Source organism: Oceaniglobus ichthyenteri (assembly GCF_003057885.1).
Classification (GTDB): Bacteria; Pseudomonadota; Alphaproteobacteria; order Rhodobacterales; family Rhodobacteraceae; genus Oceaniglobus; species Oceaniglobus ichthyenteri.
This window is the reverse complement of the sequence record NZ_QAGK01000009.1, coordinates 113,342-155,445: the sequence shown is the minus strand read 5'-3', so window position 1 is coordinate 155,445 and position 42,104 is coordinate 113,342. Positions and strand designations below refer to the sequence as shown.

General features: G+C 58.6%; 39 protein-coding genes, 2 pseudogenes and 1 riboswitch (1 of these 42 cut by a window edge). Of the genes and pseudogenes, 25 read left to right on the top strand and 16 right to left on the bottom strand.

Annotation, left to right across the window (positions count from 1 at the left end; genetic code table 11):
• Positions 1–326: 326 nt before the first annotated feature.
• Together C8265_RS14270 and C8265_RS20000 are read left to right on the top strand one after the other, a co-directional pair.
• Positions 327–509: an ATP-binding protein gene (locus C8265_RS14270; protein WP_108484683.1), complete on the top strand. Its 183-nt coding sequence runs from the start codon at positions 327–329 to the stop codon at positions 507–509.
• Positions 510–677: 168 nt separating this feature from the next.
• A pseudogene (locus C8265_RS20000) lies at positions 678–1,134 on the top strand (ATP-binding protein); the annotation flags it as partial.
• 126 nt (positions 1,135–1,260) lie between these two features.
• Here the strand turns inward: C8265_RS20000 and C8265_RS14260 are convergent.
• Both C8265_RS14260 and C8265_RS14255 read right to left on the bottom strand, forming a co-directional pair.
• Positions 1,261–1,820: pseudogene (locus C8265_RS14260) on the bottom strand (transposase family protein); the annotation flags it as partial.
• A gap of 290 nt (positions 1,821–2,110) precedes the next feature.
• Entirely contained in the window at positions 2,111–2,665 is a 555-nt protein-coding gene (locus C8265_RS14255) for a peptidoglycan-binding domain-containing protein (protein WP_108484682.1), read from the bottom strand.
• A gap of 154 nt (positions 2,666–2,819) precedes the next feature.
• On the opposite strand from C8265_RS14255, the gene C8265_RS14250 reads away from it, so the two are divergent.
• Both C8265_RS14250 and C8265_RS14245 read left to right on the top strand, forming a co-directional pair.
• Positions 2,820–3,143 carry a 2Fe-2S iron-sulfur cluster-binding protein gene (locus C8265_RS14250; protein WP_108484681.1) on the top strand — a complete coding sequence of 108 codons (324 nt, stop codon included), beginning with the start codon at positions 2,820–2,822 and terminating at the stop codon, positions 3,141–3,143.
• Complete coding sequence (locus C8265_RS14245) at positions 3,143–3,874, top strand: FG-GAP repeat domain-containing protein (RefSeq protein ID WP_240611095.1); 732 nt, start codon at positions 3,143–3,145, stop codon at positions 3,872–3,874. Before C8265_RS14250 ends, C8265_RS14245 begins: the two co-directional genes overlap by 1 nt.
• Positions 3,875–3,937: 63 nt before the next feature.
• Here C8265_RS14245 and purD read toward each other — a convergent pair whose 3' ends face one another.
• Positions 3,938–5,203 (bottom strand): phosphoribosylamine--glycine ligase, encoded by a 1,266-nt coding sequence (purD, locus tag C8265_RS14240; RefSeq protein WP_108484680.1) that lies wholly within the window; start codon positions 5,201–5,203, stop codon positions 3,938–3,940.
• A gap of 69 nt (positions 5,204–5,272) precedes the next feature.
• Here purD and xseA point away from each other — a divergent pair, with 69 nt between their 5' ends.
• Together xseA and C8265_RS14230 are read left to right on the top strand one after the other, a co-directional pair.
• Positions 5,273–6,820 (top strand): exodeoxyribonuclease VII large subunit, encoded by a 1,548-nt coding sequence (xseA, locus tag C8265_RS14235; protein ID WP_108484679.1) that lies wholly within the window; start codon positions 5,273–5,275, stop codon positions 6,818–6,820.
• Positions 6,821–6,933: 113 nt separating this feature from the next.
• Complete coding sequence (locus C8265_RS14230) at positions 6,934–7,710, top strand: gamma-glutamyl-gamma-aminobutyrate hydrolase family protein (RefSeq protein ID WP_108484678.1); 777 nt, start codon at positions 6,934–6,936, stop codon at positions 7,708–7,710.
• A 41-nt stretch (positions 7,711–7,751) separates the two neighbouring features.
• Here C8265_RS14230 and C8265_RS14225 read toward each other — a convergent pair whose 3' ends face one another.
• Both C8265_RS14225 and C8265_RS14220 read right to left on the bottom strand, forming a co-directional pair.
• A complete protein-coding gene (locus tag C8265_RS14225) occupies positions 7,752–8,147 on the bottom strand; it encodes a hypothetical protein (RefSeq protein ID WP_108484704.1) in 396 nt (131 codons plus the stop codon).
• A gap of 67 nt (positions 8,148–8,214) precedes the next feature.
• The gene (locus C8265_RS14220) at positions 8,215–9,288 is read right to left on the bottom strand and encodes an alkane 1-monooxygenase (protein WP_108484703.1); all 1,074 of its coding nucleotides are present in this window, start codon (positions 9,286–9,288) and stop codon (positions 8,215–8,217) included.
• Between the two features lie 180 nt (positions 9,289–9,468).
• On the opposite strand from C8265_RS14220, the gene C8265_RS14215 reads away from it, so the two are divergent.
• Positions 9,469–11,154 carry an NAD(P)H-dependent oxidoreductase subunit E gene (locus C8265_RS14215; RefSeq protein WP_108484677.1) on the top strand — a complete coding sequence of 562 codons (1,686 nt, stop codon included), beginning with the start codon at positions 9,469–9,471 and terminating at the stop codon, positions 11,152–11,154.
• A 68-nt stretch (positions 11,155–11,222) separates the two neighbouring features.
• On the opposite strand, the gene C8265_RS14210 is transcribed toward C8265_RS14215, so the two are convergent.
• Positions 11,223–11,951 carry a BUD32 family EKC/KEOPS complex subunit gene (locus C8265_RS14210; RefSeq protein ID WP_108484676.1) on the bottom strand — a complete coding sequence of 243 codons (729 nt, stop codon included), beginning with the start codon at positions 11,949–11,951 and terminating at the stop codon, positions 11,223–11,225.
• Positions 11,952–12,051: 100 nt separating this feature from the next.
• Between C8265_RS14210 and ftsY the strand changes: the two genes are divergently transcribed.
• Positions 12,052–13,143 carry a signal recognition particle-docking protein FtsY gene (gene ftsY / locus C8265_RS14205; RefSeq protein WP_108484702.1) on the top strand — a complete coding sequence of 364 codons (1,092 nt, stop codon included), beginning with the start codon at positions 12,052–12,054 and terminating at the stop codon, positions 13,141–13,143.
• Positions 13,144–13,154: 11 nt separating this feature from the next.
• Here ftsY and C8265_RS14200 read toward each other — a convergent pair whose 3' ends face one another.
• Entirely contained in the window at positions 13,155–13,622 is a 468-nt protein-coding gene (locus tag C8265_RS14200; RefSeq protein ID WP_108484675.1) for an MgtC/SapB family protein, read from the bottom strand.
• A gap of 65 nt (positions 13,623–13,687) precedes the next feature.
• Here C8265_RS14200 and C8265_RS14195 point away from each other — a divergent pair, with 65 nt between their 5' ends.
• Both C8265_RS14195 and C8265_RS14190 read left to right on the top strand, forming a co-directional pair.
• Positions 13,688–14,590, top strand: a complete 903-nt coding sequence (locus C8265_RS14195) for a DMT family transporter (protein ID WP_108484674.1) — start codon at positions 13,688–13,690, stop codon at positions 14,588–14,590.
• An 8-nt stretch (positions 14,591–14,598) separates the two neighbouring features.
• Positions 14,599–15,219, top strand: a complete 621-nt coding sequence (locus C8265_RS14190) for an inner membrane-spanning protein YciB (protein WP_108484673.1) — start codon at positions 14,599–14,601, stop codon at positions 15,217–15,219.
• A 1-nt stretch (position 15,220) separates the two neighbouring features.
• On the opposite strand, the gene C8265_RS14185 is transcribed toward C8265_RS14190, so the two are convergent.
• Positions 15,221–15,925, bottom strand: coding sequence for a glutathione S-transferase N-terminal domain-containing protein (locus C8265_RS14185; RefSeq protein ID WP_108484672.1), 705 nt, complete (start codon positions 15,923–15,925; stop codon positions 15,221–15,223).
• 93 nt (positions 15,926–16,018) lie between these two features.
• A riboswitch (SAM riboswitch) is annotated at positions 16,019–16,097 on the top strand.
• A gap of 43 nt (positions 16,098–16,140) precedes the next feature.
• On the opposite strand from C8265_RS14185, the gene metZ reads away from it, so the two are divergent.
• On the top strand, positions 16,141–17,322 hold the full coding sequence (gene metZ / locus C8265_RS14180; RefSeq protein ID WP_108484671.1) for an O-succinylhomoserine sulfhydrylase: 1,182 nt from the start codon (positions 16,141–16,143) through the stop codon (positions 17,320–17,322).
• Between the two features lie 92 nt (positions 17,323–17,414).
• Positions 17,415–18,863, top strand: a complete 1,449-nt coding sequence (locus C8265_RS14175; RefSeq protein ID WP_108484670.1) for a TrkH family potassium uptake protein — start codon at positions 17,415–17,417, stop codon at positions 18,861–18,863.
• Between the two features lie 39 nt (positions 18,864–18,902).
• On the opposite strand, the gene C8265_RS14170 is transcribed toward C8265_RS14175, so the two are convergent.
• Positions 18,903–20,663 carry a serine protease gene (locus tag C8265_RS14170; RefSeq protein ID WP_108484701.1) on the bottom strand — a complete coding sequence of 587 codons (1,761 nt, stop codon included), beginning with the start codon at positions 20,661–20,663 and terminating at the stop codon, positions 18,903–18,905.
• A gap of 129 nt (positions 20,664–20,792) precedes the next feature.
• Here C8265_RS14170 and C8265_RS14165 point away from each other — a divergent pair, with 129 nt between their 5' ends.
• From C8265_RS14165 to glmM, 8 genes are all read left to right on the top strand, one after another.
• Positions 20,793–21,752 carry a glycine--tRNA ligase subunit alpha gene (locus C8265_RS14165; protein WP_108484669.1) on the top strand — a complete coding sequence of 320 codons (960 nt, stop codon included), beginning with the start codon at positions 20,793–20,795 and terminating at the stop codon, positions 21,750–21,752.
• Positions 21,749–22,264, top strand: coding sequence for a DUF6446 family protein (locus C8265_RS14160; protein ID WP_206050342.1), 516 nt, complete (start codon positions 21,749–21,751; stop codon positions 22,262–22,264). The genes C8265_RS14165 and C8265_RS14160 overlap by 4 nt, the downstream gene beginning before the upstream one ends.
• A 22-nt stretch (positions 22,265–22,286) precedes the next feature.
• Positions 22,287–24,365 (top strand): glycine--tRNA ligase subunit beta, encoded by a 2,079-nt coding sequence (gene glyS / locus C8265_RS14155; RefSeq protein WP_108484668.1) that lies wholly within the window; start codon positions 22,287–22,289, stop codon positions 24,363–24,365.
• A 68-nt stretch (positions 24,366–24,433) separates the two neighbouring features.
• Entirely contained in the window at positions 24,434–26,998 is a 2,565-nt protein-coding gene (locus tag C8265_RS14150; protein WP_240611093.1) for a putative PEP-binding protein, read from the top strand.
• A 144-nt stretch (positions 26,999–27,142) separates the two neighbouring features.
• Complete coding sequence (locus tag C8265_RS14145) at positions 27,143–27,811, top strand: cell wall hydrolase (protein ID WP_240611092.1); 669 nt, start codon at positions 27,143–27,145, stop codon at positions 27,809–27,811.
• A 95-nt stretch (positions 27,812–27,906) separates the two neighbouring features.
• Positions 27,907–28,839: a dihydroneopterin aldolase gene (locus tag C8265_RS14140; RefSeq protein ID WP_108484698.1), complete on the top strand. Its 933-nt coding sequence runs from the start codon at positions 27,907–27,909 to the stop codon at positions 28,837–28,839.
• Positions 28,840–28,858: 19 nt separating this feature from the next.
• Positions 28,859–29,872: a dihydropteroate synthase gene (gene folP / locus C8265_RS14135; protein ID WP_108484666.1), complete on the top strand. Its 1,014-nt coding sequence runs from the start codon at positions 28,859–28,861 to the stop codon at positions 29,870–29,872.
• A complete protein-coding gene (gene glmM, locus C8265_RS14130) occupies positions 29,869–31,212 on the top strand; it encodes a phosphoglucosamine mutase (protein WP_108484665.1) in 1,344 nt (447 codons plus the stop codon). The genes folP and glmM overlap by 4 nt, the downstream gene beginning before the upstream one ends.
• A gap of 48 nt (positions 31,213–31,260) precedes the next feature.
• Here the strand turns inward: glmM and C8265_RS14125 are convergent, their stop codons facing one another.
• Together C8265_RS14125 and ilvC are read right to left on the bottom strand one after the other, a co-directional pair.
• On the bottom strand, positions 31,261–32,217 hold the full coding sequence (locus C8265_RS14125; RefSeq protein ID WP_108484664.1) for a DMT family transporter: 957 nt from the start codon (positions 32,215–32,217) through the stop codon (positions 31,261–31,263).
• Between the two features lie 110 nt (positions 32,218–32,327).
• Positions 32,328–33,350, bottom strand: a complete 1,023-nt coding sequence (gene ilvC, locus C8265_RS14120; RefSeq protein ID WP_108484663.1) for a ketol-acid reductoisomerase — start codon at positions 33,348–33,350, stop codon at positions 32,328–32,330.
• 131 nt (positions 33,351–33,481) lie between these two features.
• Between ilvC and C8265_RS14115 the strand changes: the two genes are divergently transcribed.
• The 3 genes from C8265_RS14115 (at position 33,482) to C8265_RS14105 (ending at position 35,634) form a co-directional block, all read left to right on the top strand.
• A complete protein-coding gene (locus C8265_RS14115; protein WP_108484662.1) occupies positions 33,482–33,937 on the top strand; it encodes an Lrp/AsnC family transcriptional regulator in 456 nt (151 codons plus the stop codon).
• The gene (locus C8265_RS14110; protein ID WP_108484661.1) at positions 33,934–34,389 is read left to right on the top strand and encodes an Lrp/AsnC family transcriptional regulator; all 456 of its coding nucleotides are present in this window, start codon (positions 33,934–33,936) and stop codon (positions 34,387–34,389) included. Before C8265_RS14115 ends, C8265_RS14110 begins: the two co-directional genes overlap by 4 nt.
• Before the next feature lie 117 nt (positions 34,390–34,506).
• Entirely contained in the window at positions 34,507–35,634 is a 1,128-nt protein-coding gene (locus C8265_RS14105) for an aminotransferase class V-fold PLP-dependent enzyme (protein ID WP_108484660.1), read from the top strand.
• Here C8265_RS14105 and C8265_RS14100 read toward each other — a convergent pair.
• On the bottom strand, positions 35,622–36,818 hold the full coding sequence (locus tag C8265_RS14100) for an FAD-dependent monooxygenase (protein WP_108484659.1): 1,197 nt from the start codon (positions 36,816–36,818) through the stop codon (positions 35,622–35,624). The two genes, C8265_RS14105 and C8265_RS14100, sit on opposite strands and share 13 nt — an antisense overlap.
• Positions 36,815–37,504: a pyrimidine 5'-nucleotidase gene (locus C8265_RS14095; protein ID WP_108484658.1), complete on the bottom strand. Its 690-nt coding sequence runs from the start codon at positions 37,502–37,504 to the stop codon at positions 36,815–36,817. Before C8265_RS14095 ends, C8265_RS14100 begins: the two co-directional genes overlap by 4 nt.
• 98 nt (positions 37,505–37,602) lie before the next feature.
• On the opposite strand from C8265_RS14095, the gene C8265_RS14090 reads away from it, so the two are divergent.
• Positions 37,603–38,253, top strand: a complete 651-nt coding sequence (locus C8265_RS14090; RefSeq protein WP_108484657.1) for a GntR family transcriptional regulator — start codon at positions 37,603–37,605, stop codon at positions 38,251–38,253.
• Here the strand turns inward: C8265_RS14090 and C8265_RS14085 are convergent.
• Positions 38,234–40,135, bottom strand: a complete 1,902-nt coding sequence (locus tag C8265_RS14085) for a glycosyltransferase family 2 protein (RefSeq protein ID WP_108484656.1) — start codon at positions 40,133–40,135, stop codon at positions 38,234–38,236. The genes C8265_RS14090 and C8265_RS14085 overlap by 20 nt on opposite strands.
• Positions 40,136–40,210: 75 nt before the next feature.
• Positions 40,211–41,359, bottom strand: coding sequence for a glutamine-hydrolyzing carbamoyl-phosphate synthase small subunit (gene carA, locus C8265_RS14080; RefSeq protein ID WP_108484655.1), 1,149 nt, complete (start codon positions 41,357–41,359; stop codon positions 40,211–40,213).
• Between the two features lie 186 nt (positions 41,360–41,545).
• On the opposite strand from carA, the gene C8265_RS14075 reads away from it, so the two are divergent.
• A complete protein-coding gene (locus C8265_RS14075) occupies positions 41,546–42,010 on the top strand; it encodes a GatB/YqeY domain-containing protein (protein WP_108484654.1) in 465 nt (154 codons plus the stop codon).
• Between the two features lie 41 nt (positions 42,011–42,051).
• Here C8265_RS14075 and C8265_RS14070 read toward each other — a convergent pair whose 3' ends face one another.
• Positions 42,052–42,104, bottom strand: partial view of a DUF2244 domain-containing protein gene (locus C8265_RS14070; RefSeq protein WP_276308504.1) — the final stretch only. Its footprint extends 406 nt past the window's final position; the window shows 53 of its 459 coding nt (coding positions 407–459); the start codon falls outside the window, past its right edge; it ends in the stop codon at positions 42,052–42,054.

Sequence of the window (42,104 nt, the reverse complement as noted above, 5' to 3'; positions counted from 1 at the left end):
TGCACAGCGCCATCGGCTATACTACGCCACAAGAAGCAGAGGACGCTTTCTATGAAAACTTAAACGGCCATGATAAAGCAGCCTAAGATTTGAACAAAACACTCTCCGGTAAACCCGGGGCGGTTCAACGACTGGTTGCGCCTGCGCTGCGAGAAGCTGGCAAATCGCGCCCACCCTGAACAATCGACCCGCACGATTGCGGAGATTTTTGAAGATGAGCGCGCCGAGCTGCGCCCCCTGGGGCGGGCTTTTGACGGCTACGTGGAGAAGACGGTGCGAGTCCGTTCCACCTGCCTGGTTCTGCATCACTGAGAGGCCAGTATCAAATGCGCATCACGAAGTTCCCGCATCACAAGGATTTTGCCACCACTCATTACGGTGCGGCCGCCGTCACCCAGGCCCAGATCGAACCGTTCTGCTCAGGCCAGTTCACCAAAGAGGCACACAACCTCATCCTGGTGGGCGGAACCGGGGCGGGCAAAGAGGGGGCTCCGCCCGTTCCGGGCTGAAACACGCCACTGGCGTGTTTCCAAGGCGCCCTTCACCCAATATCGCTATCGCGCTTGGAACCACATTGATCAACAACGGCAAGAAGGCCCACTTCTTCAACGCGGTCGATCGGATCAATGCCCTCCCTCTCATGCATGTAACCATACACTGCCGGGCAGCGGATCAAGGAACAAGCCGATGGTAATGCCGGGAAGATCATCCGGCAACTGTCGGCTCTGGATTGCGTCATCATCGACGAGTTGGGCTATATCGGGCTCCGCCCGTTCACGCCTCAAACCATCCCTCGGATGGTTTGTCGCTAAGCGAACCGACGTTCACTCCCGAAATCCGGCGGCGCACTGCTGTTCCACCTGCCTCTCAGCGAATGCATGCATTCGCCTGCCGGCCAGCGGATCAGCAAGCTCTACGAGAAAACCAGCGTCATCCTCACCGCCAACCTGAGTTCGGGGAATGGGTCGCTGTCTTCGGCCCCTCTCGGCAGCATCTTCCAGATGCGCCTGCCGGGCAGTGGATGCCAAGATGACAACCGCGCTCTTGGATCGCGTCACGCACCACTGCGCCATCATCAAGACCAGCAACAGGTCATACTGCTTCGCGCAGAGCAAACGCCGCACAGAAAAATAACCGCGACGCAGACAAAGTCCTCAGACAGACTCGCTATATGAGGGCGGCCCGCCTGGCGGCTTTGCCACCGAATAGGCGGGTCAAAATCAAACGCTGAAGCCGGGTCAGTTTTGAACGATCATTGACACGCAAATGCAGGAAACACAAGCCAAAACCCAAGTCTTTCGTGCATCTGTCAGCCCTGTCAGCAGATCGGCGATCACCTCGTTCTCGTCCTTCAGCTTCGGGCTGTAGCGATAACAGGTCTCGCTGACGTCAAACGCCCGACATGCCAGCATAATGCTGATGCCCCGTCATTCCAACGCCGTTTCGGCCATCTCGCGGCGCTGAGATGGCCGATATATAATTTTTTCCAAGGGCTTCCTTCAGCAAATCGTTCTGCATGCTCAGGTCCGCATACATCCGCTTCAGTCTGCGGTTCTCTTCCTCCATGGCTTTCATCTGGCTGGCCATGGACGCATCCATCATGCCGCACTCGACCATTATTCTTGAACCAATAGCGAACAAGGTCTCGTTTGGCCCGCCAATTATAGAACGACGCGTTCCCTCTCGGCGATTGCAGGGCAATCACCTGCCGGGCAATGGCATCATGCCCTGTTCGCGGCACAGCTCCGCTACCGGCACACCGCCTTCGGCCTGGCCAGGATCGCAAGGATCTCCGGTTCAGTGTATCTGCTTGTCTTCATTCGAAATCTTCTCGTTCATCCTGCCGAGAAAATTCTACTTTTGCAGCCCCTTAAATTCGGGGGGATTACCCATTCGACCAAATGTTCGTCGCGCTCGCACAAATCTGTGAGCTGGTCACATTCGACGAATGCTGGAACTTCTTTTGTGAGGCCGGTGATGGATCACATTAAGGAACAGAAGCTATAGTCCTAAGGTCGATCAGACAAAAAAACCAGCGTCTATATGAACAAGGAATTTTCAGTAATTGTCGTAGGGGCTGGCTCAGTGTGGCGCCCTTTTTTATGGCTGCTCAGCGGCGCGTGGCCAATGCTTCGTCCCGGCTGTATACGGCTAGGCCCAGCCGTTTTGCCGCAGCTACCGACAAAACGCTGCTGTGCAATCCTTCGGGGTTTTGAAACCGCCGTACGGCGCGCCGGGTTTCTGCGTTCATTTCGCTGGTCACCGGTCCGGTGTATAAACCACGCACGGCAAGGGCCCGTTGCAAGCTGGCGACGAATTGCGGCGTCAGATCTTTTTCACATACCGTTTCAAATACAATCTCCGACCGATCCTTGATGATCCTGGTTTCTGTCTCGGTCCGATAACTGGCGGGCCGCAGCACGGTGCCATCCGGTGAAACTTCGGCAGGCTGAACCAACACCTGTTCCGTCACGGTTTCGACGGTAGCCGGAGTAATATCACTGCTGTAACAGGCATTCGGGTTGGTGTTGGCAGGCGCATCGACCACTTTCAACTCGGGTTCTTGAAACCGGGATACATCGGGCATGGCCATGGGCGCGCAACCGGCCAAGGCCACTATTGCACAGCCGACAATCCCTGCCGTGAAAACCCGATTTCTTGTCATACTGCTCTGCCTCTGGTGGGCGTTTGGCCGCATCATACCCCGTCTGCCGCCCCTGCGGAAGCCACTTATCCACAGATTGGCGGAATCGCACTGGCATCTTGGCGCTTTGCCCACTAGATAACGCGCAAGATTTGCGAAAAGGGAACCCGTGCAGATGGCAAAGATAACCTATATCGAACATGGCGGCACCGAACATGTGGTGGATGTGGCCGATGGGCTGACCGTAATGGAAGGCGCGCGCGACAATGGCATTCCCGGGATCGAGGCCGATTGCGGCGGGGCCTGCGCCTGTTCCACGTGCCATGTGTATGTGCATCCCGATTGGGTTTCCAAATTGCCCGAAAAAGACAGCATGGAAGAAGACATGCTGGATTTTGCGTTCCAACCCGATCCGGCGCGGTCACGTCTGACCTGTCAGTTGAAAGTCACCGACGCGTTGGATGGTCTGATCGTACAGATGCCGGAAAAACAAATCTGATGGCGCTGGCGCAGGCCCTATGTGTCTGCGCCGCCCTTGCTGCGTCACCGGGCGCAGCCGCAAAGATCAGCAGCGCCCGCTATAGCGATCCGACGACGCGTTATGCCCACGGTGTGTTGGGCGATGACGTGGAATTTGCCACACTTGCGGTCACGCTGGACGATGGCAGCCGTCAATCGGCGACATGGCCACCGGGCATGATTTTCGAAGATACCGCGCCCCGGCTGGTCGATCTTACCGGCGATGGCACGCCCGAAGTCATCACCGTTGAAAGCAGCGATATCTTGGGCGCGCGCCTTGCCGTTTGGGGGCTTGATCCCAATGCGCGGCTCGTCCCCCTCGTGGCCTCACCCCCGATCGGACACCGCTTTCGCTGGCTCTCGCCGCTGGGGGCTGCCGATCTGGACGGGGACGGCACCATGGAGATTGCCTGGATCGACCGCCCGCATCTTGCCAAAACCCTTCAGGTCTGGCGCTTTGCAGCCCACGGCGATCAACGCTTCAGCCTTACACCGGTGGCATCCCTTACCGGCCTGACAAACCACCGCATAGGAGAAAACGACATCGCCGGTGGCATCCGTGATTGTGGCCAAGGCCCCGAATTGATCACTGCAGATGCAGATTGGCGCAACGTGATGGCAACGCGGTTGAACAACGCCACCCTATCCACCCGCTCAATTGCGCCGCATACCGACCGGTCCAGCTTTATCAAAACGATGTCGTGTCAGTAACATCTGTTTTTTCTTGCTGAAAATATCCCGGGGGTCTGGGGGCTGGCCCCCAATTGCCCGGGGTCAATCCAGCGCGCGCCACCCGATATCGCGCCGACAAAACCCGCCCGGCCAGTGCACATCATCCACCAGGTCATAGGCGCGATCCCGGGCTTCACGCAATGTGGCACCGCGTGCCGTTGCACCCAGCACCCGCCCCCCATGTGCCGCCATCTGTCCGTCAACCTTGAGGGTCCCCGCATGAAACATCATGGCGAAACTGTCAGCACGCAGCCGATCAAGACCGGCGATCACATCGCCTTTTTCATATGCTCCGGGGTATCCGTTGGCCGCGATAACCACGCACATGGCATGGTCATTGGCCCAATTCACCTGGGCCTTGTCCAGCTGTCCATTGGCGCAGGCCAGCATCAGATCCAGCGCCTGCGCCCCCAGGCGCATCATAAGGCACTGACATTCCGGATCGCCAAAGCGCACGTTGTATTCCACCAATCGGGGTTGACCGTTTTCGATCATCAGCCCGACAAACAGCACACCCTGAAACGGAGTGCCACGGCGCACCATTTCCGCCATCGTGGGGCGTACGATTTGCGCCATGGTCGCCTCGACCACCGCATCGGTCATCACCGGCGCGGGGGAATAGGCGCCCATGCCGCCGGTGTTTGGCCCGGTGTCGCCCGCGCCGACGCGTTTGTGATCTTGCGCGGTGCCGATTGGGAGGACGGTTTCGCCGTCACACAGAACGAAAAACGATGCCTCTTCGCCCTCCATGAATTCTTCGATCACCACCTCGGCCCCGGCATCGCCAAATTCGCCTGCGAACATATCATCCACCGCGGCCAGCGCTGTTGCCTCGTCCAGCGCGACAATCACGCCTTTGCCCGCGGCCAACCCATCGGCCTTGACCACGATTGGTGCGCCTTTTTCGCGGATATAGGCGCGTGCAGGCTCTGCCGCATCAAACCGCGCCCAGGCGGCGGTGGGCGCACCTGCGGCATCGCACACCTCTTTGGTGAACCGCTTGCTTGCTTCCAACTGCGCTGCCGCCTGGCCCGGCCCCAATACCAAAATGCCCGCACTGCGCAGATCATCGGCCACACCTGCGGCCAAAGGGGCCTCTGGCCCGATAATCACGAAATCAATGGCGTTTTCTTCTGAAAACTGCACCACCGCGCCGCCATTCAGAATGTCCAAGGTGGCGCATTTGGCGATCATTGCGATGCCCGCATTGCCCGGCGCCACGATCAAACGGTCGCATCTGGGGTTTTGCAGAACGGCCCATGCCAGGGCATGTTCACGCCCACCGCTGCCTAAAATCAGGATGTTCATGGCGCGCCTCACTTTCGTTTGTGTCCCGGGCGTTCTAGGGTGGAGTTTCCCTGTTCACAAGGCCGCCCTATGTCTGACCTGATTGATGATCCCACCCCCGGCGAAAATGCCCACGAATATACCGTGACCGAAATTGCAGGCGCGGTAAAACGGGTCATCGAGGGCGAATTTGGCCGCGTCCGGGTGCGCGGTGAGGTTGGGCGCGTGTTCAAGGCGCGCTCGGGGCATTTGTATTTCGACATCAAGGATGATCGCAGCGTCCTGGCCTCAGTCACATGGAAGGGTCAGGTTGCCGCCCTGGCCACCGTTCCAGAAGAGGGGATGGAGGTTGTGGCCACCGGCCAACTCACCACCTTTGGGTCGCAATCGAAATACCAACTGACGGTGGATGATCTGCGCCCGGCCGGGGTGGGCGCGTTGATGGCGATGCTGGAAAAGCGCAAGAAAACCCTTGAGGCCGAAGGGCTGTTTGCCGAAGGTCGTAAACGCCCGCTGCCCTATCTGCCACAGGTGATTGGCGTGGTCACATCGCCCAGCGGCGCGGTGATTCGCGATATATTGCACCGCTTGCGCGAACGGTTTCCGCGCCAGGTGTTGATCTGGCCCGTCGCGGTTCAGGGAAAAGACTGTGCGCCACAGGTCGCCCGGGCGATTCGCGGGTTCAATGGCCTTACCCCCGGCGGGGCGATTCCCCGGCCCGATCTGTTGATCGTGGCGCGCGGTGGCGGCAGCATCGAAGATTTGTGGGGGTTTAACGAAGAAATCGTCGCGCGCGCGGCAGCCGAAAGCGATATCCCGTTGATCAGCGCAGTTGGCCATGAAACCGATACGACCTTGATTGATTTCGTTTCCGACAAACGCGCACCCACGCCCACAGCAGCGGCGGAACTGGCGGTGCCGGTGCGTGCCGATCTTTTGGCCCTGGTCACGGGGCAGGGCGCGCGGATGACCGGGGCGTCGGGGCGGATGTTGGCCCAGCGCGGTCAACGGTTGCGCGATGTGTCGCGCGCCTTGCCCCGGCTGGAAAGTCTGCTGGCCCCGGCGCGGCAACGGTTGGATCTGGCCGCCGCGCGCCTGCCTGCGGCCCTGACCCGGCACAGTCAGGGTGCGCGCGCGCGGCTGACCCAGGCGGCGGCGGTGCTGCGACCGGCCACCCTGCGCGCGCGGATGGATAACGATACGCGGCAAATAAACGGATTGGCGGCCCGTTTGGCACCGGGCCTGAACCGCGCCGTCGCGACCCAGGCTGATCGTCTGGCACAACGGGCCAATCGCCTGAGCCCTGTGCCAATCGCGCGTGAAATCGATGCGGGGCGGCGTGATCTGGCCCGGCTGGCCGACCGGATGCAGCGCGCCCAGACCGAACGCCTGGCCTTGGCGCACCGGAAATTGACCGCGCTGGAACGGGTGCGCCTGACCCTTGGCTATGAAGAAACCCTGAAGCGTGGCTATGTGGTGGTTCTGAGTGGGGATGCGGTGATCACCACCAAGGCAGCTGCCGCCAAGGCGCATCCGCTCACCCTGCGTTTTGGCGATGGTGATTATACGGTGGGCACGGCCCCGCCCAAAAAACGCAAACCACCAAAATCGCCCCCCGAACAGGGCGAGCTTTTGTAGATGTTCAGCGCCCAACCCAACGGCCAAGTCTTTGGCAAGCTGTCGGAAATTTGGTTGGCGGCGCGGCGCAAACGCTCTATCCTGCGAAAAGATTTAGCAAAGGAACGAAACCTATGACGCGCCCCATCGTCGGGATTATCGGGAATCACAACCTATTGCACGATCAATATCCGGTAACGGCGGGCGGGTTGATGAATACCGAAGCGGTTGCCGATGTGTCGGGCGCCTTGCCGCTGTTGATCCCGGCCGATCCGCGGTTTGTTTCCGTGGCTGAATTGCTTGAGGCCTGTGATGGATTTTTGCTGACCGGTGGTCGCCCCAATGTGCACCCCGAAGAATACGGCGAAACCCCAACCCCCGCCCATGGTGATTTTGACCGCGCCCGCGATTCGATCACGCTGCCCCTTGTGCGCGCCTGTGTTGAGCGGGGGCAGCCATTTTTCGGGATTTGCCGAGGGTTTCAAGAGGTGAACGTGGCCATGGGCGGCACGCTTGATCCCGAAATCCGCGATCTGCCGGGGCGTGACAATCACCGTATGCCGCCCGATGGCACGCTGGAGGAAAAATTTGAACTGCGCCACACCGTGACCTTCACCGAGGGCGGGCCATTCCATCGTTTGATGGGGTCGCAAAAGGTGCTGACCAATACGTTGCACGGCCAAGGCATTCGCACGCCGGGACAGCGGGTGGTGATTGACGGACGGGCACCCGACACGACGCCCGAAGCGATTTATATCAAGGATGCGCCCGGTTTTTGCCTGTCGGTTCAGTGGCATCCCGAATGGAACGCCGCCAATGATCCGGTGTCGCGCCCCTTGTTCGCCGCCTTTGGGGCGGCCGCCGCAAAATGGGCCATGGGCAAACGTACGCCGGTTGCAAAGGCATCTTGAACCCCGCGTTTTGGCGCGGCGCTTTCGTCAAATGATGAACGTCAAACGCCGATTTTGGGGCCGAGACATACCATCGGTTCATCGCTTTGGCGCGCTTCGTACAGGAAATCGCTTACGTTTTCACCCTCAAACCGGGCGCGCAATCCGCCCTGGCCTTTGAAAAAGGTCCAGCATTGCGGGCCAGTGCCGTCATCATATTCAAAACAGATCTGGGATCCGTTTTCATACCATTCACCCTCTTTGCATTCGCCATCCAGAAACGACCAGCGCACGCGCCGGTTGGGCATGTATTCCTCAACTCCGTATGACACGCCGCCCGAATTGAAATACAGCGTCTTGCCTTGGGTATAGGCATCAAATTCAGGCCCGGTCAGGGGCGTTTCAGCGGCCAAAGGGGTGGCCAGCAGCGCGAACGCGGCGAAAATGAAATGTTTCATACCGAAATCATGGCACAGACATTGCGTTCTTGCCAGACTTGCGATCATGGCCATGCTCACTTCTTTGTCAGGCGGCGGCAGAGCGCACCTTTGGCCGCCACGCTTTGGCACGTTTATCCATGATGCGCCGCCATGCAGGGGGCCAAAGGGCAATCATGCCCATGACAGGTAAGGATCGGGGCAGCATTGGCACGTCTTCGCCGAGGTCAAGCGCGGGATAGGGTTTTGCCGGATTGGTATGGTGATCGGAATGGCGGGGCGCGTTCAACATCATTGCACCGGAATACCAGTGTGGCGCATTCCAGCTGTGGTGTGGGCCGACTGGTTCCAACCGGGTGGGATCAATGGCGCGGCGTTCAAGCCCGTAATGTTGTACATAATCCGAAAGCAACAATTGCGCCTGAGCGAACCCCGCCAGGGCGACATACCAGATCAGCCCAAAAAATCCGCCGATGACGACAGCCAGCCCCATAAACCCGACTGCCCCCAGGATATAGGCGATATAGGGGTGGCGCAGCATCGCAAATTTTTGGCCGCTGCGGGTTAAAACGGATTTCTCCATTTCCCATCCGGCGGCAAACCCATCGGGCCAGGCGCGCGCAAGGAAACTGTAATAAGATTCGCCCAGCTGGGCGGTATTGGGATCATCGCGAGAGGCCACAAACCGGTGATGCACCTTGCGATGAGCCGAGGTGTGATGACCAAACAGCAAGGAAATATACAGCCATTTGCCAACCCGAAACAGCCGCCTGTCAGTCCGATGAATCAGCTCATGCGCGTTCGAATTGCTGACCTGGCCCAACCATAGCCCAACGCCCATGAACAGGCCCAGATGTTGCAACGCAGACAAAGATGTGCCGCGACCCAAAGCATGGACCGCCGCGAACAGTAGAATGAAATGCGCGACCGCCAGCCCAAGAGACAGCGGATTGCCGGTCGGAAACTCACCAGTCGCATCTGGCGGGGCGGCATGATTTACCCGTTTAACCAGATGATCCAGACCGTACACAAGTGCGGTCATCAGCAGTAAACCCAGCCAAACCGCCGACCCACCGAAAAATGCACCGGCCAGTAACGGCAAAACCGGTAAAAGAGTTGCAATGGCAAACAGGCGGGCGGAATCGGGTTTCATGTTTTTCATGATATCAGGCCATAGATGAAAAATCAGTGTATTTTGCGGCATAATTGCAGCGTAAAATGTTTCCGATTGGCGTCAGTGACGGGGGTGTGATGCCTTGATGGGCGGCTTGTGTGTCGCATTTGACGTGGGCGGCGCGGCAACCGGCGGATATGGTGACGGCACAGACAGGAAGGGCGCAATATGGCACTGGATCAACGCAAAGGGGTTTGGAAATCCGGCAAGGGGCGCGGACGTAAAACGCCAAAGGGGCGGCAATTGGATGATGCGGCTTTGGCGCGGGTGCGCGAATTGTTGGGCGATGCCCCACGTCGGCGCGATTTGTTGATTGAATTCATGCATGTGATCCAGGACGCCGAGGGGTGTTTGCACGCAGATCATCTGCGCGCCTTGGCCGAAGAGATGCGCCTTTCGATGGCCGAAGTTTATGAAGTGGCGACGTTTTACGCCCATTTCGACGTAGTGAAAGAGGGTGAAGCGGCGCCACCGGCGTTGACGATCCGGGTTTGTGATTCCCTGTCGTGCGAATTGGCAGGGGCGCAGGCGCTGAAATCTGCGTTGGAGTCCGGGTTGGATGCGGCAGAGGTGCGGGTGTTACGCGCGCCCTGTATGGGGCGATGTGATGTGGCGCCGGTGCTGGAGCTGGGCCACAATCATATTGGTCACGCGACCCTGGAAAAGGTGCAAGAAGCAATTGCGACAGGCGATACGCACTGTCACATTCCCGACTATGAAACCTATGAATCTTACGTTTCGAAGGGTGGATATAGCACATTTGCAACATTATCGGAATCCGGCGATTGGGAGGCCGTGCAGGACAAGGTGCTGGCGTCGGGCCTGCGTGGGCTGGGCGGCGCGGGCTTTCCTTCGGGGAAGAAATGGGGGTTTGTGCGCGGCAATCCCGGCCCCCGTTATCTGGCGGTAAACGGCGATGAGGGCGAGCCGGGCACCTTCAAGGATCGTTATTATCTGGAACGGACGCCGCATTTGTTTCTGGAGGGCATGCTGATCGCCGCCTGGGCGGTCGGGGCAGAAACCTGTTACATTTATATGCGCGATGAATATCCGGCGGTGCTGGAGATTTTGCGCCGCGAAATCGCCGCGCTTGAGGCGGCAGGGGTGGTCGCCCCGGGTTATATCGACCTGCGCCGTGGGGCGGGGGCCTATATCTGTGGCGAAGAAAGCGCGATGATCGAGAGCATCGAGGGCAAGCGCGGGTTGCCCCGGCATCGCCCGCCCTATGTGGCGCAGGTGGGTGTTTTCGGGCGCCCGACCCTGGTGCATAATATTGAAACACTGCATTGGGTTGCGCGGATCTGCCGGGAGGGGCCGGAGATTTTATCATCGGTTGAACGGAATGGGCGCACGGGTTTGCGCAGCTATTCCGTATCGGGGCGGGTTGCGCGGCCGGGCATGTATGTATTGCCAGCCGGATCGACGATTGCCGATATCATCGCGGCCGCCGGGGGCATGGCAGCGGGCCATGTGTTCAAGGCCTATCAACCGGGCGGCCCATCATCGGGGATTTTGCCTGCGAGTATGAACGATGTGCCGCTTGATTTTGATACGTTGCAGCCAATGGGCAGTTTTATCGGATCGGCCGCCGTCGTGGTGTTGAGCGATCGGGACAAAGCGCGCGACGCCGCGTTGAATATGTTACGGTTTTTTGAGGATGAAAGCTGTGGCCAATGCACGCCCTGCCGGGTGGGATGTGAGAAGGCGGTGAAACTCATGCAAGCTGATCAATGGGATGCGGACCTGTTAGAGGATCTGTGCACAGCGATGAGCGATGCGTCGATCTGTGGGTTGGGGCAGGCGGCCCCAAACCCGATTCGCCTGACAATGAAGTATTTCCCGGACGAGGTGTAACCAGACGGAGCGCCTGCGGCGCACAGGATGATTGGTTTGGCGCTTGGGTCGGGCGAAACGCTGACCTGTCAGCCGTTGGCGAAAACTGCCAAGGTAAGAGGGATCGCCTTGAATTCCTTGGCCTTGCCGCCCCGGCGCAATTGTACGGGTTTCGTGATCCAATCGATCCAACGCATTTTATGGCACCACGCGCGGGCCAGACCCCAAATGTTATCGGGATCATTGGCGCGATAGGTTTGTATCGCGGCATTCAGTTCGGGTGTCATGCCACGCCCCACCACCAAGGCGTTGAAAACGAACATCACAAGGTCCATCGCGTGCCCTTGGGGCGTGTTGCGCCGCGCGGCGTAACGTTCAAGATCAAGAAAAGTGATTTTCTGACCGTCCCAACAGATATCCTTGAGTGAGGGGCGGCCATGACTGATCTGTCGTGCATGAAGCGCGGCCAGTGCGCGGCCGGCGGCGTGAAAGGCTTCGATCCGGTCGGCGGTTGTGATCTGTGGATCGCTCAGCAGCGCGTTTAACGGGCGGCCGGAATCGGCGAGGGCGAGAAAATCCGTCCCCTCTGCCAGGATTTTGGGGGCGGGGGCGCGCATCCGGTGCCATTCGTGCAGGGCGTGACGCTCGGCCTTGAACGCGGCGTCGGGGTTGCCCTTTTGCAGCCGCAAAAGCAAACCCGGTGTTTCACGGCGTTTGATCCAGATGGTTTGCCCAGCGTGATCAAGGCGCTGTACGCGCTGCGGATTCGTGGCCAAAGCGGTGGCAATGCGCTGGGTGAGGCTGTCATCATCTGTCATTGGCAAACTATACCGGTGCATTTGCGGTGTTACAAACCTGACGCTCTTCCATCCCGGTTCCAACTGGCTTAGGTCATGGGAAGCCTGAGGAGGGTTGGATGTGTCATTTTTCAACAAGCTGAAAAGTAAGCTGTTCAAAAGCTCTTCCAAGTTGGAAGAGGGCGTGGATGCCATTGTCGAAGACGGTGGTGGACCCGAGCAGTTGCCCGAACCCCAAGCGCCCCCTGTGGCCACGGAGCCCCCTGTCAAAGCCGAAAATCCGCCCGTGCAGACGCCACAGGCATCGCCGGTAAAGCCGGGCCTTTTGGGCCGTTTGGCCGGGCGCGCGACGCCCGAACAGGTGGTGCGGCGCGCGTTGGATGATGAAATGCTGGAGCAGTTGGAAGAACTGCTGATCAGTGCGGATATGGGCGTGGAAACAGCCACCCGTGTGACGGCGAACATGGCCGAAGGGCGGTTTGGCAAACGGTTGTCATCGGGCGAAATCCGCGCGTTGATGGCGCAGGAGATTGCGCGGATAATGGAGCCTGTGGCCCGGCCTATGCCGCTGTATCCCAACCGACCCCAAGTGGTGTTGGTGGTGGGTGTGAACGGATCTGGCAAAACCACGACCATCGGCAAATTGGCCAGCCAGTTCCGCGCGGCAGGCAAATCGGTGGTGATTGCCGCAGGCGATACGTTTCGCGCCGCCGCAGTTGAGCAATTGCAAGTGTGGGGCGAACGGGCCGGAGTGCCGGTGTTGACCGCGCCAGAAGGGTCTGATCCGGCCAGTCTGGCGTTTGATGCGATGACAAAGGCGGGTGAAAGTGGCGCGGACCTGTTGTTGATTGACACGGCGGGGCGTCTGCAAAACCGCGCCGACCTGATGGAAGAGCTGACCAAGATCGTGCGCGTGATCCGCAAAAAAGACCCGACAGCCCCGCACAATACCCTGTTGGTTCTGGATGCAACGACGGGGCAGAACGCCCTGCAACAGGTTGAGATATTTCGCAAACTCGCCGATGTCAGCGGTCTGGTGATGACCAAGCTTGACGGCACCGCGCGGGGCGGTGTGTTGGTGGCGCTTGCCGATCGGTTTGGCCTGCCTATTCACGCCATCGGCGTGGGCGAGCAGATCGACGATTTGTCACCCTTTGACCCCGAAGAATTCGCCGCGGCCCTGACCGGTAGCGCCACAGGAGCAGCGCCCTGACCTGCGCGGTCTTATTGTTCGGCCCGGCGCAGCACCCACAAAACGGTAACGCACATGACAGTGGCCAGAACAGCAAGCGGAATTTGGCCGGTGCCGCAGGCCAACCCGATGGCACCGGCCAACCACATGCCCGCCCCCGTGGTCAGGTTGTGCACCTTGGCGCCCTGTTTGAAAATTGCGCCAGCGGCCAAAAAGGCAACGCCGGCGGTCACCGCCTCGATCAGGCGCAGGGGGTCAACCTGGGTCTGATCGGGGGGGCCGAACGATATGTTGCTGATGCCTTGGGACACGATGACAAACATGCACGCCGCCAGCGAAATCAGAATATGCGTGCGCAATCCGGCGGCTTTTTCGCGCTGCTCCCTCTCAAATCCGATCATCGCGCCCAATATGATGGCAACGGCCAGGCGCAAAGTGGCAATTGCAATCGGAACATTGCCAAATGTGCCACTAAGTTCATCGAGAATTTGATCGAGCATTCTTTGATCCAGTTTCAACAAAATACTGCCTGCTCAACGCTTGTCCCCCCGGCGCGGGTTCCCGCATGAGCGATTGGATCATATCTTTGCAGGGGACCGAGGCCGGCCATCAATGGGCGATGATTCTGGCAATGAGTGCGGCGGTCATCCACGCAGCCTTTGGCGCGCTGCAAAAAGGAATGCACGATCCGTGGTTGACCCGGGGATCGGTTGATTTTTTCATCTTCATTTTCGCGCTGCCCGTGGCGCTGTTTCTGGTGCCCTGGCCCCAGGGGGGTGAATGGGTTTTACTGCTCGGCGCGCTTTGTATCCATTTGATTTACAAGGTTGGCATGGCTTTTGCCTATTCCAAGGGGGCATTTACCGTGGTCTATCCGGTGGTGCGTGGCACCGGGCCGTTGTTTACGGTAATCGGCGCATGGATCATTTTCGGCGAGGTTTTCGCGCCTCTGCAATGGCTTGGGGTTGCAGTTCTGTTAAGTGGAATTTTCGGGCTGGCCGCGTACAATCTCATTCACATCCAATTGCAGCGCGAAACGCTGGTGCCTGCGTTGCTGATCGCCCTGGCAACCGGGGCGATGGTGGCCATTTATACCACCTATGATGCCTATGCGATCCGGGCCACGCCCAATCCGTTTACCTTTCTTGCATGGTTTTTCGTTATCACGGCAATCGATTTTCCGCCCCTTGCGGTTCTGCGCTATCGGCGGATGGTCAAGCCACCGCCGCTGCGGCCGCTGCTGATCAAGGGGGCGATCGGCGCCTGGCTGGCCTTTGGCAGTTTTGGGGCGGTCATGCTGGCCACCCGGCTGGACAAGGTGGGCGAGGCGGCGGTTTTGCGCGAAACATCCACCGTTTTTGCCGCGCTCATCGGCTGGTTGGTGCTGGGTGAAACGGTTGGGCCGCGGCGCATGGCGTTGATGGCATTGATCGCGCTGGGCGCTGTGATAGTTGAGATGGGCGGATAGGAGACCCCATGGCCGATAAAACCATCAACCCGATTCTGAAACAGGTGCTTGAACTGGGGCCGCCCTTGGCGTTTTTCCTGCTGTATCTGAAGATCAAGGAAAACACCTATGTCATGTCGGGGGTCGAATATTCGGGCTTTATCGTGGCGACCTTGGTATTTGTGCCGATCCTGCTGATTGCCATGGGGGTGCTGTGGTATCTGACCGGCAAACTTAGCCGGATGCAGATTTTTACCGCTTTCATGGTCATTTTCTTTGGCGGGCTGACTGCCTGGATGAATGATGAACGGTTTTTCAAAATGAAAACCAGCATCGTTTATGGCTGTTTCGCGGTGATTCTGGGTGTCGGGCTTTTGCGGGGGCGCAGTTATCTGGCCTATGTGATGGCCGAAATGCTGCCGATGAAGGACGAAGGTTGGATGATTCTGACCAAGCGTCTGACGGTGTTTTTTGCCGCCATGGCCTTGGCCAATGAACTGGTGTGGCGCACCATGTCCACCGATGCCTGGGTCAAGATCGAAACATTCGGGTTTCCGATCCTGATGTTTGTGTTTTTATGGACCCAGATCATGGCGCTGCAACCCTATCTTGAGGATGACAGCGCCACAGATACGGCCAAGCCCGACTAGATCATTTGCGTTTGAACAAAAGCTCTTGGGCTTGTTTATCGTCTTGCAGGTTGGCGCGTTTGTCTGCGGCCACGGCGCGGCCCGCACTCACACCCGGGCGCGCGGCCACGACATCCAGCCAGCGTGCCATGTGAGGTTTGTCATCCAGCGTTTGCTGTTGCCCATCCCACAGGCTGGCCCAAGGCCAGATCGCCATATCCGCGATTGAAAAGAAATCACCGGCGACAAATTCATTTTCCGCCAACTGCCGGTCCAACACGCCATAAAGGCGGGCGGTTTCATTGCGATATCTCTCTTTCGCATAGGGCAGATCATGGGGCGGATCCATCGCAGGCGCGTATTTCAGGAAATGATGCGCCTGTCCGGCCATGGGGCCCAATCCACCCATTTGCCACATCAACCATTGATCGACCGCGATACGCTGTCGTTGGGTTTCGCCGCAAAACTGCCCGGTCTTGCGGGCGAGATATTGCAGGATGGCCCCGGATTCAAAAATCGAAATCGGCGCACCATCCGGCCCGTCCGCATCAATGATTGCGGGCATCCGATTGTTGGGCGCAATTTTCAGAAAATCAGGCGCAAATTGATCGCCCTTGCCGATATTGATCAGATGCACGGCATAGGGCAGGCCCATTTCCTCAAGCGCGATTGAGATTTTCCAGCCGTTGGGCGTGGGCCAGTAATAAAGATCGATCGGGGCGGTCATGTGTCTCTCCTTGAATTTGTGCAGAGTGTGTGACTTTGAGCGTGAGGGTGCAAGGGCGACACCGCTTGACCGTGACCGGCGAGGGGCGTATCGGTTTTTCATCGTGGCGCTTTGTTCACCGGATTGCGGGCCACGTAAAATATTCCGCTAAAGAGGTCGGGACAATGGCCCCCGGCGTCCGTGACGGTGGGGGTTTTTGTTGGAAAGGGCACCCCATGACGAAAGAGTGGAACACCCGCACCAAATTGGTGCACGAAGGCACCCGGCGCAGCCAGTACGGCGAGGTGTCCGAGGCGATATTCCTGACCCAGGGGTTCGTTTATGACACCGCCGAAGCGGCCGAGGCGCGATTTTTGCAGCCCGGTAACGATGAATTCATCTACGCCCGCTATGGTAACCCAACCGTGCGCATGTTCGAAGAACGCATCGCCGCATTGGAAGGCGCCGAAGACGGGTTTGCCACCGCCAGCGGCATGGCCGCGGTCAACGGCGCGCTGACGTCGATGTTGCGCGCGGGTGATCATGTGGTCAGTTCCCGCGCCTTGTTCGGATCGTGCCTGTATATTCTTGAAGATATCCTGTCGCGGTTCGGGGTCGAAGTTACTTTTGTCGATGGCACCGATCTGGACGCCTGGCGCACGGCCATGCGCCCCGAAACCAGGGCGGTATTTCTTGAAACCATTTCAAACCCCACGCTTGAGGTGATCGACCTCAGGGCCGTGGCCGAAATTGCCCACAGCGTCGGTGCCACCGTGATTGTCGACAATGTGTTTGCAACGCCTATCTGGAGCCGCGCGTTGGAAATGGGCGCCGATGTGGTGGTTTATTCCACAACCAAACACGTTGATGGCCAGGGCCGGTGTTTGGGCGGCATCATTCTGGGCACGCGCGAATTCATTCGCAAAACAGTTGAACCATATCTGAAACACACCGGCGGTGCGATGTCGCCGTTCAACGCCTGGGTGATGTTGAAAGGGATGGAAACCCTGGATTTGCGGGTGCGCGCGATGACCGACAGCGCCACCCATATCGCCAGTGCGCTTGAGGGCGATTCGCGATTGAACCGCGTGCTGTTTCCGAATCTGCCCAGCCATCCGCAGTATGAGGTGGCAAAGCGGCTGATGAAACGCGGTGGTACGGTTTTGTCGCTGGACATCAAAGGCGGGCAGGGCCCGGCGTTCAAATTTCTCAACGCGTTGAAAATCATGACGATTTCCAACAATCTGGGCGATGCAAAATCCATCGTCACGCACCCGGCCACCACCACCCATCAACGCCTGAGCGATGAACAGCGCGCCATTCTGGGCATAACGCCGGGCCTTGTGCGCGTCAGCATCGGGATTGAGGATCAGGACGATTTGCTTCACGATCTCAAGCAGGCCCTGGATGCAATTTGACCAATGACAAGACAGATTTTGGCGTCGCCAGATGCCGCATTGGCGCGGCGCAAACTGTTGACACCGCGCCCCCATCCGGCCAACCCTGACCCATGATCGACCCGCGCCCCGTTGGATATGTCATTGGCCTGCTTGTGGCCGCCTTGGGCGTGACCATGATTGTGCCGCTTATCGTCGATTTTGTGGCGGGCAACGGCCATTGGCCGGTGTTTCTGGAAAGTGCCGTGATTGTATCCCTGACCGGTGGTCTGATCGCGCTGGGCTGTGCCAATGGGGTGGTTGAACGGATCACGATTCAACAGACGTTCCTGTTGACGGTTGGGGTGTGGGTTGCCTTGCCGATCTTCGGCGCCCTGCCGTTTGTTCTGGGCGCAACGGGGGCCGATCTGACCGATGCAATGTTTGAATCGATGTCGGGGCTGACCACGACGGGATCAACCGTATTTACCGGGCTGGATGATTTGCCGCGCGGATTGCTGTTATGGCGATCAATGCTGCAATGGTTTGGCGGCATCGGGATCATCGTTGTCGCCATGGTGTTCATGCCTGAATTGCGGGTGGGGGGCATGCAGATTTTCCGCTCTGAGGCATTCGATACGCTGGGCAAGATCCTGCCGCGCGCCGCCGAGATTGCGGCGCAGATATCGTGGATTTACGTGGCTTTGACGTTTGTGTGCTTTCTCAGCTATCTGGCGCTGGGCCTGCCAAGTTTCGAGGCGATCAATCACGCCCTGACCACGCTTTCGACCGGTGGATTTTCGACCACCGATCAATCGTTTGGCGCGTTTCAGGGGCCTGCGGAATATGCCTCGGCGTTGTTCATGATTTTGGCCAGCCTGCCGTTCGTGCGGTATATTCAACTGCTGGCGGGGTCGGCGCGGCCAGTGTTGCGCGATGCGCAGATTCGCGGTTTCATCCTGCTGGTGAGTGTTGTGGTTCTGGTGCTGACCGGGTTTCAGATGATCAACCTTGATCGCCCGTCCGAACCCGCGTTTCGCGAGGCGATATTCAACGTCGCATCAATCATCACCGGAACCGGATATGCCAGCGTGGATTACCAACTGTGGGGCAGTTTCGCCATGGTGGTGTTCTTTTTCGTTGGCCTGATTGGCGGATGTGCCGGATCAACCTGTTGTTCGATCAAGATTTTCCGCTATCAAATCCTGATATCGGCGATTTATGCACAGATCCGCCGCATCCATTCGCCTCACGGCATTTTCACCCCCCGATACGAAGGCCGGCCCGTCGAAGATGACGTATTGAGTTCGGTCATGGCGTTTCTGGTTCTGTTCATCGTGTCCTTGGGCGTGCTTTCGGTGCTTTTGGCGATGACGGGATTGGATTTCGTCACCTCCCTGTCAGGTGCTGCCACGGCGATTTCCAATATCGGGCCGGGATTGGGGCCGATCATTGGCCCATCGGGCACATTTGCGCCGCTGAACGATACCGCGAAATGGTTGTTGATCGCGGGCATGTTGATTGGCCGGTTGGAACTGATGGCGGTGTATGTACTGTTCACCGCGATGTTCTGGAAAGGCTGAGAGCGGGGCGCAGGTTTTTCCGCGCCCCACCAAACCCAATCAGCGCCAGCAGCTGACCAGAACTGTCATATCAACCGCGATGTCATTCAGCACGCCGGCCTTGACCGGGCCTGTACGTTCCGCCGCTGTGGCCGCCATGCTGTTGTTTGACAGGAAATCCGCGATGGTTTCCACATCGACGGCAAAGCTGACATCGCCCGGCAGGGCGCGGCCATTCTGATCGACATTCGGCATCAACATGCCCAGAACCGCGCCGCTGGTATCCAGGATTGGCCCTCCCACATCACTGGGTTGCGCGGCCAGATCATAACGTTTGATCGTTTCTTCGCCGCTCAATCCCCGCAAATCGGCCAGCACGCCAAATGTCAGCGAAGGCGCGCCGAGAATGCCGCCATAGGAATAGCCCGACAAAACCACATCCGATTGCAACCGTGGCACGGCGGGCTGAAACCGGGCAAAGGCGCGTGGTGCCAAGGCCTGACTGGGTTCCAATACGGCCAGGCCACTGGCGGGATCGCTGGCCTTCAGGGTGGCCTCGACCTCTTCGTTCAGGGTGATCCGGCTGCAGGATTGAACGGTGTTGGCTGCGGTCAAAACCCGACCGCGCGCATCGACGTAAAATCCGCTGCTGTTCACCTCGGGGCTGCGAATCTCAAGCCCTGCCAAAAGATCGATCCGTTGGTTCTCTGTCGGCTCGCCCACCATGTCATCCATCACCGCGCCGGGCAGGGCAACAAAGCTGCTGGTCATTTCATCAATCACCCGCTGGCGCCGCTTTTCATCGTTCTTGGGCCAGATCAGGGTAAATCCCTTGACCGCGCCATCGCGCACGACGGCCTCGGTCTGGGAGATGAAATCAGGGCCTTCACCGATCAGGGTGAAAGAGTCGCGCCGCTTTTCACGCGCACCCTGTTCGGGCACGATTTCAAGGGTTTGCATGATGTCATATAGCCCAAACAGGGTATCGACATCGCCTTTTTGCGAAATCAGCAATGCCTTGGGCCGGGCGGCACCGTCATGGGCGCCGTAATGGGCAAAGGGCGGTTCATAGCTGTCAAATCCGATCAGCTCCAAAGGCAGATCAATTTCAATGCCCGCCACGTCATCGCGCACCGTTTCCATGCCGATTCCCGCAAGAATCGCGTTATAGGCGGCCAACAATTCCGCCCGCTGTCGGGTGGTCAGAACGCCGGTGGCCTCATGGCCGTTTGCCTGTTGCCAATCGGCCATGCTGGCGCGGGTGCCGCGGCCAAAGGCCCCGTCGATGGCGGCGTTGTAAAAGCCATCCCATTGCAGGGCGATCTGCAGATCCTTACGCTCATCTTGGGTCAGCTGCGCCTCGCTGCGCCGGGCCTCGGCCAGGGTTTCGCCGGTGGGTTCCGGTGGGGCGGGGGCCACGACGGGTTCAGATGGCGTTTGGGTGGGTTGCGCCGGGGCCGGGGCAGGGGCCACAGGCGCGATTGAAGCGCCCGCGCTGCCGATTGGCCAAAACTGGCTGTTGAACGACCGCCCATCGGTTACAAAACTGTCGCGCGGGATCCGGGCCTCGCGTCGCAGCGCGGTGCGCTGTTGGTTGGCTGTGGTTTCATCGAACGGGCCGATGACAATGGCGCGCCAATCGCTGTTGCCCAAACGAAACCCCTGAACATTGGCGATCTGACCGGCATAGGCGGCGGCGCGTTCCTGTGCCGATTGCAAACTGGGCTGTGCTTCGACCTGAACCCAATACTGTTGGGCCAAGGCCGCGTTGGCGAAAAATGTGGCAAAGACCACCAATATCGTTCTGAAAAGTCTTAACATCCGAATCTGCCACACCTTATTTTTACACATACATTTCACAGCGCGGTCAATCAGATCGATATCTTGCCCAAGGTCAAGAAACATTGATGAGAGCAACAGGTGCGATTGACCCTTGTTGCCCATCTGCCTATGCAAGGGCCGCATCTGCCCCCTAATAACCGAGGCCGCGCCGTGGACACGCCCAAAAGCTTTCAGGAAATCATCTTGCGGTTGCAAACCTATTGGGCGGCCCAAGGCTGTGCCGTTTTGCAACCCTACGATCTCGAGGTTGGGGCGGGCACGTTTCATCCGGCCACAACCCTGCGCGCACTTGGCCCGGTGCCATGGGCCGCCGCCTATGTGCAGCCTTCGCGCCGCCCGACCGATGGGCGCTATGGCGAAAACCCCAACAGGTTACAGCATTATTACCAGTTTCAGGTGGTGATCAAACCATCGCCCCCCGATTTGCAGGATTTGTATCTTGGGTCACTGGCGGCGATTGGCATTGATATGGCGCTGCACGATATCCGCTTTGTCGAGGATGACTGGGAATCACCCACTCTGGGCGCCTGGGGTCTGGGATGGGAGGTGTGGTGTGATGGCATGGAAGTATCGCAGTTTACCTATTTTCAACAGGTGGGCGGGCATGATTGCCACCCGGTTTTGGGCGAACTGACCTATGGGTTAGAGCGTCTGGCGATGTATGTTTTGGGCATTGATCACGTGATGGACATGCCGTTCAACGCCCCCGCCGCGCCGATTCCGCTGACCTATGGCGATGTGTTCAAACAGACCGAACAGGAATATTCCCGCTGGAATTTCGATGTGGCCGACACCGACACTCTGTTGCAACATTTCAAAGACGCCGAAGCCGAATGCGCCCGCATCCTTGCCGCGCCGGCGGATGATCCGACAACCGGCAAACGTATTGTGATGGTACATCCGGCCTATGACCAATGTATCAAGGCGTCGCATTTATTTAACCTGCTTGATGCGCGCGGCGTGATTTCGGTGACAGAGCGCCAAGCCTATATCGGGCGGGTGCGCACCTTGGCCAAGGCCTGTGCCGATGCATATTTGCAAACGCCCCAAGGTGGCTGGGCGGCATGATAGGCAAAATCCTGGGAGGATTCATTTTGGTCACTGCGCTGATTGCCGGTGTGACAATGTATTACCTGCAAGTGTACGGGTTTTACGACGAAGTTGAATTCACGCCCGACGATATAAAACTGACGGTTCTGGCCACAGGCACACCCGAACCGATTTTGGTTGAGGGCTTCAAAGGCATTGACGCCGACAGTTCGCCCTTGCGGTTTCGCGGCTGTTTCACCACCCCGATGAGCCAGGGCATGTTGACCGAAACCTATGTCACCTATGACGCTGCCGAACCTTTGGTGGCGCCCGGCTGGTTTGAGTGTTTCGATGCAGCGGCAATCGGCAAAGCACTGGAAACCGGCGAGGCAATCGCGTTTCTCAGCCAATCCAATATCGAATACGGTGTGGATCGGGTGATTGCGGTGTTTGATGATGGCCGCGCCTATGCCTGGCACCAGTTGAACAACTGTGGCGAACGCCGTTATGACGGCACCGATGTTGGCCCGGCCTGTCCGGACCGCGACTGACCCTTAGCAAGAAGGCCTTGAAATGGCAGATCTTTTGATCGAACTCCTGTCCGAGGAAATTCCGGCCCGTATGCAGGCCAAGGCGGCGGCCGATCTGAAACAGCGCGTCACCGATGGTTTGGTCGAGGCGGGCCTGACCTATGCCTCGGCAGGGGCATTTCATACGCCGCGCCGCCTGACTTTGTCGGTCGAGGGCCTGTTGGCCACGGCCCCGGCGCAGCGGGAAGAACGCAAAGGCCCCCGTGTCGATGCGCCCGAAAAAGCAGTCGAGGGGTTCTTGCGTTCAACGGGCCTGAGCCGTGATGATCTGCAAATTCGCGATGATAAAAAAGGCCAGGTTTACATGGCCATCATCGAAACGCCGGGCCGGGCCGCAGATGGCATTGTTGCCGAAGTTCTGGAAAAGGTCGTGCGCAATTTCCCATGGCCAAAATCCATGCGCTGGGGCGCGGGTGATTTGCGTTGGGTCCGCCCTTTGCAATCGATCCTGTGTATCTTAAGCGATGAAAGCGGGCACCGGGTGGTTGAGTTAAATATCGACGGTACACGCGCGGGCGATGTGACTCGCGGTCATCGTTTCATGTCGCCGGGTGAGTTTTCTGTCGCAAATTTCGATGATTACGCGGCGAAATTGAAACGCGCCCATGTGATTCTGTCGGCCAAGGATCGCGCCGATCATATTTGGGCGGATGCGACAAATCAGGCCTTCGCCAGCGGCCTTGAGGTGGTCGAAGACCCCGGTTTGCTGGCCGAGGTCGCGGGTTTGGTCGAATGGCCCGTGGTATTGATGGGGGAAATCGGGGCTGATTTTTTACACTTGCCGCCTGAGGTGTTGCAAACCTCAATGCGGGAACATCAAAAGTTTTTCAGCGTAAAAGACCCAAAATCGGGCCAGATTGTTCGATTTGTGACAGTTGCCAACCGCACAACCGCCGATGAAGGCGCAACAATCCTTGCCGGAAACCAAAAGGTGTTGTCGGCCCGCCTGTCAGATGCGCGGTTTTTCTGGGATAACGACCTGCGCATCGCCAAATCCGACCTGGGTCAATGGGTTTCGGCATTGGAAACCGTCACGTTCCATAACAAACTTGGCACAGTCGCCGACCGCATGGCGCGGGTATCCGCCTTGGCGCGCGAAATTGCCCCGCTTGTGGGCGCAGACCCCGATCAGGCCGCCCTTGCCGCCAATCTGGCCAAGGCCGATCTGCAATCTCAGATGGTGGGTGAATTCCCCGAACTTCAAGGTCTTATGGGGCGATATTACATTGCCGAGGCGGGCCATCCCGCTGATGTCGCAGCCGTGGCGCAAGAGCATTACGCGCCCTTGGGCCCGTCCGACCAAGTGCCAACCGCGCCTTTGTCGGTGGCCGTGGCGCTGGCCGATAAGTTGGATATCCTGGCCGGATTCTGGGCGATTGATGAGAAGCCAACCGGCAGCAAAGATCCGTTTGCTCTTCGCCGGGCGGCTTTGGGGGTTATTCGGTTGATACTTCACAACAAGCTTGATCTAGATCTGCTGGCTTTGGTGCGTCGTGCATTGGTGCCGTTTGCGACCAAATTGGAAAATACAGCTTTTGAGCTTTTGAGCTTTATTCATGAGCGGATGAAAGTGAACCTACGAGACTCTGGGTTCCGTCACGATGTTATTGATGCGATACTTGGCCTAGATAAGGGCAACAATAATCTAACGTTTATTTTAAGCAGGGCGCATGCTTTGTCAGAAATGCTTAAAACCGACGATGGCGAAAACCTGCTGCAGGGGTTCAAACGTGCCAACAACATTCTGGCGCAGGCGGAGGCGAAGGATGGCGTGGAATATTCCTATGGGGCCGATGTGAAATTTGCCGAAACCGATGCGGAAAAAGAACTGTTCGCGGCGCTGGATCGGGCGGAAACCGTTATAGCCCCGGCAATGCAGGCCGAGGATTTTGCAACCGCCATGTCGGCCATGGCAGCCCTGCGCGCGCCGATTGATGGGTTTTTCAACGCAGTTCAGGTGAATGCCGAAAGTCAGATCATACGCCGCAACCGTTTGAACCTGCTTAGTCGGATCCGCACGATCTGCCTTGGGGTTGCTGATTTGAATCGGATCGAGGGCTGATCAACGCGATGTAAACCTTGCATGACCGGGCAAGGCCGCTATCCTGCGCGCAATATTGGAGCGCCGCAGTGCAGAAACATGTTGATATCAAAGGTCAAACACTGATCACGCCCACGGCGCGGATCAGCGCACAGGCTCATGGCGGCAGGGCGAAATGCCTGCAAAGGTTGATGCGCATGGATCTGCCCGTGCCGCCAACCATCGCTCTTGATTTTGAAACGGTCCGCAAAATTGCAGCGGGCGATATGCCGGATCTTACCGGGGTGTTCGCGGCCTTGGGGCGGGATTCTTTGGTGTCGGTGCGACCGTCGGGCGAAGTGTCCGATTGGGGCGGGCCGGGCGCAATCCTGAATATCGGGATGAATGCGGCACAGCACGCCCGCCTTACCGAACAGATCGGGCTTGAGGCGGCGGATGCCTTGTATGTTCGATTTATACAATCTTATGCAATACTTGTCGCGCGTTTGGATCCCGAAATATTCGAATTGTCCAATCCTGCAAACGGCGAAACGATCCGCGCGTTGCTTCAGGCGTTCGAAACCGAGCTGGATGAGCCATTTCCACAAGAGCCTGATCGCCAATTGTACGATGTTCTGCGCTCAATGGCTCGCGCCTGGGAGGGGACATCGGCGCGCCTGTTGCGTCAGGCCAAAGGCGCGCCCGTGGATGCCGGGCTGGGCCTGGTGGTTCAACAGATGGCCTTGGGCGTTGGCAAAACCCTGAACGGTGAATGTGGGTCGGGCGTTATTCAGTTTGTTGATTCGGCAACCGGCCAACCACAGGTCACTGGCCGGTATCTTAGCCAATCGCAGGGCCGCGAGGCATTGGTGGGCGCGGCGCGCGGTTTGTACCTGACCCAAGATCCCCGCGGCGCGTCGCTAGAGGAGTTGTGCCCAGAGGTGTTTGCCCAGCTTATTGAGTATGGCGCACAATGCCGCGTTCGTCTGCGCGAAGAAATGCAGATTGAATTCACCATCGCTGGCGGCAAGTTGTATGTTCTGGACGCAATCCGGGTCGCCCGCGCGGCGCGGGGTGCGGTGCGCATTGCCGTGGCTTTGGCCCGCGATCAGGTAATATCACACGATGAGGCCGTGTTGCGGGTGGACCCGACCGCCTTGTCCGATTTGTTGCACCCGCAGGTTGATCCGGCTGGTCCGCGCGACAGTTTTGCCCAGGGAATCGCCGCCAGTCCGGGCGCGGCAACGGGACGTTTGGTGTTCACCTCGCGTGCCGCACAGGCCAGCGCGGCCCGCGAAGAGCCGTGCGTTTTGGTGCGACGCGAAACCAAACCCGACGATGTGCGCGGCATGTTGGCGGCCGCCGCTGTATTGACGGAAAAGGGCGGTGCCACCAGTCACGCGGCGGTTATTGCGCGTGGTCTGGGGCTGCCGTGTGTTGTGGGGGCGTCGGGGATTCGCATTGATCTCAAGGCGCGCACGCTGACCGGCGATCATGGCCGCACTTTTCATGAGGGTGACATCGTGACGGTGGACGGGACGCGGGGCATGGCGCTTGTCGGTGCGGCGCGCCTGTTGGAGCCGACTTTGGACGATGCCTTTCAATCGCTTTTGGGCTGGGCGGATGAGGCCCGCGATATCGGCGTGCGCGCCAATGCCGACACCAAGGCCGAGGCAGAAATGGCGCGACGTTTTGCAGCCGAAGGAATAGGGCTGTGCCGTACCGAACATATGTTTTTCGAGGCCGAGCGGATGACAATCATGCGCGAGATGATCTTTGCCGAGCGCCCCGAAGATCGGGCCGCGGCACTGGAACGGCTGCTGCCGGTCCAGCGGGCGGATTTTAAAGAGCTGTTTGAAATCATGACCGGCCTGCCGGTGTGTATTCGCCTGCTTGATCCGCCATTGCACGAATTTCTGCCCAACGGGCGCGAAGGTATGTTGGGGCTGGCCGAGGCGCTGGATCTGCCCCTCGCGCAGGTCACCGCGCGGGTAGAATCCCTGCGCGAGGTGAACCCGATGCTGGGCATGCGCGGCGTGCGGTTGGGGATAACCGTGCCCGAAATTTATGACATGCAAGCCCGCGCAATATTTGAGGCCGCCGTGGCCGTGGGCGGCACAGTGGTGCCCGAGGTGATGATCCCGCTGGTTTCGGCACGCCGCGAAGTTGAGATTGTAAAACAACGGGTTGACGCGGTTGCGGCGGCTGTGCGTGCGGAAACCGGCGTTGATTTCACCTATCGTCTGGGGGTGATGGTGGAAACCCCGCGCGCTGCGTTGCGCGCCGGCGAAATCGCCGAAACGGTCAGTTTCCTGTCTTTTGGTACCAATGATTTGACACAGATGACCTATGGTTTGTCGCGCGATGATGCGGGGCGCTTCATGATGTCCTATGTTCAAAAGGGCGTGTTTATCGAAGACCCGTTTTTGCGTCTGGACGAAGACGGCGTTGGTGAGCTGTTGATGCTTGGCGCCGAACGGGGCCGCGCCAGCCAGCCCGATGTCACCCTTTCGGTGTGTGGCGAACATGGCGGTGATCCGGCCAGCATCGCGTTTTGTCGGGCGGCAGGGTTTGATTATGTGTCGTGTTCGCCGTTTCGCGTGCCTATGGCGCGGCTTGCGGCGGCGCATCTGGCGATTCGCGACCGGGCGGCGCAGTTTTCCAAGCCAGACTGAGAGTTCATAAAATTCGACTTTAATTCAGCGGGTTAGCCCGTGGGCTTTCCTGTGCGGCGCATTTGGTCTAAAGACACTGCGCTTGCAGCTTTGTGCGCGTCGGGGTGACGGTGTCGCAAGGCACCCTCAATGCCAGGAGGCAGAATGAAACATCCACAGATGCTGTGGGCGGTCGTGATGTGCATGGCGGCATTTGCCCACGCACCAGCCCAGGCCGATCTTGTCTTGTCCGAGCGAAATGACCCCTCTGTGCGGCTTGAACAACAGCTTAGCGGTTTGTTGGGACCGCAAAGCGCAGTTTTGCAGCCGCAGCGCGAAAATCTCCTGACCCGTCTTTTTGCGCCTGCGCCCAAGCCCGACATGCCTGCATCAAACCTGCAGATTTCGAAAAACATGTTGTCTGCATTGCCACCGGCATCGGGCGGCGCCGACTGGCGTTGTCTGGCCGAAGCGCTGTATTTCGAGGCACGCGGCGAGCCGGTAAAAGGCATTTTCGCAGTTGCCGAAGTGATCCTGAACCGGGTTGACAGCGCCCGCTTTCCCGACACGGTCTGTGGCGTCATCCGTCAGGGAACAGGCCGCAAATACCAGTGTCAGTTCACCTATACCTGCGATGGCAGCCCCGAACAGATTCACGAACCGCGGGCTTGGCAAAAAGTTGGCAAGGTGGCGCGCCTGATGCTGGACGGTGCGGCGCGCGGTCTGACCCACGGGGCCACCCATTACCACACCCGCGCCGTGCGCCCCCGTTGGAGCCAGGTATACGCCCGGACCATTTCAATCGGCGTGCATCATTTCTATCGCAAAGGCTGAATTTTGCGCGCCCCTGTCCGGCGCGCAACCTTGCTCTGGTCGGGCCGGTGATGGTGGGTTATGGCACAAACGCCGACGAACATGAGGAGCGGGCGATGACATCGGATGTGACACAGGCCTTTGGCCATCCCGAAATGCGCGCACGTGCGACCGGATCGGCGCGTCTGGCCGACCGTATTTCGCTGCGCGATCATATTGTAACCGTTGAAATCGGCGCATTCCAACAAGAGCGTGGTACCACCCAGCGCGTGTGTTTCAATCTGGTGGTCGAAGTGGCCGATCATGACGGCGCCAGCGATGATGACGTCGACAAGATCCTGTCGTATGACACGTTGACCGATGCCATCGCTGCCGAACTGGCCGCCGAGCGGTTGAACCTGCTGGAAACATTGGCCGACCGCATTGCCAAACGCATTCTGACCCAACCCCAGGCACAGCGGTGTTTTGTGCGGATTGAAAAACTTGATCGTGGGCCGGGCGCGTTGGGGGTGGAAATCGTGCGCGAACGGGCCGATGCGCCCGAAGTGGCGGCAAACCCGGATTCTGATTTGCACCCCGTGGTGGTGTACCTGTCGCAAGCGGCGCTGGCGGCACCGCATTTATCAAAATGGATCGCGCAATTGGACGAACTGCCATCGCCCGTCGTGTTGTGCGTTGATCTGCCCCAAGGCACCGTGCCAACATCGGATCAGACGATGGCGCAGCGTCGCATTGATCTGTTGGCGATTGAACAAAACGCCTGGGTCTTGGCGGGGCGCGATCCGCGCTGTGTCGTGGTTCAAACCCGAACCGAGCTTGACTGGGCGATGAAGAACAAGGCACTGACTGTTTGGGCGCCGTCAAAACTTGTGTTGGACAGTGTCGATCGCCCCGATGTGGTGTTGCGCGACAGCCCGGCCCTGGCGGCATGGTTTGCCGGGCAAATGCAGGCTGAGCGGCTGATCGTGATCGGTGATCACACCGGTCAGCAGGCACACTGCCCGGTGTATCGCCATGATCCGACCGATGCCGTTCTGCCCACGGACTAAAGCCCAAAGGACACCGCGCATGACCAGTTATTTCCGGCCCTTGGTTCAATTCGGCCCCAGCCAACCCAAGACGGCGCTGCCGCTGGCGGGGGGGCCGATGTGGTTCAGTCAGGCAATGTGTCACCGCCGGAATGCATTGCCCGAGTGCGTCGATTTGCATGACATTCCCAAGGATGTGCTGCACCGGCTGACGGCTGCGCGCGCGCCGTTTTCCACCCTTGCCCTTGATCAGCCGCGGCTTATGGGCATTTTGAATGTCACCCCCGACAGTTTCTCTGATGGTGGCCAATTTCATGCGCCTGCTGACGCCATTGCGCAGGCGCGAATTTTGGCGCGCGATGGTGCCGATATTATCGATATCGGGGGTGAATCCACGCGGCCGGGGGCGGAAATCATTCCGCCCGACATTGAGATCGCCCGCACGGCACCCGTGATACGGGCCATTCGTTCGGATTTTGGCGGCCTCATTTCCATTGATACCCGCAAGGGCGATGTGGCCCGTGCCTCCTGTGATGCGGGGGCGGATATTGTAAATGATGTGTCTGCCCTCACCTTTGATGCGGCGATGGCAGGGATGGTGCGCGAATTTGATGTGCCGATCTGTCTGATGCATGCCCAAGGCACGCCTGAAACCATGCAACACGCCCCGCAATATGATGATGTGGTGCTGGATGTATACGACAGCCTGGCGCGCCGGGTTGAATGGGCGGTATCGGCGGGCGTTCGCAGAGACAAGATAATCATTGACCCGGGCATCGGATTTGGCAAAACCTTGGAGCACAATCTGACGTTACTGGCACATTTGTCGTTATTTCATGGGTTGGGCTGCGCCATTTTGCTTGGCGCATCGCGCAAACGGTTTATCGGAACCCTGGGCGGCGCCGAAAATCCCCAGGGGCGCGCGGCGGGATCTGTGGGTGTTGCCCTGGCCGGGGTGGCGCAGGGCGTGCAGATTTTGCGCGTGCATGATATGGCCGAAACCAAACAGGCGCTTACCCTTTGGTGGGCCGCAACAACAGGAACCAGCGCATGACCCGTAAACTATTTGGCACCGATGGCGTGCGTGGCACAGCCAACACACATCCGATGACGGCTGAATTGGCAATGCGCCTGGGTGCGGCGGCGGGGCGGTATTTTCGCCAAAGCGATAAGGGCGTGCACCGGGTGGTGATTGGCAAAGACACGCGTCTGTCGGGTTATATGTTTGAAAACGCGCTGACGGCCGGGTTCACATCGACCGGGATGAACGTGTTTCTGCTGGGCCCGGTGCCGACACCGGCGGTTGGTATGCTGACACCGTCCATGCGCGCCGACGTTGGTGTGATGATTTCGGCCAGCCATAATCCTGCTGTGGACAATGGAATCAAATTTTTTGGCCCCGATGGGTTCAAACTGTCGGATGATGCCGAGGCCGAGATTGAAGCCATGGTCACCTCTGGTGTGCAACCGGCACAGGCGCAGAACATTGGCCGGGCCAAACGCATTGACGATGGCCGGTTCCGATATATTGAACGGATCAAGGCGACGCTGCCCCAGGGTATGCGGCTGGACGGAATCAGGGTTGTGATCGACTGTGCCAATGGCGCAGCGTATAAAACGGCGCCCGAGGTTTTGTGGGAACTGGGCGCCGATGTTATACCGGTTGGGGTGCACCCCAATGGCCACAACATCAATGAGGGCTGTGGGTCCACCAATGTGGCGGCGGCGGCGGAAACTGTGGTTGCCCATGGCGCCGATGTGGGCATCTGTCTGGACGGCGATGCCGACCGGGTGATGATTCTGGACGAAAACGGCGATGTCGCCGATGGCGATCAGATCATGGCGCTGTTTGCCTCACGTTGGGCGCGTCAGGATCGATTGGCAGGCAATACACTGGTCGCGACCGTGATGAGCAATCTGGGACTTGAGCGGTATCTGACCGCGCAACGGATTGATCTGCACCGCACCGGCGTTGGTGATCGTTATGTCGTTGAAGAAATGCGCAAAAATGGCTTTAATCTGGGCGGAGAGCAATCGGGCCATATCGTGATGACCGACTATGCGACCACGGGTGACGGGCTGTTGGCCGGGCTGCAATTTCTGACCGCGATGAAACAGACCGGGCAGCGCGCTTCGCACCTGCGCAACGTGTTTGAGCCGGTGCCGCAATTGTTGAAAAACGTGCGTTTTGCAACCGGGCAACGGCCACTGGAAGCCGAAAGCGTGAAAGCCGCCATCGCCCAGGCCGAGTCTGATTTGCGCGGCAAAGGCCGGCTTTTGATCCGTAAGTCCGGAACTGAACCGCTGATCCGCGTCATGGCGGAATGCGAAGACGAAGCAATGCTGAAAAGGGTTGTCAGTGACATCGTAGACGAGGTGCAATCTGCCGTCTGATGTTGTAAAAGTATAACTCAGCCCGGATTTTATGGGCTGAATACCCGCTTATTGTGCGATTTTGAAAAGTCGTCTCAGGCTTGACCATTGGCTGACCAGCAGTCCGAGCAGGATGATTGCCAATGCGGCATAAAACCGTAACGATAGGGTTTCTGCCAAAAGCCAGGCGCCGAAAAACACCGACCACAGTGGCACCTGATAGTTCACCAGCGTCATGAACACCGCCCCGGCGCTGCGAATGATCTGTGTGCGCAACACGGCGGCCAACGCGGTGGGGCCAACGCCCAGCACCACAATCGCCCAGCCCGGAACACCCGGCACCCATCCGGGCACACCGTCAACCCACAGCATTAGCGGCACCAACACAACGCTGCCCACCAAAAGCTGTATCGCCGACAGCGCCACAGAGTCCACCGGGGGACACCGGCGGGTCATGATTGACGCAACGGCATAACACAACGCCGCGCTCAGGCAGGCAACCTGACCTAAGGATTCCAAAGCGCCCGTGCGTAAATTGGCCAGCCCGGGGCCCATCAACACCAATGCGCCAACAAACCCCAGAATGACACCGATTGTCTTGTGAAAACCAAGCGTTTCGTCGGAAAACACATGCGCAAGGGGCAGAACGAACAAGGGCACAGCCGCCATCGCCAGCCCCGCAAACGCCGATGGAACGTATTGTTGCCCCCAACTGAGCAACACAAAAGGCACAGCCGACGTCAGCAGGCCGATCGGCACAGCAATCGCCCAAACCGCCGGATTACGTGGAAAAGGCCGCCGCAAAACAAAGGTGAGGCCCACCAACGCGACAGCACCCAATGTGGTGCGGGCCGTGGCCACCGTGATCGGGCCATAGCCGCGCAAGGCCAGTTCGATCATCATGAATGTGCCGCCCCAGATCAGCCCCAGAACAAGAATTGAAAGCCAATTCTTGACTGTGGGTTCGGAGCTGACACCCGTTTCGGCGGCTGAATGTGCAGCGTCGTTAAGGGGGCGATCTGACATGGGTTGTCTTTTCAATGCGCTGCTGCCTGACGGTGTCGCCATCGCACACCGGCGGGCGGACCATCAAAAAGGCACCGCCAATGGCGGTGCCTTTCATCGTATGGTCTGGATCAGTTCTTGTCTTTGTCGACCATGCGGCCTTCGGAAATCCACGGCATCATTGCGCGCAGTTTTTCGCCAACTTTTTCGATCTGGTGCTCGTCGTTCAAACGACGGGTCGCCTTGAACATCGGCTGACCGACCTGATTCTCCATCATGAAGTCGCGCACGAACTTACCGGTCTGAATATCGCTCAGAACTTCTTTCATCCGCTTTTTGGTTTCTTCATAGGGCAGAATGCGGGGGCCGCTGACATATTCGCCATATTCGGCCGTGTTGCTGATCGAATAGTTCATGTTGGCGATGCCGCCTTCATAAATCAGATCAACGATCAGTTTCACTTCGTGCAGGCACTCGAAATAGGCCATTTCAGGCTCGTATCCGGCCTCGACCAGAGTTTCAAAGCCCATGCGGATCAGTTCGACCAGGCCACCGCACAATACGGCCTGTTCGCCGAACAGATCGGTTTCACATTCCTGGCGGAAGTTGGTTTCGATGATCCCCGAACGTCCGCCACCAATGGCCGAGCAATAGGACAGGCCGATTTCCAGCGCCTTGCCCGATGCGTCATTATCTACCGCCACAAGGCAGGGCACGCCGCCGCCTTTGGTGTATTCGCCGCGCACGGTGTGACCGGGGCCTTTGGGCGCCATCATCAACACATCGACGCCGGGCTTTGGTTCGATCAGGCCGAAATGCACGTTCAAACCGTGGGCGAATGCGATTGCGCTGCCTTCTTTCAGGTTGTCATGAACGTATTTCTTGTATGTTTCGGCCTGCAATTCGTCGGGCATGGTGAACATGATCAGGTCGCACCAGGCGGCAGCCTCGGCAATGCCCATAACCTTCAGGCCCTCGCCTTCGGCCTTTTTCGCCGAAGGCGAGCCTTCGCGAAGGGCCACAACAAGGTTTTTCGCGCCTGAATCGCGCAGGTTAAGGGCGTGGGCGTGGCCCTGGCTGCCATAGCCCAGGATCGCGACTTTCTTGTCTTTGATCAGGTTGATGTCGCAATCACGATCATAATAAACGCGCATGATATTTCCTCTGGTTGCTGTTTGGCGGTGACCATATGCGGCAGGTCAGGGGAAGGCGAGGGGGTGTTTTTCGGAAAAGTAGGGTGATAGGGTTGGATTCATGCGTTGTTCAGATTATTTAAGGGTAATTCATGCTTGATGACATTGATCGCCGTCTGCTGCGCCATCTGATGGCCGATCCTGATATGGCCACCACCGCGCTGGCGGCACGCGCGAATGTCAGTGGTGCCGTGGCCGCGCGCCGTCTTGTCCGCCTGCGCGACACAGGTGCGATAAAAGGGGTTCGCGCGGTGATTGATTGGGCCGCTCTTGGGTATCAGGTTGAGGTTTCGTTGCGCTTTACCCTGGATAAAACCGTTTCATCCGCGTTTGATGATTTTCTGGCCGCCGCGCGCAAGGTGCCCGAAGTTCTTGAAATTCAAACCTTTCTGGGACGCGTCGATGTGCGTTTGTCGATTATCGCGCGGGACATGGCCCATTATCAACATATCTATCGTACCAAGATTCTGGCGCTGCCTCATATTGCCGATATCGAATCCCTGATGGATGTGGCGCGGATCAAATCCGCCGGGCAGTTGCCCATATGACCCCTGATGCCACCGATTGGGCGTTGTTGCGCCTGCTGGATCGCGACGCCACCCAACCGGCCAGCGTTCTGGGCCGAAAACTGGGCCTGTCGCAACCGGCCACCTGGCGGCGGATACAGCGCCTGGAACAGGCGGGCGTGCTGACTGGGCGACGGTTAGAGGTGGATCTGGAAAAGCTGGGTTTTGGCGTCACCGTATTTTTGGGCGTGAAACTGGCCACCAAAGGCCGCGTCAGCCTTGAGGATTTTGAACGTGCGGTGACGGCGATACCCGAGGTTCAGATGGTTGTGCATGTGCTGGGCCTGTATGATTATCGGTTGCGCGTCGTGGCGCGCGATCTGGCCGATTTCGAAAGGGTGCTGCGCCGCCGGATCATGACATTGCCGGGCGTCGGCGATGTTGAGGCCAACGTCCTGCTGAGCGAAGAGCGGTTGGCGGGGCCGATTGAATAACCGGGTTTCCGAAAGGCGCATGAACCAGGGTGATTGGATGGGGCTGCGCGCAAAATAGGCTTTGCCCGAACGGTCGGGGCGGGCTAACTCTTTTACAGATAAGAAGGAGTTTTGAACATGGCAGCCCTATTGCCCGACGTCGATCCCGATGGATTGCTTGAATATTCGGTGGTTTTTACCGACCGGTCCCTGAACCACATGAGTGCGGATTTTCAGGGGGTCATGCGCGATATTTCTGATCTGTTGAAAGAAGTCTATAACGCCGATGCCGTTGCCCTGGTGCCCGGTGGCGGCACCTATGCGATGGAGGCTGTGGCGCGCCAACTGGCCACCGACAGCAAGGTGATGGTGATCCGGAACGGTTGGTTTTCCTACCGTTGGACGCAGATTTTCGAGGCGGGCGTCACCCCGGCAGAAGAAACCGTGATGATGGCGCGCCGCACCGGCAATGCCGCCGATGCGCCCTTTGCCCCGCCGCCGATTGACGAAGTCGTTGCGAAAATCAAGCAAGAGCGCCCCGACGTTCTGTTTGCGCCCCATGTCGAAACCAGCTCGGGCATGATTCTGCCCGATGATTATCTGCGCGCAGTGGCCGATGCGATGCACGATGTCGGTGGCTTGTTTGTTCTTGATTGTATCGCGTCGGGCTGTGCCTGGGTCGATATGAAGGCGACCGGTGTTGATGTGTTGATTTCCGCACCTCAGAAGGGCTGGTCGGCATCGCCATCGACAGGGTGCGTGATGATGAACGCGGCGGCGGTTGAGCGGGTGAAGGCCCGTAAATCCACGTCGTATGCTGTGGATCTGGGCAAATGGTTGTCGATCATGGAGGCGTATGAAAACGGCGGTCATGCCTATCATTCCACCATGCCGACCGATGCGTTGAAAGGGTTTCGGGATGCCATGCGTGAAACCCGCGACATGGGATTTGGCGCGCTGAACGATGCCCAGTGGGAACAGGGAAATGCGGTGCGCGCCGCCCTCGCAAAACGCGGTGTAAAATCGGTTGCCGCCGAAGGGTTTGGCGCGCCCGGTGTGGTGGTGGCCTATACCGACCGCGATGATGTGCAAAACGGTAAGGCATTCGCGGCCTTGGGCATGCAAATTGCTGCGGGTGTCCCTTTGCAGGTTGGCGAGGGGTCTGCCTACAAAACCTTTCGCATTGGCCTGTTCGGGTTGGACAAATTGAAAGACGTGCCAGCCAGCGTGGCGCGATTGGAGGAGGCGTTGGATCAGGTGTTCTGATTCAGCGGTCCCAGTCCGGCGCGCATTATCGTGCGCCGGATCGGGGCAATATCATGCACCTGCCGAAGCCCGGCAAGGCGCAGTGCCTGAACCGGGGCCGCATCGGATTTGCAAACCCGATTGAACAGGTCAATCACAGCGGCCCGGCCTGAAATATCCTTGGCCCGGGCCGTTTCGTAGATGCGCAAACCTTCGGGCGCGCCCGGATCGGGCGAAAGTGCATCGAGCAACGCCGAAACATCGTGTAACGACGTGTTCAACCCCTGCGCCCCGATGGGGGGTAAGACATGGGCAGCTTCGGCAATCAGGGCGGTGCGACGTGCTGTCAGGGCCTGCGCGGTTTGCGTGACCACCGGCCACATCCGGCGCGGGCTGATCGGGCGCATGTCGCCCAGTATATGACAGGCGCGCAGGGTCATTTCGGCGCCAAAATCAGCATCGTTCAATCCGTACAATTCCAGCGCGCGTGCGCCGCCGTTCATCCATACAATCGCCGATGCAGGCGCACCTTCATGATCGGGAAGGGGGACGGTGGTAAATGCGCCGCCGGAATTATAAATCTCGGTCGATACGTCATGGTGCGGGGCCGTGTGCGTGGCAACAAAGGCCAGAACCTTTTGGCCATAGCGCCTTGTTTTCATTGTTATCCCGGCAGCGCGCGCCACGGACGACGCGCGCCCGTCCGCGCCCACGACAAGGCGCGCGGTGATCCGGCTGCCATCGCTCAGATCTGCCCGCACTTCGTCATCTCGCGCCAGCATCCCGGCAAATCCAACGCCCAGCCGCAATGTGATGCCGGGCGTTTCGGCCAGATCGTCGGCCAATGTGGCGCGTGTGCGCCAATTCGGCAGGTTCCAACCAAACACGTCTTCTTCCAGATCGGCGGGTTTGAACACCCGGCGGTCGGTTTCAACCGGGGGCCAGCCGGTGCTGTCGATCACCTGCAGCGCGCGCAATGGCGTTGCATGGGCCGATAACACATCCCACAATCCAAGTTTGTCAAACAACACCCGGGATGGTTGCAGAAATGCGGTAGAGCGCAAATCCGACCCGTCTGCCTCGGCAGTCTGAACCGGCGGACTTGGATCAACGATTGTGACGGTCAGGCCCTTTGCGGCCAACCCGGCGGCGGCGACCAGACCGGCGATGCCGGCCCCCGAAATCAAGACGTCTGTGTGTGTCATGATGGTATATCTGACGTTCTTTGCGCGGCGCACAAGGTGCCGTCGATCACCTGCGACAGAAAGCCCGTCAAATCATCGGTGTGATGGTGGATATGGGGGCCTGCTCCGCGTTCAGGGGCCACGTGAACCGTTGCCATGCCCATGGAATGGGGTTCGATCAGGTTCCGCTCGTCATCCTCAAACATTGCGGCACTGGTGGGCGATAACCCATCCTGGGCAATGATCGCATCATACGCGCCGCGTTCCGGTTTCGGTTTGAACCCTGCATGTTCAACGCCGTAAGTTGCATCAAACAAACCGGAAAGCCCACGCGCGGCCAGAACCCGCTCAGCATAGGCGGCACAGGCGTTGGTAAACACAATCCGGCGACCGGGAAGTGCCCTGATATGCGCGGCCAAGGCGGGATCGGGCGCCAGACGATCAAGGGGAATATCGTGAATGTGGGTCAGATAGGCGGCCGGATCAAGCCCGTGTTCGCGCATCAGGCCACTTAGTGTGGTGCCGTATTGTTGCCAGTACTGCACCCGCAAACGCCCTGCTTCGGCCTCGGTGACGTTCAGCGTGTCGGTGATCCAGCTGATGATCCGCGGATTCATCAACCCGAACAGATCGGCCGCTGGCGGATACAGCGTGCGATCCAGGTCAAAAACCCAAGTGGTCACGTGAGAAAAAGCATCGGTGCGCATGCTCTGTGCCTAGCGCGCCGGGCGGGGCTGCGCAATGGTGCGCTTGATCCTCGGTGCGCTGCAACGCTAGGATAAAATGACACAGGAGTGAGATACTTATGGCGGAAAATCGCAACGGGCAGCGGGATGCCTATCTCTTGATCCTTGAGGCGATTGACGTTGGTGTCTATCGCCCGGGCGACAGATTGGTGGAAAGTGAGCTGGCCGAACGGTTTGGCGTCTCACGCACCCCGATTCGCGAGGCGCTGCAGCGGTTGGAAACCCAAAGCATGCTGACCCGGGATGGACGGTCATTGATTGTGGCGTCGCTGGATCACAATCAACTGGCCGAACTATATGTGGTACGAACAGAGCTGGAGGGTTTGGCCGCGCGTCTGGCCGCGCGACACGCAACCGACGAAGAGGTGCGCGTGCTGCGCTCGATGGTAAAGGAAGATCACGCATTGCTTGGTGATCCGTCGGCTTTGGCCCGGGCAAACCGGCGGTTTCACAAACAGATCCATCTGGCCAGCCATAACCGATACCTGGTGCAACAACTGGATCTGGTACATCGGTTCATGGCGCTGTTGGCAACCACGTCGCTCGCGGTTGAGGGGCGGGGCGAAATTGCGTTGGCCGAACATGACCGGATCGTTGCCGCGATCGAAGCGGGCGATGGCGATGCGGCATATGAGGCACTGAAGGCCCATATTTCCAAGGCATTTGAAACACGGCTGAAAGTGGTTTCGGTTACGTCAGAGTTTCCTTAGCTGGGCTGGGCGTTTCAGACAGATGCCCATGCATTGTCTTATCCCAGAAGAACGGTTTGGTCATGATCTCAAACGCTGCCTTAAGCGCGGCGGCCGTTGCCAGAGCGTGATAAATCGACAGTGTGGGTGCCCATGCCATCAGCCCCCGATCACCCTTTGCATAAGCGCCCAATATCCAGACCGACCAATGAATAAGCGCGGCCCCGCCGAGTGACCAAGACAAAACCGTTCCCAAACTGCCCGACATTTGCGCGGTCCAGGGGTGTGGAAGGCCAAACAAAATCAGGACAAAGGCCCAAAGCAGAGGCGCGGTCAGCACGCCCAACAAGCTGCCCAGAAACAAAAGCTGCATGCCCCAAAACCCACGGCCACCCAGATCACGATAAAGGGTGACCGGATTTCGCATATGAACGAAATATGTCATCGCATAGCCTTTGATCCAGCGGGATCGCTGACGCACCCATGGCCAGGGGTGGCAATTCGCCTCTTCCAAGGTGACACTGTCCAACAGGTCGGTTCGATATCCCCGACGTGCCAATCGCAGGCCCAAATCAGCGTCTTCCGTAACATTGTGCGAATCCCATCCGCCCAATGAGATCAGCGCGGATTTTCGAAAAAACAAGGTTGTGCCGCCCAAGGGTAAGGCCAAACCCAAATGCGCCATCCCCGGCAACATGATGCGAAACCACGTCGCGTATTCGATCGTAAAACACCGCGCCATCCAGTTTTTTCGCGGGTTATAATAATCAAGCCGCCCTTGCAGGCAGGCAACCACCGGGGGGGCACGTTGAAACTGCGCAACAGCGGCGCGAATTTGATCCGGGTCTGGCGCATCTTCGGCGTCATAAACCCCGACAATATGGCCCCGGCAAAAATCCAACGCATAGTTCAAGGCACGCGGTTTGGTTTGCACCTGACCCCTTGGCACGATCAATGTGCGCATCGTCGCGGGCAATGTGCACTGGGCCAGCGTGGCTTGGGTGATTGCATCGTCTTCTTCCACCACCAGCAGGATTTCCAACTGTTCCGGTGGATAATTCAGTCGTGACAGCCGTTGAATAAGGCATTTGGCAATGTGTTTTTCGCGAAACAGCGGAACCATGACAGACACCGGCACGATACGACAGGTCTGCGCGATGGGTTCGGTTATACGACCGCGCCGCAATAGCCAGATTGCAGCCATCGAAACCGCAAATACCGTGTTTATCGCCAGAATGGCCAAGGCAAGGACAGTCAGGGCCGACAGCGTCACAATCGGCATGATGAGTAACGCCAGACACAACAGCACGCACAGGCCGCCGCCGCCCCAAACCAGACGTTTGCCGGAAAGCGTGCGGCAACTTTCGGTGCTTTTTGTACGGCGTTCTGCGTTGCGCGCCAAGGCGCGTTTGCGGGTGGTTAGAAGTGCCGCGTAAAGTTCGCTTTGGCTTGATACCACCATTGAAACAGGGCCGAGTTCTTGTTCCAAAATTGGCCGGATCATATGAAACCGGCCCGGATCAGAGGTGGTGACAACGGCGGTTGCGCCTGCTTTTGCGATGGGCAAAACACCGTGTACCGCACAAAACTGCGCCCCGATCTGTTCGATCAGCGCGGTGTTTACCGGATAATCCGCAGGATCAATTCGAATGGCGCCAAACTGTGCGGCCAGCGTATTGTATAGAGTGTTTTCATCGATATCGCCGTTTTGACACAGGATCATGCCCAAAGGTGCGCCAGATTCGGCCTGATGTACGAGCGCAAGCCGCAATGCAGAGGGCGTGATCTGCCCCGCCCCCAAGAGCAGCGCGCCCAATCGGCCCCTTTGTTGCGCAGCACCGCCGCCGTCAGGCCCGAAATCCGGGTCTGTTGGCGACGGAATAATGCGCAATGACTGGTTCACCCTGGCCCTTTCCGCTCAGAATCCTGTTCCGAACATTAAGGCCAAGGAGGTTAACCGGCGGTTAACATGTGTCTGTCAGGCCGCATCCATGGCTTTGGCAAACCGTTCGAACAGGTAATAACTGTCTTGCGGTCCGGGGCTGGCCTCGGGGTGGTATTGAACTGACCAGATGGGGCGGTCCTGCACGCGGATGCCACAATTGCTGCCGTCAAACAGGGACACATGGGTTTCCTTGACCCCGATTGGCAAGGATTGACTGTCGACGGTAAACCCATGGTTCATCGACGTAATTTCAACTTTTCCGGTTTCTGTGTCTTTCACCGGGTGATTTGCGCCGTGATGGCCATGGTTCATTTTGACCGTGCGCGCACCAAGTGCCAGGGCCAACATCTGATGGCCCAGACAAATGCCGAAAATCGGCATATCGCTGCGCTCCATCACCTGTTGGATCATCGGCACGGCATAAACGCCGGTTGCTGCCGGATCGCCAGGTCCGTTGGACAGGAACAACCCATCGGGCGAAAGGGCAAGCACATCGTCAGCGGTGGCCGAGGCGGGCAAAACTGTCACATCGCACCCGGCACTTGCCAGACACCGCAAGATGTTACGCTTTGCGCCATAATCTATCGCGACCACTTTGTGGCCGGGTGTTGTGCGCTTGGTATAGCCTTCGGGCCAGGCCCAGCGCATTTCATCCCAACGATAGGATTGCGCACAGGTGACCTTGGCGGCCAAATCCGCGCCTTCCAGGCCTTGAAACGCGCGAGCGGCGGCAACCAACGCCTCGACGTCGAAATCACCATCGGGGTTGTGGGCCAGGGCGACATGAGGCGCGCCCTGTTGGCGAATAGCGCGGGTCAGACGCCGGGTATCAACACCGCCCATGGCAATGCGTCCGCGCTTTTCCAACCAATCGGGCAGGGTGCCCATGGCGCGCCAATTGCTTGGTTCGGTCGGATCCCATTTGACGATCATGCCATCGGCCACCGGATCGGAGGATTCATCGTCTTCGGGGGTGATGCCGGTATTGCCGATATGAGGAAAGGTAAACGTCACAACCTGACCCGCATAGGACGGATCGGTCATGATTTCCTGATACCCGGTCATGGCGGTGTTGAAACACAGCTCGGCGACGGTTTGGCCCGTGGCACCAAAGCCCTGGCCATAAAACAGCGTACCATCGGCCAACGCAAGGCAGGCAGTGGGGCGGGGCGACTGGGCCATGGGGCAACCTCCGGAAAATTGGGTAAATCTGGCGCAAACTAGTTGGCCTGTCGCGGCGGGTCAAGGGGGCAGGGGGAATTGAAAATCGTTTTTAATCAATTGGTTATGCCGTTCAACGTTGGTTGTCATGGTTCAACCTTTGCCGTATTATACCAACTTGGACCCAAACCAGGACTGAGGCAGGACATGGACCTTCGTACCCAGATTACCGAAGCGCTGAAATCTGCGATGAAAAACAAAGAGACACAGCGGCTGTCGACTCTGCGTTTGATCAATGCGGCGATCAAGGACCGCGATATCGCCCTCCGCGGTATGGGCGAAGGCGATGAAACCCAGGTGGGTGACGCCGAAGTGCTTCAGATCCTTGGCAAGATGGTGAAGCAACGTCAGGAAAGTGCGCGCGCTTATGAAGAAGCCGGGCGTCTGGAATTGGCAGAGCAGGAACTGTCGGAAATTGTCGTGATCCAAGGGTTCCTGCCTAAACAGCTGAGCGACGAGGAAGTTGACGCCGCCCTGGACGCCGCAATCGCCAAGACTGAAGCCAGCTCGATCCGGGATATGGGGAAGGTGATGGGTGTTTTGAAAGCAAAGTACACCGGCCAGATGGATTTTGGCGCGGTTGGCGGTAAACTCAAGGCGCGTTTGGGCTGATCCGGGTGGCGTGAACCAAGCTCACGCAACATATCAATCCGTCATTCGTCGGCAAACCCGGGATGTGAAAGCCGCCCCAAAAGGCGGTTCAAAT

Bases quoted from the DNA above. Each gene is read 5' to 3' on its own strand.
- C8265_RS14225 (WP_108484704.1), bottom strand. From the start codon at position 8,147: ATGAAACATTTCATTTTCGCCGCGTTCGCGCTGCTGGCCACCCCTTTG.
- C8265_RS14125 (WP_108484664.1), bottom strand. From the start codon at position 32,217: ATGTCAGATCGCCCCCTTAACGACGCTGCACATTCAGCCGCCGAAACG.
- C8265_RS14170 (WP_108484701.1), bottom strand. From the start codon at position 20,663: ATGTTAAGACTTTTCAGAACGATATTGGTGGTCTTTGCCACATTTTTC.
- C8265_RS14075 (WP_108484654.1), top strand. From the start codon at position 41,546: ATGGACCTTCGTACCCAGATTACCGAAGCGCTGAAATCTGCGATGAAA.
- C8265_RS14255 (WP_108484682.1), bottom strand. From the start codon at position 2,665: ATGACAAGAAATCGGGTTTTCACGGCAGGGATTGTCGGCTGTGCAATA.
- C8265_RS14190 (WP_108484673.1), top strand. From the start codon at position 14,599: ATGGCCGATAAAACCATCAACCCGATTCTGAAACAGGTGCTTGAACTG.
- metZ (WP_108484671.1), top strand. From the start codon at position 16,141: ATGACGAAAGAGTGGAACACCCGCACCAAATTGGTGCACGAAGGCACC.
- ilvC (WP_108484663.1), bottom strand. From the start codon at position 33,350: ATGCGCGTTTATTATGATCGTGATTGCGACATCAACCTGATCAAAGAC.
- glmM (WP_108484665.1), top strand. From the start codon at position 29,869: ATGACCCGTAAACTATTTGGCACCGATGGCGTGCGTGGCACAGCCAAC.
- C8265_RS14090 (WP_108484657.1), top strand. From the start codon at position 37,603: ATGGCGGAAAATCGCAACGGGCAGCGGGATGCCTATCTCTTGATCCTT.
- folP (WP_108484666.1), top strand. From the start codon at position 28,859: ATGACCAGTTATTTCCGGCCCTTGGTTCAATTCGGCCCCAGCCAACCC.
- C8265_RS14140 (WP_108484698.1), top strand. From the start codon at position 27,907: ATGACATCGGATGTGACACAGGCCTTTGGCCATCCCGAAATGCGCGCA.
- C8265_RS14110 (WP_108484661.1), top strand. From the start codon at position 33,934: ATGACCCCTGATGCCACCGATTGGGCGTTGTTGCGCCTGCTGGATCGC.
- C8265_RS14105 (WP_108484660.1), top strand. From the start codon at position 34,507: ATGGCAGCCCTATTGCCCGACGTCGATCCCGATGGATTGCTTGAATAT.
- C8265_RS14145 (WP_240611092.1), top strand. From the start codon at position 27,143: ATGAAACATCCACAGATGCTGTGGGCGGTCGTGATGTGCATGGCGGCA.
- C8265_RS14165 (WP_108484669.1), top strand. From the start codon at position 20,793: ATGCAAGGGCCGCATCTGCCCCCTAATAACCGAGGCCGCGCCGTGGAC.
- C8265_RS14245 (WP_240611095.1), top strand. From the start codon at position 3,143: ATGGCGCTGGCGCAGGCCCTATGTGTCTGCGCCGCCCTTGCTGCGTCA.
- C8265_RS14220 (WP_108484703.1), bottom strand. From the start codon at position 9,288: ATGAAAAACATGAAACCCGATTCCGCCCGCCTGTTTGCCATTGCAACT.
- C8265_RS14115 (WP_108484662.1), top strand. From the start codon at position 33,482: ATGCTTGATGACATTGATCGCCGTCTGCTGCGCCATCTGATGGCCGAT.
- carA (WP_108484655.1), bottom strand. From the start codon at position 41,359: ATGGCCCAGTCGCCCCGCCCCACTGCCTGCCTTGCGTTGGCCGATGGT.
- C8265_RS14250 (WP_108484681.1), top strand. From the start codon at position 2,820: ATGGCAAAGATAACCTATATCGAACATGGCGGCACCGAACATGTGGTG.
- C8265_RS14195 (WP_108484674.1), top strand. From the start codon at position 13,688: ATGAGCGATTGGATCATATCTTTGCAGGGGACCGAGGCCGGCCATCAA.
- C8265_RS14095 (WP_108484658.1), bottom strand. From the start codon at position 37,504: ATGCGCACCGATGCTTTTTCTCACGTGACCACTTGGGTTTTTGACCTG.
- glyS (WP_108484668.1), top strand. From the start codon at position 22,287: ATGGCAGATCTTTTGATCGAACTCCTGTCCGAGGAAATTCCGGCCCGT.
- C8265_RS14175 (WP_108484670.1), top strand. From the start codon at position 17,415: ATGATCGACCCGCGCCCCGTTGGATATGTCATTGGCCTGCTTGTGGCC.
- C8265_RS14210 (WP_108484676.1), bottom strand. From the start codon at position 11,951: ATGACAGATGATGACAGCCTCACCCAGCGCATTGCCACCGCTTTGGCC.
- C8265_RS14215 (WP_108484677.1), top strand. From the start codon at position 9,469: ATGGCACTGGATCAACGCAAAGGGGTTTGGAAATCCGGCAAGGGGCGC.
- purD (WP_108484680.1), bottom strand. From the start codon at position 5,203: ATGAACATCCTGATTTTAGGCAGCGGTGGGCGTGAACATGCCCTGGCA.
- C8265_RS14230 (WP_108484678.1), top strand. From the start codon at position 6,934: ATGACGCGCCCCATCGTCGGGATTATCGGGAATCACAACCTATTGCAC.
- xseA (WP_108484679.1), top strand. From the start codon at position 5,273: ATGTCTGACCTGATTGATGATCCCACCCCCGGCGAAAATGCCCACGAA.
- C8265_RS14160 (WP_206050342.1), top strand. From the start codon at position 21,749: ATGATAGGCAAAATCCTGGGAGGATTCATTTTGGTCACTGCGCTGATT.
- C8265_RS14100 (WP_108484659.1), bottom strand. From the start codon at position 36,818: ATGACACACACAGACGTCTTGATTTCGGGGGCCGGCATCGCCGGTCTG.
- C8265_RS14270 (WP_108484683.1), top strand. From the start codon at position 327: ATGCGCATCACGAAGTTCCCGCATCACAAGGATTTTGCCACCACTCAT.
- C8265_RS14185 (WP_108484672.1), bottom strand. From the start codon at position 15,925: ATGACCGCCCCGATCGATCTTTATTACTGGCCCACGCCCAACGGCTGG.
- C8265_RS14200 (WP_108484675.1), bottom strand. From the start codon at position 13,622: ATGCTCGATCAAATTCTCGATGAACTTAGTGGCACATTTGGCAATGTT.